The organism is Lactobacillus melliventris (assembly GCF_013346935.1).
GTDB lineage: Bacteria > Bacillota > Bacilli > Lactobacillales > Lactobacillaceae > Lactobacillus.
On sequence record NZ_JAAEEB010000004.1, the window covers coordinates 172,199 to 229,869 of the forward strand.

General features: G+C 35.0%; 52 protein-coding genes and 1 riboswitch. Of the genes, 7 read left to right on the plus strand and 45 right to left on the minus strand.

The genetic code is table 11. From position 1 onward, the window contains the following. Positions 1-355 precede the first annotated feature (355 nt). From GYV61_RS09880 to guaA, 8 genes are all read right to left on the minus strand, one after another. Positions 356-925: a replication initiation factor domain-containing protein gene (locus GYV61_RS09880; RefSeq protein ID WP_174795117.1), complete on the minus strand. Its 570-nt coding sequence runs from the start codon at positions 923-925 to the stop codon at positions 356-358. A 552-nt stretch (positions 926-1,477) separates the two neighbouring features. Then, positions 1,478-1,600 (minus strand): hypothetical protein, encoded by a 123-nt coding sequence (locus tag GYV61_RS09815; protein WP_274600320.1) that lies wholly within the window; start codon positions 1,598-1,600, stop codon positions 1,478-1,480. A gap of 153 nt (positions 1,601-1,753) precedes the next feature. Continuing rightward, positions 1,754-2,305: an FtsK/SpoIIIE domain-containing protein gene (locus GYV61_RS05305; RefSeq protein WP_174795043.1), complete on the minus strand. Its 552-nt coding sequence runs from the start codon at positions 2,303-2,305 to the stop codon at positions 1,754-1,756. After that, on the minus strand, positions 2,295-3,017 hold the full coding sequence (locus tag GYV61_RS05310) for a hypothetical protein (protein ID WP_174795044.1): 723 nt from the start codon (positions 3,015-3,017) through the stop codon (positions 2,295-2,297). The genes GYV61_RS05305 and GYV61_RS05310 overlap by 11 nt, the downstream gene beginning before the upstream one ends. Positions 3,018-3,020: 3 nt before the next feature. Next, positions 3,021-3,230 carry a hypothetical protein gene (locus tag GYV61_RS05315; RefSeq protein WP_174795045.1) on the minus strand — a complete coding sequence of 70 codons (210 nt, stop codon included), beginning with the start codon at positions 3,228-3,230 and terminating at the stop codon, positions 3,021-3,023. Positions 3,231-3,701: 471 nt separating this feature from the next. Beyond that, entirely contained in the window at positions 3,702-7,304 is a 3,603-nt protein-coding gene (locus GYV61_RS05320) for a type IIG restriction enzyme/methyltransferase (RefSeq protein WP_174795046.1), read from the minus strand. Between the two features lie 41 nt (positions 7,305-7,345). After that, the gene (locus GYV61_RS05325; RefSeq protein ID WP_174795047.1) at positions 7,346-8,101 is read right to left on the minus strand and encodes a hypothetical protein; all 756 of its coding nucleotides are present in this window, start codon (positions 8,099-8,101) and stop codon (positions 7,346-7,348) included. Between the two features lie 221 nt (positions 8,102-8,322). Beyond that, on the minus strand, positions 8,323-9,879 hold the full coding sequence (gene guaA / locus GYV61_RS05330; protein WP_174795048.1) for a glutamine-hydrolyzing GMP synthase: 1,557 nt from the start codon (positions 9,877-9,879) through the stop codon (positions 8,323-8,325). Positions 9,880-10,062: 183 nt separating this feature from the next. Then, positions 10,063-10,160: riboswitch (purine riboswitch) on the plus strand. 79 nt (positions 10,161-10,239) lie between these two features. On the opposite strand from guaA, the gene GYV61_RS05335 reads away from it, so the two are divergent. Both GYV61_RS05335 and GYV61_RS05340 read left to right on the plus strand, forming a co-directional pair. Next, complete coding sequence (locus GYV61_RS05335) at positions 10,240-10,818, plus strand: xanthine phosphoribosyltransferase (RefSeq protein ID WP_174795049.1); 579 nt, start codon at positions 10,240-10,242, stop codon at positions 10,816-10,818. Then, positions 10,818-12,131, plus strand: a complete 1,314-nt coding sequence (locus tag GYV61_RS05340) for a nucleobase:cation symporter-2 family protein (RefSeq protein WP_174795050.1) — start codon at positions 10,818-10,820, stop codon at positions 12,129-12,131. Before GYV61_RS05335 ends, GYV61_RS05340 begins: the two co-directional genes overlap by 1 nt. A gap of 78 nt (positions 12,132-12,209) precedes the next feature. Here GYV61_RS05340 and GYV61_RS05345 read toward each other — a convergent pair whose 3' ends face one another. Then, a complete protein-coding gene (locus GYV61_RS05345; RefSeq protein ID WP_238786755.1) occupies positions 12,210-13,088 on the minus strand; it encodes a phosphotransferase in 879 nt (292 codons plus the stop codon). A gap of 545 nt (positions 13,089-13,633) precedes the next feature. On the opposite strand from GYV61_RS05345, the gene GYV61_RS05350 reads away from it, so the two are divergent. Further along, complete coding sequence (locus GYV61_RS05350; protein WP_174795051.1) at positions 13,634-15,049, plus strand: C69 family dipeptidase; 1,416 nt, start codon at positions 13,634-13,636, stop codon at positions 15,047-15,049. A gap of 214 nt (positions 15,050-15,263) precedes the next feature. On the opposite strand, the gene scrK is transcribed toward GYV61_RS05350, so the two are convergent. From scrK to GYV61_RS05425, 15 genes are all read right to left on the minus strand, one after another. Continuing rightward, positions 15,264-16,136, minus strand: a complete 873-nt coding sequence (gene scrK / locus GYV61_RS05355) for a fructokinase ScrK (protein ID WP_174795052.1) — start codon at positions 16,134-16,136, stop codon at positions 15,264-15,266. Between the two features lie 134 nt (positions 16,137-16,270). Beyond that, entirely contained in the window at positions 16,271-16,648 is a 378-nt protein-coding gene (locus tag GYV61_RS05360) for a VOC family protein (protein ID WP_174795053.1), read from the minus strand. Positions 16,649-16,663: 15 nt separating this feature from the next. Further along, positions 16,664-18,073, minus strand: coding sequence for a GH32 C-terminal domain-containing protein (locus GYV61_RS05365; protein WP_174795054.1), 1,410 nt, complete (start codon positions 18,071-18,073; stop codon positions 16,664-16,666). Positions 18,074-18,089: 16 nt separating this feature from the next. After that, entirely contained in the window at positions 18,090-18,500 is a 411-nt protein-coding gene (locus GYV61_RS05370; protein ID WP_174795055.1) for a PTS sugar transporter subunit IIA, read from the minus strand. A gap of 16 nt (positions 18,501-18,516) precedes the next feature. Further along, positions 18,517-19,005, minus strand: coding sequence for a PTS sugar transporter subunit IIB (locus tag GYV61_RS05375; RefSeq protein WP_174795056.1), 489 nt, complete (start codon positions 19,003-19,005; stop codon positions 18,517-18,519). Between the two features lie 11 nt (positions 19,006-19,016). Beyond that, a complete protein-coding gene (locus GYV61_RS05380; protein ID WP_223902064.1) occupies positions 19,017-19,805 on the minus strand; it encodes a PTS system mannose/fructose/sorbose family transporter subunit IID in 789 nt (262 codons plus the stop codon). Then, entirely contained in the window at positions 19,798-20,571 is a 774-nt protein-coding gene (locus tag GYV61_RS05385) for a PTS mannose/fructose/sorbose/N-acetylgalactosamine transporter subunit IIC (RefSeq protein WP_109586665.1), read from the minus strand. Before GYV61_RS05385 ends, GYV61_RS05380 begins: the two co-directional genes overlap by 8 nt. 126 nt (positions 20,572-20,697) lie before the next feature. Next, positions 20,698-23,436: a sigma 54-interacting transcriptional regulator gene (locus GYV61_RS05390; protein WP_174795058.1), complete on the minus strand. Its 2,739-nt coding sequence runs from the start codon at positions 23,434-23,436 to the stop codon at positions 20,698-20,700. A gap of 282 nt (positions 23,437-23,718) precedes the next feature. Beyond that, positions 23,719-24,993, minus strand: a complete 1,275-nt coding sequence (locus GYV61_RS05395; protein ID WP_174795059.1) for a UDP-N-acetylglucosamine 1-carboxyvinyltransferase — start codon at positions 24,991-24,993, stop codon at positions 23,719-23,721. Positions 24,994-25,122: 129 nt separating this feature from the next. Then, the gene (locus GYV61_RS05400; protein ID WP_122026405.1) at positions 25,123-26,742 is read right to left on the minus strand and encodes a CTP synthase; all 1,620 of its coding nucleotides are present in this window, start codon (positions 26,740-26,742) and stop codon (positions 25,123-25,125) included. 126 nt (positions 26,743-26,868) lie between these two features. After that, the gene (gene rpoE / locus GYV61_RS05405; RefSeq protein ID WP_174795060.1) at positions 26,869-27,423 is read right to left on the minus strand and encodes a DNA-directed RNA polymerase subunit delta; all 555 of its coding nucleotides are present in this window, start codon (positions 27,421-27,423) and stop codon (positions 26,869-26,871) included. A gap of 47 nt (positions 27,424-27,470) precedes the next feature. Then, positions 27,471-27,875, minus strand: coding sequence for a DUF1934 family protein (locus tag GYV61_RS05410; protein ID WP_174795061.1), 405 nt, complete (start codon positions 27,873-27,875; stop codon positions 27,471-27,473). 116 nt (positions 27,876-27,991) lie between these two features. Then, the gene (locus GYV61_RS05415; RefSeq protein WP_174795062.1) at positions 27,992-29,179 is read right to left on the minus strand and encodes an MFS transporter; all 1,188 of its coding nucleotides are present in this window, start codon (positions 29,177-29,179) and stop codon (positions 27,992-27,994) included. 128 nt (positions 29,180-29,307) lie between these two features. Then, positions 29,308-30,912, minus strand: coding sequence for an ABC transporter ATP-binding protein (locus GYV61_RS05420; protein ID WP_174795063.1), 1,605 nt, complete (start codon positions 30,910-30,912; stop codon positions 29,308-29,310). Between the two features lie 522 nt (positions 30,913-31,434). Beyond that, entirely contained in the window at positions 31,435-32,280 is an 846-nt protein-coding gene (locus GYV61_RS05425) for a helix-turn-helix domain-containing protein (RefSeq protein WP_174795064.1), read from the minus strand. A gap of 197 nt (positions 32,281-32,477) precedes the next feature. On the opposite strand from GYV61_RS05425, the gene GYV61_RS05430 reads away from it, so the two are divergent. Continuing rightward, positions 32,478-33,836 carry an HD domain-containing protein gene (locus GYV61_RS05430; RefSeq protein WP_174795065.1) on the plus strand — a complete coding sequence of 453 codons (1,359 nt, stop codon included), beginning with the start codon at positions 32,478-32,480 and terminating at the stop codon, positions 33,834-33,836. A gap of 166 nt (positions 33,837-34,002) precedes the next feature. On the opposite strand, the gene GYV61_RS05435 is transcribed toward GYV61_RS05430, so the two are convergent. Genes GYV61_RS05435 through GYV61_RS05460 form a run of 6 tightly spaced genes read right to left on the minus strand, consistent with a single transcriptional unit; the run spans position 34,003 to position 38,230 of the window. Then, positions 34,003-35,100 (minus strand): SIS domain-containing protein, encoded by a 1,098-nt coding sequence (locus GYV61_RS05435; RefSeq protein ID WP_174795066.1) that lies wholly within the window; start codon positions 35,098-35,100, stop codon positions 34,003-34,005. Next, complete coding sequence (locus GYV61_RS05440) at positions 35,101-35,733, minus strand: hypothetical protein (protein ID WP_174795067.1); 633 nt, start codon at positions 35,731-35,733, stop codon at positions 35,101-35,103. Between the two features lie 11 nt (positions 35,734-35,744). Continuing rightward, positions 35,745-36,575, minus strand: a complete 831-nt coding sequence (locus GYV61_RS05445; RefSeq protein ID WP_122026412.1) for a PTS system mannose/fructose/sorbose family transporter subunit IID — start codon at positions 36,573-36,575, stop codon at positions 35,745-35,747. Further along, positions 36,575-37,321 carry a PTS mannose/fructose/sorbose/N-acetylgalactosamine transporter subunit IIC gene (locus tag GYV61_RS05450; protein WP_174795068.1) on the minus strand — a complete coding sequence of 249 codons (747 nt, stop codon included), beginning with the start codon at positions 37,319-37,321 and terminating at the stop codon, positions 36,575-36,577. Before GYV61_RS05450 ends, GYV61_RS05445 begins: the two co-directional genes overlap by 1 nt. A 19-nt stretch (positions 37,322-37,340) precedes the next feature. Next, positions 37,341-37,829 (minus strand): PTS sugar transporter subunit IIB, encoded by a 489-nt coding sequence (locus tag GYV61_RS05455; protein WP_174795069.1) that lies wholly within the window; start codon positions 37,827-37,829, stop codon positions 37,341-37,343. Beyond that, positions 37,829-38,230 carry a PTS sugar transporter subunit IIA gene (locus GYV61_RS05460; protein WP_122026415.1) on the minus strand — a complete coding sequence of 134 codons (402 nt, stop codon included), beginning with the start codon at positions 38,228-38,230 and terminating at the stop codon, positions 37,829-37,831. The genes GYV61_RS05455 and GYV61_RS05460 overlap by 1 nt, the downstream gene beginning before the upstream one ends. 287 nt (positions 38,231-38,517) lie before the next feature. Here GYV61_RS05460 and GYV61_RS05465 point away from each other — a divergent pair, with 287 nt between their 5' ends. The 3 genes from GYV61_RS05465 to GYV61_RS05475 all read left to right on the plus strand — a co-directional run bounded on the left by GYV61_RS05465 (position 38,518) and on the right by GYV61_RS05475 (position 40,956). Beyond that, entirely contained in the window at positions 38,518-39,240 is a 723-nt protein-coding gene (locus GYV61_RS05465) for a GntR family transcriptional regulator (RefSeq protein ID WP_158593823.1), read from the plus strand. 248 nt (positions 39,241-39,488) lie between these two features. Further along, entirely contained in the window at positions 39,489-40,226 is a 738-nt protein-coding gene (locus GYV61_RS05470) for a GntR family transcriptional regulator (protein WP_174795070.1), read from the plus strand. Then, positions 40,219-40,956 (plus strand): GntR family transcriptional regulator, encoded by a 738-nt coding sequence (locus GYV61_RS05475; protein ID WP_143444027.1) that lies wholly within the window; start codon positions 40,219-40,221, stop codon positions 40,954-40,956. The genes GYV61_RS05470 and GYV61_RS05475 overlap by 8 nt, the downstream gene beginning before the upstream one ends. Before the next feature lie 3 nt (positions 40,957-40,959). Here the strand turns inward: GYV61_RS05475 and GYV61_RS05480 are convergent, their stop codons facing one another. The 15 genes from GYV61_RS05480 to GYV61_RS05550 all read right to left on the minus strand — a co-directional run bounded on the left by GYV61_RS05480 (position 40,960) and on the right by GYV61_RS05550 (position 57,605). Then, positions 40,960-42,126 carry an MFS transporter gene (locus GYV61_RS05480; protein ID WP_174795071.1) on the minus strand — a complete coding sequence of 389 codons (1,167 nt, stop codon included), beginning with the start codon at positions 42,124-42,126 and terminating at the stop codon, positions 40,960-40,962. A 90-nt stretch (positions 42,127-42,216) separates the two neighbouring features. After that, complete coding sequence (locus GYV61_RS05485; protein WP_174795072.1) at positions 42,217-43,050, minus strand: PTS system mannose/fructose/sorbose family transporter subunit IID; 834 nt, start codon at positions 43,048-43,050, stop codon at positions 42,217-42,219. Then, positions 43,040-43,852 carry a PTS mannose/fructose/sorbose/N-acetylgalactosamine transporter subunit IIC gene (locus tag GYV61_RS05490; RefSeq protein WP_174795073.1) on the minus strand — a complete coding sequence of 271 codons (813 nt, stop codon included), beginning with the start codon at positions 43,850-43,852 and terminating at the stop codon, positions 43,040-43,042. The genes GYV61_RS05485 and GYV61_RS05490 overlap by 11 nt, the downstream gene beginning before the upstream one ends. A 22-nt stretch (positions 43,853-43,874) precedes the next feature. Further along, positions 43,875-44,342: a PTS sugar transporter subunit IIB gene (locus tag GYV61_RS05495; protein ID WP_046325428.1), complete on the minus strand. Its 468-nt coding sequence runs from the start codon at positions 44,340-44,342 to the stop codon at positions 43,875-43,877. A 13-nt stretch (positions 44,343-44,355) separates the two neighbouring features. Continuing rightward, the gene (locus GYV61_RS05500) at positions 44,356-44,775 is read right to left on the minus strand and encodes a PTS sugar transporter subunit IIA (protein ID WP_174795074.1); all 420 of its coding nucleotides are present in this window, start codon (positions 44,773-44,775) and stop codon (positions 44,356-44,358) included. A gap of 3 nt (positions 44,776-44,778) precedes the next feature. Continuing rightward, positions 44,779-45,849, minus strand: coding sequence for an SIS domain-containing protein (locus GYV61_RS05505; RefSeq protein ID WP_174795075.1), 1,071 nt, complete (start codon positions 45,847-45,849; stop codon positions 44,779-44,781). A 66-nt stretch (positions 45,850-45,915) separates the two neighbouring features. Further along, on the minus strand, positions 45,916-46,944 hold the full coding sequence (locus GYV61_RS05510; protein ID WP_174795076.1) for an SIS domain-containing protein: 1,029 nt from the start codon (positions 46,942-46,944) through the stop codon (positions 45,916-45,918). Positions 46,945-47,134: 190 nt separating this feature from the next. Continuing rightward, the gene (locus GYV61_RS05515) at positions 47,135-48,739 is read right to left on the minus strand and encodes an ATP-binding cassette domain-containing protein (RefSeq protein WP_174795077.1); all 1,605 of its coding nucleotides are present in this window, start codon (positions 48,737-48,739) and stop codon (positions 47,135-47,137) included. A gap of 25 nt (positions 48,740-48,764) precedes the next feature. Beyond that, positions 48,765-50,348 (minus strand): ATP-binding cassette domain-containing protein, encoded by a 1,584-nt coding sequence (locus GYV61_RS05520; RefSeq protein WP_122026425.1) that lies wholly within the window; start codon positions 50,346-50,348, stop codon positions 48,765-48,767. Then, on the minus strand, positions 50,338-51,939 hold the full coding sequence (locus GYV61_RS05525) for an ATP-binding cassette domain-containing protein (RefSeq protein ID WP_194240804.1): 1,602 nt from the start codon (positions 51,937-51,939) through the stop codon (positions 50,338-50,340). Before GYV61_RS05525 ends, GYV61_RS05520 begins: the two co-directional genes overlap by 11 nt. Before the next feature lie 163 nt (positions 51,940-52,102). After that, positions 52,103-53,074: a ribose-phosphate diphosphokinase gene (locus tag GYV61_RS05530; RefSeq protein WP_046325435.1), complete on the minus strand. Its 972-nt coding sequence runs from the start codon at positions 53,072-53,074 to the stop codon at positions 52,103-52,105. Between the two features lie 180 nt (positions 53,075-53,254). Then, complete coding sequence (locus GYV61_RS05535) at positions 53,255-54,313, minus strand: DUF871 domain-containing protein (RefSeq protein WP_174795078.1); 1,059 nt, start codon at positions 54,311-54,313, stop codon at positions 53,255-53,257. A 124-nt stretch (positions 54,314-54,437) separates the two neighbouring features. After that, positions 54,438-55,538, minus strand: a complete 1,101-nt coding sequence (locus tag GYV61_RS05540) for a DUF871 domain-containing protein (RefSeq protein ID WP_174795079.1) — start codon at positions 55,536-55,538, stop codon at positions 54,438-54,440. A gap of 14 nt (positions 55,539-55,552) precedes the next feature. Further along, a complete protein-coding gene (locus GYV61_RS05545; protein ID WP_046325441.1) occupies positions 55,553-56,917 on the minus strand; it encodes a PTS sugar transporter subunit IIC in 1,365 nt (454 codons plus the stop codon). A gap of 289 nt (positions 56,918-57,206) precedes the next feature. Beyond that, a complete protein-coding gene (locus GYV61_RS05550; RefSeq protein ID WP_233557727.1) occupies positions 57,207-57,605 on the minus strand; it encodes a nuclear transport factor 2 family protein in 399 nt (132 codons plus the stop codon). Positions 57,606-57,671: the final 66 nt, after the last annotated feature.

Genomic DNA, 57,671 nt, shown 5'->3' on the forward strand with positions numbered 1-57,671 from the left:
CGTTAACATTAATTCATGTTTGCTAAAGCCGTATTTCGATATTCAATCGGGGGTATGGCCTTTTAGCGTGTGCCTGATTCTAGTTTGATTGTAGTATTTGATCCATTTTTCTATGGCCTCCTACAGCGCCTTCTTAGTAGGACAAATATAAGTGTAGTAGTCTAGCTCAACCTTCATGATCTGAAAGAGACTCTCGCAGGTCGCATTGATTTGTTCGCTTTAATGGGTTAATCATTACTTTGGTCGGTGTGATTAGCCTTTTTTTCTTTTTCAATTTCTGCAACTGTACGATTAAGATAATAATTTATTGGCTTCATGTTGGGATGTTGTGTTCGAATCAACTCCAAATCCTGAGTCATATTACTTTGTATGAATAATGCTTTCTTCGATTAGGACTTTCTATATATTCGAATATAAAACATAAAAACTCATCTTTTCCGAATAATTGAACAATCCGATAAAATATTCCAGCAGCACCACCTACTAAAAACCACTTCAATTCTTGTACTAGCCTATCAGTTAACTTAGGCATAAGCGGAGGTATAATCCTTGTACCATTAGCTAAATCTGTAAGCTTCTGCCATAAAGGAATTAACTTACGTTCAGAATCTGTGAAAAACCACCGCTTCACAACGTAACTTATTAGCTTCTGACTAACTTCATCTTGTGCTTTTCCATTTAAGTCCTCAAGAATCGCGTGTGCCGCTTCGTGTTTAAATTCTCCTTCAATGCGAATCCAACTATCGCTTTGTTGTGCAAGATCAAAATATGGAGCATTAGCTTTATTATGCTCAATTTTTTTATCATAAACACGTAAGAAGTTATCACTAGAGATCGCACCGCACGTAATTCCAGTAATAATCTTATTTGATTCAAAAAACTTTTGATGTTTAGAAGATAGGACTCTTTTAAGAGAATCTAAAATTAAAACTTGCTTGGTTTGTAACTTTTGATGTAAAGCACTAGCAGTTAAATCACCTTCAAATTACATCGATGGCAACTTCTAATCATGTAAACCTTGTCTTCTTGGTAGTCATAAACTTGAGAAGTTTAATAAAGCTTAAATCATAGCCCCTGAGCTTGCCTAAGTTCTGCCAAGTCTTGAAACCAGTTGCACTAAAATAAAGTAACAGGCCTTGAATCTTTTTCTTGTCAGACCACATGATTTTTATTGTATTGTCATAATAACTAATGGCTTATGAATAGTAGTTTAAGGCCTTGGCCTTATCTGAACCTCCAAATATCTCGGACAATTTCAATTCTTTATCAAGTTGAAGAGCAGTATTCATACCGCCCATCTTGTTTATAGGGATGTTAATACTAACTTGATCGACTGTTATAAAGTATTTGGTCATTTTTACGTATAACTCTTTATTTAGGTACATACCCGCCTAATAGTTATGGGCGGGTTAATGCTGAACGGTCCGCTCGGAACGTTCCACTTGCCAGCCTCTGGCTGGCATCCGTCAGCAGACAACTACGGCTCTTCCCAGTAGTCTTCTTTAATGAACCATTTTGGATTAACTTCTCTTTGAATTCTATTTACAGTTTGCGGAATATCGATTGTAGACATGTTAGGAAAGTAAACAGGTTTAGGCATGATAAATCCATTTTCATAGAATAAAGATGAGCCCTAATGTTTGCATTTAATGGCAATCCTTTAACATCAGTCATTGGGAACAACATACGTTTCGTATCCAAATCCGCCACATTAGGAGCCATAAGAAAGCGATTACCAAATTGGAGTGTTGAATCACGAGGAAAAATTTCTGCAGATGGTCGCTGAATTCCAACAACCACGCTTAGCCCCGAAGGGCGAGACATAAATTGACGCTTGTCTTGCTGCAATCAAAAGTTCAAAAAGGTAACGCAAAATCTCACTTCTCAGTTTTGGATCGTTAAGGAGAAAGGCCAGTTCGTCGATAAATACAACGATATCCCTAACATGTTTACCATTGACCTCATAATCACTAGCCGTCTTACCAAATTCACCTGAAAAATGTGTATAACGGTTATGCATATTCTTAGTGAGTATACGCAAAGTACGTGCAGCTTGATTAGGTGTAACAGCAGGATGTAGAATTTTTAAACTAGCAAAATCAGCACCTTTACCATCAATTAAATAGACTTTTGCACCCATACCATTATTCTGACCTTCAATTCGACTTTTATAAGTCATCGAAGACAGCAAAACATCCTCAAGAGTATTAGTCTTGGTTGAACCAGTCACTCCAGATACAAGCATATGTGGACTAGCTTTCCAATCGATAATACAATTAGGTGCTAGTAATATCCTAGAAGTCATCTTCGCTCACCTTTACCTGTGATACCAACAAGTTAATCTTATAAACGACTACGCCATTACTTAAGCTTTCTAAATTGGCGGAATGATGAAAGGCTGCTCCTACCTCAGTAGCTAATTCTTGTAAATGAAGAGTGTTAGTTACACCGTTAGCATCGATTGACAAGAGATAATAATCTTTATTAGTCATATCCAGAGTATAATTAACCGCATTACGATAACGTCCAATCGTATAGTTATCTCGCTTATCTACTAATTTAGCAGAATTAGTTAAACGATTGAGAGCTTCAATTTGATCAGAATAAATAATTCTGTTCAGCTCATCTAATAACCATCGATATTGACTAATCACGGGGACAAGGATTAACAATAAGATGGATTGAAAAATAAAGCCTAGAATAATACCTACAATCACACCAGCGACTAACAAAGCTGCATTGAAGTGATAGTGATCGTTAGGATCATATCTAATTATGCGCATGACTCCTCCCACAATTTTCATAATTTGGTCATTAGTAAGATTTAAGATTCTTACACCTGTTGCATTTAAGCCCTCTCGTCCATTGAACGACCAATGCGCCAAGTTATCAAAAGCTACAATCAGCATCCTAGAATTAAACATAATTTCAACATTATCTTTTTCTTTAAGCAGACACGCTTGGCCCTTTACTTTAATCTCAAATTCTGTAGATAAAGGTAACAATTGGCTATTCAATGACTAAACCTTGTATACTGCACGTACTACATTATTTCCATTGTCATCTTTAACCGTTTCATTAGTTCCAGAAAGCACTTTAAAAATACTATCTGTAGCTAATTTTAAAGGTCTTTGGAGTGCGTTATTGATTGGAGTAGCTTTGGGCAGAATTGCTGTTGCGAAAGATGAATCCTTAATATTCTCAATTGATTGATTAGTTGATTGTGCCATATTTATACCTCCTTGTGAGGAGCGAGTGGGATATGGCATCCCTCATATTAAAATCGACAACAAAAGAGCGGATTATCAGTTTGTATACTTCTTATACGCTCTGATAATCCGCATAACTAAAAGAAGCACATGCAAATAAACACGTGCTTCTCATCGCCATTTTATTGAGTTTTTCCAAAAAATGGGCAGACTGGTAGCACAATGGAGAAGTTATATAAAAAATACCTTTATTACTTATACTTAAACAATTAATACACGCTACTACCATTAATCCGCTAGCATGGACGCCCACGGTGGTATCACTACTTTGTCCATTCAAAAATCCATCGCAGACCTGTAGTAGCAGCAACATTGTTCTACGATGTATCCAACACAAACTCGCATGACACCATCATGACATGTTGGCGCAACTTGACGGTACTTTAATCACACGAGTAATAATCAATTTATACTTTAAAAAGTCTTAATATTTTAAAATTCAAATCTTCTAACAGATTCTTTTTCTTCTTCGGTGAGCCCCAGCGCACTCATTACCAATTCATCAACTTCTTTATTCTCTTTAGAGTAATTCTCACCAGCTTTTGTCTTCTCTTGTATCGTCTTAGCCTGCTTAGCAATTTTATCTTGTAGATTCTTATTAACTTTAGGAATTGGGAACTCTTCAAATTCACTTACTAAAAATCTTGGAAAAGTTCTGCGTTGAAATTTGTCAAAACGCATATTAAACCAAATGGTCATAGCCTTTGAATTAATAATTCCCAACAAAGACGGTAAAAGAAAATCTTTTGGCTCAGTAACTATCATTAAACTTTGATTACTAATATAATCTTCATCAGTGTAAGTCGCTTTAATAGCATAATTGGAAGCAGTAGGGATTTGTCTAACCAACAAACGTGGTTGAACAAATAAATTAGGATCCCGCTTTGCTGCTAAATTATCACCATATTTAATATATTTACCAGCCCAAGTTAGCGAATATCTATCTACATCTTTACCAGTCAGACTTCGTTTATAAGAATCATCTTTTTTTATATCAGAATAAAATACATCATTATCTTTATCTGCCTTTACTTGCTTAGGTTTACCTTTGCCTACCTCATATTCCTTAACACCTATTTTCACTTTAGCAAAATCAGATAAATGTGTGGTTATTTCATTTAACTTCCAAAAGATATCTACCGCATATTTGTACTTTACCATTGAGATACTTATCACAGGATTGTGTTTACCAAAGAAAGACTTCTTTACAGTCCCAATTGTGCTAAAATCTCCTTTTTCCAATTCACCTACCGTAATCTCGTCAGATTTTTCTTTTTGCAAAAATACAATGCAATTGTCAACACTTGCATCCGCAAATATTTTGTCAAGAGAATTAATGACAACTAATCTACCAGATTTGTGTAATAAGAAGTTTCTAATTTTTTGATTATTTTGCAAAGTTAGCATGTTATTAGGAACTATATAAGCAAAAGTACCATCTTTCTTCAGCAGCTTATAACCAAGTTCCATAAATAACGTATACGTATTAGCTTGATATTCATCAACTTCATAATGAGAAAGATAATATTGTTTCGTCTTTTCATCAAAAGAATGATTTCTAGAAAAAATATAAGGTGGATTAGCAATGACAATATCAAAACCCACAAAATCACCATTAGCATCTAAAGCTTCTGGAAATTCAATACGCCACTCAAGACTATTACGATAAAAAGGATCACTTTTTCTATTTTCAAAAGCTTCTTTAGCTTCATCAGCTTTTTTTCTTAATTCTGCGTATTTTTTAGGATCAAACTTGTTATCAAACAATGCAGTTTCATCTGCTGACATTTTAGTTAGCCGATTAATAGCTTTTTGGTATGCCTCACCTTCTGGAGATCTAAAGCTACTCATAAAAGCTTTTTTAATTTTCTTAATTTCTTCATCAATTTTAGCCTTATCAGATTTATTGCTGGTTTCTTTATATCTTTTTATTAAAGTAATGTATTCTTCAAGGTTCTTTGTTTTAAAATTAAATTTATCATCTAAGGAGAAACGATGAACAAGGCTATCACCTACTTTGATATTGATATCAATATTTGGTAAAGTCGTTAAGATCCTTTGTCCATACTCATTCTCCGAATAGTATGCGTTCTTTAACAATTCAATCCATAAACGTAAGCGACAAATATTTACAGAGTTAGGATTTAGATCAACACCATATAAACAATTTTCAATAATAGTTTTCTTTTGTTTAAACAATGCTTTCTGAATTCTGAGAGAAGTTGGTTGGTTAGCATCATAAGAATAATTATTACCATAAATATCTTGAATAATTAGTTCATCGTTGGCAACAGTACAGCTAATATCATTAAGTAATTTACCATCTGTATCAAATAAAACTCTAAGCGATGCCTTAATTGCTATTAATTCATTTAATACTGATACCAAGAAGTGACCAGAACCGACCGCAGGATCTAATACTTTAATTGAATCGATAGCATCACTAACCTTCTTACGTTTATCAATAGAGAAAGAAATATCTCTTGTAAGCATCCCCAACTGAACAATATCTTGTACATTTGTACCGAGGGCTTCATTTACTTTAGTTAAAACAGCCTGTCTTACAGCTCTTTTAGCCATATACATTGTGATTTTACCTGGTGTAAAGAATGCGCCATCTTTATAACCATTAATTTTTTCAAAAATCAATCCCAATACAGATGCATTAATTAACTGATCTTGACTCTCCTTATTCTTAGCATCAACAGCAGAAGTAAAATCATATGCACTTAAAAATCTAAATAAATAATCTAAAATTTCAATTTTCCCAGTTAACTTTTTACCATTAGTATCCTTTAACTTTGTCTTTGAGTATACTTCTATTTTTCCTTCTCTTAATTCACTAATTGGAAAACCTTCTCTGGACATCTCAAGTTCGGTTTGTTCAAACAATGAACTATTCATATATGGAACGTTAGGGAACTTTTGCTTGATACGATCTTTTCTTTCATCAATACTCTTAGCCATTACCATAAAGAAAAGCTCATTAACATCATCAAACGTATGTAGTTTTTTATAGTTTAAGAACTTATAACTTTCACTACGATTGAAAGAAACCAATGAAGATTCCAAAAGTTTCAAAAATAAAATTCTATTAATCCAAACAACAACTAATTGAACTGCTAGATCAAATTGCTTATCTTTAGATACATTTTTTATATCTAATTGCTCAATAGCATTTTCAACGAGGGATGCATCTTGTCTTTTACCTTCTTTGAAACGAGCAATAACTTTGTTTCCACCTTTCTTTTCTTCATGAAGCCCCATTATATAAAGTAACTCATTATAGAAATTTTTATTAAGACTGTTAGAATCTGCAAATACCATTTCATTTAACAAATTCTCAACGCTAAAGAAACGATACAAACGTGTTATATCTTGTTTCTTAAATTCTGTTGTTCCCTTTTTTATTGAATTTTTTAAGTCAAAATAACCAATTTTTATTTTCTTATTCAAAGCTTTATCAATTTCAGGAGCAATGACTTCATCAAATAAGAAATCTGTCTTTGAGCTTGATAACTGTCTTCTCTCAAACTTCTTGAAATTGTCTACTAACTTTTTATTCTTATAAAAGTACTTTTCTAATTCATTGGAATCAATAACAAAAAACTGATAGCCATTAGTTACAATACCTTTTTTAACTTCGATGTTTTTGTTAATTACACGTTCACGCAAATAATAAGCTACTAATTCTTTAAAGCCTTTAGCATTCAGATTATCCAAGCTCATCATTTCTGCTGTATTATCTAACTTCTTGTATTCGACAATTACGCCTACATTACTATCAGTTGATTTACCATTATAGATAGCCAAATCAATCTTTCCTCTAGTGTTAATTTGCTTATCAGGGATAATTTCTTCTAGGAAGTCTTTAAAAACACCCTTTTGAAATTCTTCTGATTCATGCTCATTTGCTTTAATCTTGTTGAAGTAACTTTCTAAGGCATTTTTAAAAGCCTCTTTTTGATCATCTTGGGGCATAATCGCTTCAACATTGCGATTAATGCTTTGCTTTAAGTTTTGTATAATTGCCATAATTTATATCCTTAAATTTTTATATCACAGTGATAATCTTACTAATTAAAATCAGCAATTAATTGTAAAGTCTTTAGCTGATCTAAAGAAAAAGTTGATGCTCTCTTACTTATTCCTTTTATTTTTACATTTTCGCCTTCTTGAGGAAATTTGTTTTTTGCAATCTTTATAATTCTATATTCCCTTTGATATTTAAAATAATCCTTTTTAAAATAGCAATATGCTTTGTTACCATTTTTCAATTTTGAAAATTGAGACAAGTTATATGGATCATAATATTGAACAATATCTGCTTCATATCCAGATTCTTTTATAGATGAGAAGAAATCGGGGTTAGAAAAAATAATTAAATTACATTTGTTACCAGTGAGTTTTTCTTTATCTTTAATAAGCCGTTTTATATCATCCAAAGTATCTTTTCTTAATTTGAAATATTTTCGATTATTAAAAGATCTATCTAATTTGAAATCTCTGAAAGTTAAGAGTCCAAAACTTGCTACTCCTATTCTTTTTTCCATTCCATCTTTCAATCTATATTCCATTTGGGGATCTTGCATAAAGTCTTTATCAGTTAAAGTAATCTCTTTATCACTTTCTGAAATCCTTATGGTTATTTTACTTTTCTCCTTTTTAAAAAGTCCAATTATTTTCCCCTCATCTTCATCACCGATACCTTGACTTTCTATATTCTTATAACCTTCTAGGCTCCCAAAATGAACAGAATCTTCTAAGGTACTCTTTACATACTTATTTTCAGTTACTCTGATTGGTAATGCTAAAGCTCTAATATCGACCATTCTATATCTACCCAACTTTCATCAATTGTTAATTCAAAAATAGATAGGTTTATTCACCTTTAATTTTACCCCATTCTTAAAACATAAAAAAAGCTCTTAGTTCATACTAAGAGCCTTAGTAGTTTGGCAGACAACCAAACCATTTTTATTATTTTGTCTAAGTCTTGCCTTTGTTAATTGCTATTAAATCAGGATTTCCTCATCAACTAACATTATCCCTTTTATTCCCACTCAATCGTTGACGGTGGCTTGCTGGTGACATCATAAACTACACGGTTAATGTTTGGTACTTCGTCGACAATACGCGTTGAAATTTTTTGCAAAACATCCCACGGCAAGCGAGCAAAATCAGCGGTCATCCCATCAATTGATGTAACGGCGCGAATACCAATGGTATAGTCGTAAGTGCGACCGTCACCCATCACACCCACGGATTTGATACCAGGTAAAACGGTAAAGTATTGCCACACTTTTTCCTGTAAACCGGCTTTTTTAATTTCATCCCGCAAAATTGCATCACTATCACGCACCAGTTTGAGTTTATCCTCGGTTACTTCGCCAAGAACGCGAATGCCAAGGCCAGGTCCCGGGAATGGCTGCCGCCAAACTAAATCATGCGGAATGCCTAATTTTTCACCCAGTTCACGTACTTCATCCTTAAATAACTTGCGCAATGGTTCAATTAACTTAAAGTGCAGATCTTTAGGTAACCCACCAACGTTATGGTGCGACTTAATTGTCTGAGCAGTATTCGTGCCACTCTCGATTACATCGGTGTACAGAGTGCCTTGGGCTAAAAAATCCACATCCTTAATTTTCTTGGCCTCGTCCGCAAACACCTCAATAAACTCTTTGCCAATGATTTTCCGCTTTTGCTCGGGATCGGTGACACCTTTGAGTTTATTTAAAAAGCGCTCTTGAGCGTTTACTCGAATAATGTTAACGCCTAAATCACGGTTCAAGGCAGCCATTACTTCATCGCCTTCGTTTTTACGCAACATGCCGTGATCTACAAAAATAGCTGTCAGCTGGTTGCCAATTGCCTTGTGCAAAAGAGTCGCGGTGACGCTGGAGTCTACCCCACCGGATAGTCCCAGAATTACCTTCTTATCACCAACAGTTTTTCTAATTTCAGCAATTTGCAAATCAATAAAATCGGTCATTGACCAGTCAGCTTTAGCACCGCAGACTTTAAAGGCAAAATTACGCAAAATATCAAGACCATACTGGGTATTCCGCACTTCCGCATGGAACTGAATGCCATACATTTTAGCCTGATCGTTAGCAATAGCGGCAATCGGGCAATTCTTACTTGAAGCGACTGTTTTAAAGCCAGCAGGAGCCCCTGTGACCAAATCACCGTGACTCATCCAGACATATTCATCTTTGGGCAAACCGGCAAATAAAACGGAGTTAGTATCTTCAACTTCGATGTCGGCACGACCATATTCAGAATTATCCGCTTTTTCGACCTTGCCGTTTAAATAGGAAGTCATCAGTTGCATCCCGTAACAAATGCCCAGGATAGGAATGCCCAACTTAAAAATTGCGGAATCTACTTTCAAAGCATTTTGGTCGTAAATACTGTTAGGACCCCCGGAAAAAATAATCCCTTTGGGATTAATCTTTCTTATTTGGTCCATACTAATATCATGGGGCAACAACTCGGAATAAATCCCAAAATCCCGCAGCCTGCGCGTGATTAGTTGATTATATTGACTACCAAAATCCAGCACAATAATCTCATCAAAATCACTAATATTCTTTTTCACCGACATCCAAGCTCCTTTACTCACTAAATTCAATACTATATCAACTTTACTAAGAAATGTAGCAGTGGTCAACAATTTTTTAGCTCTAACAAATGATTTTACGAATTATTTATACCCATTTGCTGAATATAATTCGCAATTTCATTTAAAATTAATCTTGCACATATTATGCGACTCTGTTACAATGCTTGCAATAGCAAAATAAAAATCTATATATTGCCGTAATGTGGTCGGCAGTTTCTACTCAGAACCGTAAATTCTGAACTATGGATAATATGCATTTAAAGTAGTTAAAATACTGGTTTAAAGGGCTTTTTTACCATAGTTTTGGTAGAAAAAGCCCTTTTTGTCTTGAAGGAGGAAAAAGTGAAATTATTAGAAGACCGGATTCGCAGTGACGGAGAAGTTTTACCAGGTAATGTTTTAAAAATCAACTCGTTTTTAAATCATCAGGTAGATCCCGAACTAATGAAGAAAGTCGGAGAAGAATTTAGTCGGCTATTTAAGGATAGTGGTGTCACAAAGGTGTTGACCTGTGAAGCTTCCGGAATTGCCCCTGGAGTAATGGCAGCCTATGAATTACATGTGCCAATGGTCTTTGCCCGCAAGAAAAAGCCAGCTACACTTAATGATGCTGTCTATTGGGCAGATGTTTATTCCTACACCAAGAAAGTCACTAATCAAATTTGTGTTGAACAAAAATTCTTGCACAAAGATGATCACTTGTTAATTATTGATGACTTTCTGGCAAACGGTGAAGCAGTTAAAGGCATGATTAATATTGCTAATCAAGCTGGAGCTGAAGTAGCTGGCGTCGGTATCGTAGTCGCAAAAACTTTCCAAGGTGGCAGCGACTGGCTTAAAGAACACGGCTATCGCCTTGAAGCATTGGCAGAAATCGCTAGTTTAGCTAACAATCAAGTACATTTTGTGGGAGAAAACTAATGGCAGAAAAAGAAGTTAGTCAGCAAAAAGCAGCTGTTTTAGGTTTGCAGCACCTGTTAGCAATGTATTCCGGTGCTGTTGCGGTACCTCTGTTAATTGGTAATGCATTAAAATTTTCTCCTGCACAAATGACCTACCTTGTTTCAATTGACATTTTCATGTGTGGCCTAGCTACGCTATTACAATTAATGCGCAACAAGTACTTTGGTATTGGCTTTCCAGTCATTTTAGGCTGCGCCATTCAAGCAGTTGCCCCCTTGCAAATGATTGGACAGAAATTTTCAATCAACGACATGTACGGTGCCATTATTGTTGCCGGCATTTTCGTGGTTTTAATCTCAGGTGTTTTTGCTAAAATCAAAAAATTCTTTCCGCCTGTCGTCACCGGCACGTTAATTACTACTATTGGATTAACCCTTGTTCCGGTCGCAATTCAAAACATGGGTGGTGGCAATTCAGCTGCTAAAAGTTTTGGCAGTGGTCAAAACCTGTTTCTAGCCTTTTGCACGATGTTTATCATCTTGGCATTAGAAATTTGGACTAAAGGTTTTATCAGGTCAATTTCTGTTTTAATCGGTCTTGTTGCCGGAACTGGTATTGCCGCTTGCATGGGCCTCGTTTCCTTCACTCCTGTCATGGAAGCATCTTGGTTCCACCTACCTCAACTCTTTTACTTCGGAGTGCCAAAATTTGAATGGTCTTCCAGTCTGACCATGATCATCATAGCTTTAGTCTCGATGGTCGAATCAACCGGCGTATTCTTCGCCATCGGTGACCTCTTACACCATGACGTCACTGAAGAAGATTTGAAAAAGGGTTACCGCGCAGAAGGTATCGCGCAGATTTTTGGTGGTTTATTCAATGCTTTTCCTTATACCACTTTTTCCCAGAATGTCGGTCTTTTACAATTATCGGGTATTAAAACCAAACGTCCGATATACTGGGCCGGTGGTCTCCTAATGGCTATGGGATTGTTGCCTAAAATTGGCGCAATGGTAACTATCATTCCAACGCCAGTGTTGGGCGGTGCAATGCTCGTAATGTTCACTATGATTGCAGTTCAAGGTATCAAGACACTGGCCAAAGTTGATTTAAGTGACAATAACAATGTCTTAATTATTGCTATCTCAATTGGACTGGGACTCGGTGTTACTATTTATCCCCAATTTTTCAAAAATCTACCGGCTACTGTGCAATTGTTTTTAAGCAACGGCATCGTTATTACTAGCTTATCCGCAACAATTTTAAACTTTTTACTTAAAGGAGGTGATAGAAAAGAAAAACAAAATACTCAAACTGCAAATATCACGTAAATGAAATTGTCTTTACCCTTGAGACAATTCTATTTACCCCAAAAAAGTATCTTCTTGCGTGAAGATGCTTTTTTATTTTTAGAGAATAATAGCATTCATGTTGGTTAATTTCTCCTCCGAACTCCCTGTATTCAGAAATGAAGTGCAAGTTGCAAGCATTTGTTCTCCAATTTTCTCAAATGGCTTATCCACAATCTTTTCTGTATACTTCATAATTCCAATAGCAGTGATAAAAATGAGAAAGACCTGTGTCACTGGAGTGACTGCAATTTTTTCACCACACTTTTCATATCCTTTGACAAAAGAAACGATCAATTCTTTATTTAAACCAAAGTCCTGGTAAAAAAGCTTAATGAAGTCTTGAAAATTTACTCCCATGCGTGCTCGTTCAAAATCAATTAAACTAAGATGACCGGCAACGATTTTATAATTGCGCAAGCCGACATCCCCGTGTAAAACAGTATTTGCATGAACTGCTAAATCTTTTTCAATACCTGCTCTTTCGGCTGTAAACTGTGCCAGCAATTTCAGCAGCTTGTTTTTGATTTCAGGTTTATTTAAGTTATCAATGTCGCGTTTTGCCTTATTGAATAGTTGATTATTTAGGTATATGCCTGAAAAAGGTTTGACTTTTTGATGGAAGTGAGACAATTCTATGCCCATGTTAAATGCCATATCAGGAGTGATTTCTTCTTTAATATCAGAAGGCGCTAAATCTTTCATGACCAAAACAAATTGTTGCGTTTGTTTGACAACAAAAGAGTCTAATACCCGAGTATTTAGTTGCTCGTTAACAGCTTTTTCAGTTAAAAATTTTCCTGCTTGTGCAAAGACTTTGACAAAAATTTTTTGCTCATATTTTGCACTATTACCAACAAAAGTGCTGTTTTGTGACTCGTGTGTGATCTTTGTTAAGCCAGCTTGCAATTTTTCTTGTAAAATATTTTCTATAGTCATCAGCTTATTTCTCTCATTTCATCAACGCGGACAATGCCACAGCGATATAGCACAAAAATAATTTACTGATTTTCTTGCTAATCAAGGTAGCAGTATGAAAATGCACCCTAAATTATGTTTTTCTTAGTATTAATTATTTTAATTCTCGCCTTCATATAAGAATAATTCGTCAACCGTTACCCCTCATATCTGCGCCAAGTGAAAAGCTAATCCTAATGATGGGCCATACTTATCATTTTCAATGGCGTTGGTTGTTTGCCGAGTAACATAACATGAGCGGCTGCGGCGAATTGAGCCTGTAAGTACCTCTGCTTTTTACGCAATTGAGCAATTCTATTTTTCACTAGTTCACTCTCCCGTCAAACTTATTTGACATTTTTAGTAAAGCATCTTTTACATTTTTTGCCAATCATAAATCAGAATTTAGTTAAAATCCCAACTTCGTAAAAGTAATAATAATTTAGGTTTAAGTTTACTCATTTTTTTGCAAACACCCCGCCTTTTTTAATACAATATAGATTAAGTAATTTGAAAGGACAGATAAGATGAAAAAAGCAGAATGTACGACTATTCTTGTCGGTAAAAATGCCACCATTGACGGTTCAGCTATGATTGCCAGAAGTGAAGACGGTGGCCGTGAAATAATTCCTGAAGGTTTTGAACTTATTACACCGGAAAAACAACCAAAGCATTATGAAAGTGTTATTAGTCACCAAAAGATTGATGATGAAGACTTAGCGGAAAAGCCTTTACGTTATACCAGTGCACCTGATGTCTCTGGCGAAAGCGGCATCTGGGGTGCAGCCGGAATTAACTCAGAAAACGTAGCAATGACTGCTACTGAAACTATTACCACTAACGCACGTATTCAAGGGATTGATCCACTGGTTACTGAGGGTGGACTTGGTGAAGAAGACTTTGTTACTCTAACATTGCCTTATATCCACAGCGCCCTTGATGGCGTTAAGCGCATTGGTTATTTGCTGGAAAAATATGGTACTTACGAAATGAACGGTATGGCTTTTGCCGACCACGATGAAGTTTGGTACCTGGAAACTATTGGTGGCCACCACTGGATTGCACGTCGTATTCCTGATGACGCCTATGTCGTTGCTCCTAACCGTTTAAATATTGATGAATTCCATTTTGGTAAAGATGGCTTCTTAGCCGATGATACCTTAGAAGACTTGATTAAGGAATACCACTTAAATCCTGACCGCGAAGGTTACAATATGCGGCACATCTTTGGTAGCTCAACTATCAAAGATGCCCACTACAACAATCCTCGTGCCTGGTTTGTTCACAATTACTTTGATCCAGAATTTGGTGGCAAACCAAGTGATCAAGATCAACCATTCATTTGCCACGCAAACCGTAAGATTAGTATCGAGGACATTTGTTTTATCGAGAGTTCTCACTATCAAGATACGCCATTTGATCCTTATGGCGATCAGGGTACACCTGAGCAAAAGAAGACCTTCCGTCCAATTGCCCTTAATCGCAACTTCGAAACTCATATCTTGCAAGTTAGAAATGACGTCCCTGAAGAAATTGCTGGCGTGCAATGGCTTTGCTTTGGTCCAAATACCTTTAACAGCTTCGTCCCATTCTATACCAACGTTAATGACACACCAGCTAGTTTCCAGACTGGTCCAAAGTTCGATTTGAACAAGATTTTCTGGTTGAACAAATTAACAGCACAACTGGGTGATACTAACTTTAAAGTATACGGTGAACTAGAAAATGACTTTGAGCAAAAATCATTAGCCCAATGTCACTTCATTCAACACGAAACTGATAAAAAAGTTGCAGGTCTATCAGGCAAAGAAGCTGAAGACCTGTTAACCGCAGCCAACCAAAAGATGGCTGATCAAGTTTACGACAACACAATTGAACTGCTGGGTAACATGGTCAATGAAGGCCATAACCTGGCAACACTTAAGTTTGACTTGTTAGATTAAAATTCTGAAATTATAGTAAAATAGACACTTTAAAAGCCACTGACATTAATAAGATATCAGTGGCTTTTATTGTAGAAAGATTTAAATAGAGTTGTTTAATAATCATGCCATAGGTGAAAGATTTAAATTTTATCTCGCATAGATAATTTAGCCACAATAATACCCCCAAATTTGTCCTAAATTTGGAGGTTAGATCATATTTTTATTCTATAAATTATTCTCTCAATAACCGTTTTGCCAAAGCAAAATCACCGACTGTGGCAGAACCATTATTACTGATTTCCGGCATAGTGATGTATTGCTCTAATGGTGGAACGTGGACATAATTATTTAATAATGTCGCAAAATCACGCCGCACTTTTTCTAGAAACTTTTCACTAGTAACACCGCCGCCAAAAACAATTTTGTCAGGACGTAAAATTAAGCTGACTTGCAAGGCAGCCTGAGCTACATAGTAACTCATAATATCCCAAACAGGATCTGAAAGCGGCACATCTTTACCGGCTTTATTAAGGCGAGCTTCAAAAGTAGGACCTGAAACTAAACCTTCCAGGCAATCTTTATGAAAAGGACAAATTCCGGTAAAATCCAAGTCATCTGGATGACGTTTAACTTTTACGTGACCCATTTCAGGGTGGCCTAAAGAGCCTACCAATTTACCATTAATAATAGCTCCGCCACCTACTCCAGTACCGATTGTATAGTAAACAAGAGAGTCAACATCTTCATTTGACAACTGTGACATTACATATTCGCCAAAAGCCGAACCATTAACATCAGTAGTAAAGAAAACTGGGACTTTAATTGTTTTAGTCAAAAATCCGACAAAGTCAGTATTGTTCCATCCCTTTTTGGGTGTATCAGTGATAAAGCCATAATTAGGTGCTGTTTTCCGCACCTCAATCGGTCCAAAAGACGCAATTCCAATGGCATCTACTGCAAATTGCTTAAAGTAATCTACTGTCTTCTGTAAAGTTTCTTCCGGTGTCGTGGTAGGAAAAGTTGTTTGATCTTTAATTTGATAATTTTCATTGCCGACTGCACAAACAAACTTGGTACCGCCAGCTTCTATTGAACCTAATAGCATTTATAACTCCTTAATTATTTTGTTTATTTAGATATTATTTATTATAACCCTCAATCTAGATCCGAAAAAATTTTCTTAAATAAAAGCCTGCCAAATAATATTTTAACTATTTAGCAGGCAAAAACCGAATATTATTACAGCTTCTGGCAGACTTCAAATATTTCTTTATTTGGTCCGTAGAAGTTAAAATACTTAATACCATTTTCCCAATAAGGCAAACTTTGAATTCCATTTTCAACAAACTGTACATTTAATTTTTTAACTTCGGCAAATGCACGATTTATATCGTTGGTATCAAGTGCAATATGATTAATTGCTCCTACTTTCCCTGGAGCTTCTTGAGGAGATTCCCAACTTTCCAGCATTAATGATCCTAACTGGTAAAATCCTACTCGACTACCTTGATTATTTTCAGTATTAACCAACTTAAAGCCTAAGCTTTGATAAAAATCTCCACTTTCAGCAAACTTTTTTGTTGGAATGCCTACATGTTGCAAGCCATTAAAAATCATTTTGTTACCTCAAACTTATCTGACAGTATCTTGCCATTCAGTGTAATACTTAACATTAGAAACAGCAATTTTGCCTTCATTTACAAAAAAGCTGAATTCTCTTCCTGTTTTATGATACATTCTAGCACTTAAAGCAATATTGTTAATATAGATTATGATAATACTAGCATCAACAATCAACTTAATATCATATCTTTTACCTTTTTCAAGTGAGAGTGGTCGCTCTAAACCAGCATCAAAATATTGTGGCCACGGATAATTAGGAGTTCTGGAAAATTTAAGTGCATGTTCAGGTTTAGAAACTTTATATTGATAGCCCTCTCTGGTTTCATCGTTAACAAAAGCCTTTATGCCAAATTCTTTAGTATCATCTGTTACTTCGAGCTGTGCTTCAACTAAGAATTGTTCCGGAACTTCATTAATTACAGTATGCTCTTTTTTACCGTTGGCTTCTCCAATTTCAAAAGATGGAATTGTTTCAACTTTTGCAAAATTGTCAATTATTGTTTGTGGCAAGGTTACACCCAGTGTCTTATCTTTTCTTTGAACAATCTGATGAGGAACAAAAGCGCCACCCCAATCCCAATTACCGAGATCATCATTGTTCTCTTTTGTTGCTACCCAACCACTCAAATATCGACCTGCTTTTTCATTACCAACTGATCTGGCAGCATAATATGCCTTGCCATCAAAAAATTCATCATTTAATGAGTGCCAGTTGCCAAATAAATCATTACTAATTCTATATTTTGTCCGCTTGTCCTCTGAGTACTCTGAAAATAAAAGATACCAATTTTCTCCTATTTCAAACAAATCTGGCATTTCTATCATATTAAACTCATTAGGTGTCCAAAAATCTCCTTTAAAAGTCCAGTTTTTCATATCCGGAGATTCAAAGTATACTAATCTTCCCGTTGGTTTCTTTTTATCACTTGGAAGTCTTGCACCTAAAACTAAAATGTATGAGTGCCTTTTCTTAGAGTAAACTACAACTGGATCACGCCAATCATTATGATCATAACCCTTTTGTGGTACTAAACTACTGGCCTGGCCAATTTTATTCCAATGAATTAAATCTTTACTAGTAGCAGACATTAAAATTTCTGAAGTTTTTTTAGCTAACTTTGCCTGACGGTTATGCCCTGTATAAAAAGCTATTTTGTCATCTTTTCCTTGTGTGACACTACCAGCATATATAAACTGATCTATAGCATCATGAGGACCTTTAGGTAAAACCTCACCATAATCCTTAAAATTCACAAAATCTTTAGTAGTTACGAGTGACCAGCCAAATGGATCAGTTAAAGGTTCAGGCTTGCGTGTGTCTCTTTGGTGGAACAAGTAAAAAGTTTGATCTTCTTCATTAAAGAACGGCATACAATCGCCAAACCAACGATCTTCTGGTTTATAAAATATTTTTTGCATATCTAATAATTTTCCTCTATTCGTCTTCAGCCTTTTTAGCATTTTTCATATTAAACCTGATTAAGGCAGACATGGCAGTTATTTTTTCAATAACTTCGTTTATGCTTTTTCCCTGCATCCGCATATTTAATGTTTCCACCAGTACTGGCAGGTTCACCCCACCAAATAATGCAAATTGATTTTGCCAATTTATACTTCTTTTGGCTAATTCATTAAAAGGGGTTCCCCCTGCAATGTCACAAAATATGATTGTGGGTTCATTTAAGCAGGGTACAATAACTTGATCTATTTTTTTGGAAAAAATGTTTATCCCCTGATCACCTAAATTGATGGCTTTTAAATGATCTATTTTGCCAAAAAAGGATTTTAATACTTTTTCAAACTCGGTAGCAAGATTACCATGTGTAGCAATGATAACGTTAAACATTAAATTCAAATCCTTTTTAAATATAATCTTTTAAATAAACGGTAGGACTCTGTGGTGTAGGTATTACAGTGACTTCAACTCCGCGGCCTATTAATTTTTTAAATGCCTCTTTTTCTTCTGGAGTTACATTAACCGAAGGACGTATACGTTCTGTTCCATCTCTTTGTGCCAAATTACCAACATTTACAGACTTAATAGGCAAACCATTATCAATTAAATAATTGACATCCATTGGGGACACACAAATCAGTAAAACACGTTGTCCCTTGTATTTTCCACTTTTGATATTAGATAAAGCCTTCTGTCTGCCTAAAATTGACGTACTAACGTTAGCAGGTGCAGCAAGTCGCACAACCGTTTTACGCATATCGTCATTTACAATACTATCGTTAATTACCATGATTCTTGTGGCATTCAATCGACCACTCCACTGAGTAGCCACTTGCCCATGAATCATCCGATCATCAATTCTTACGTGAATAATTCCTTCCATGCTTTCTGTCATCTTGCTTACCTCTATGCTAAAACATGCATAGCATTCAACGCTATAGAAACAACCAATACAATTAGAATTACGTAAAGAGGTTTTACCTTTTTACCAAGCAGGTAATATATCAGAGCAACAACAGCTGCAGGTAACAATCCAGGCATAATCTGATCTAGTATGCTGTTTCCAGTCATTGTCAGTTTTCCCTGCTTAAAAGTAAATGCCAAATTGACCTTAACCATAGTTGCAGCCAAAGCACCCACAACCATCAGTCCCAACACAGATGCGGCGTTAGTCAGGGCTTTTAAAGTGGTATTTAATGAGGAAAGCATCTTGGTTCCAGATCTATACCCTACGTTAAATAGTGGATAAGCTGTTAGTCGTAAAAGAATTGAAGCAACGATCCACATAATACAACCAAAAGGATTGCCGTGTAACGCCATGTTGGCAGCAATGGCTCCAAAAATTGTCCAGGGAATAGTGACAAACAAACTGTCTCCTATACCAGCCAAAGGTCCCATTAATCCAGTCTTTAAAGCACTAACCGCTTCAAGAGATTCAGTTTTACCTTTTTCTTCCATACCTACGTCAACACCCATAATAAATGGTGCTGTATATGGAGTAGTATTAAAGAATTGCAACTGGGTTTTAATAGCAGTCTTCTTACCCTCTGAATCATCTTGATAATTTTCTTCAATGAAAGGCAACATAGCATATGTGTACCCTAAACCTTCATATTTTTCATAGTTTAATGAAGTTGCGCCAAATATAATCCAACGATTCATTACTTTTCTATAAATATTTTTCATTTTACTCATCTTCGTTAGCTCCCCCATTTACAGTTTCCTCAGTTGTGTTTTGCTTTTTTGATTGATTTTTATATAGGATTAACGCGATAGCAAAACCAATTAAGGAAATACCGATAATCGGCATCTTTAAATAAATTGCTAAAACAAAGCCAATAATCAAATATGAGAAGTAATCTCTAGTTGGTAAATATTGCAATAGCATTCCAATACCAACTGCTGGTAGTATTCCTGCAGCGGTCTTAAGACCACCTGAAAGCCAAGCAGGAATATAGTTAATGAAGCTACCAACAATCTTAGGCCCTAAAATTACTGTTAAAAGAACGGGAATACCGGAAACAAAACTGGTAAACAATGTAGCAAGATACTGCATCCAGTTAATCATGTGGTAATTTCCCTGATCGGCATACTTTTCAGCCTTCTGTTGACAGAAAATATTTGCTGACCATTTTAAAACATCAACCTGGACAATCAGCAAAGCAATTGGAATCGCAAGTGTGATACCAATCGCAGCAGACTGCTTTGTGGCAATCGCCAAGTAAGTACCAATTAAGGCTGCCGTCTGATAGTCAGGGACAGAGGCGCCACCGAAACTTGTAATTCCAAGTGTCATTAACTGCAAGGTACCACCGATATAGAGTCCTGTTTCTACATTACCCATAATCAAACCTGCAATTAAACCAGCAACAACTGGTTGAGAAATTCCAAGCTTAGGCCCCTCCTTATCAAAGTTAATTATAAAACCGTATATTACGATTAAAATATTACGTAATAGCATTTTTCTCTCCTTCTTGAAAAATAGTAAACAATTAAACTTACTTCACTTCAAAAGTTACTTAGCAATAACTATGCCAAGATTGCAAGAAAAAAAAGAACTACTTAATAATGCAGTTGTCACTTGGTTTTATTGTCTGTTAAAAATTATTTGATCAACATAAATTAACTCTGACCTGGGAATTTTCACACTATAATTGTCCTTTATCACACCGAATGCTGAATTTATTTTTTCAAGGTCTTGACCATGCTCCTTTGCAAATTGTTCTTCAAACTCCGGATTTAAATTATTTTCTTCCTTCCTTATTAAGCGTTCAATCAAATAGCTAACATGAACATATAAAGTAAACTTCTTTTGGTTTGATAGTGAAAAGGAAAATTTCCTTTCCAGTTCTTGGATAAAAATAGTAATATTTTCTATTACCTTTGTTGGATCCAAGATAGTAACCATGTTGATTGTTTGTTCTAAGGAAAAGTTTTTGACTAAATTATTTGAAATACCGCTAATTTTATCATTTGAAAATGAACCTGCAAGCCATTCCTTAAATTTTTCAGTTCCCTTATCAGATAATATTTTTTCCAAAAGAATGAAATCAATTCCTTCAATTTGGGGATCTTCAGTGCCTATGATTCCCACGACATCGTACATTCTTTTAATTACCTGAACTTTATGAGTGTCTTGCAAAGCTTGAAAATCATAAGGAATAATTTTGATTTTCTTAGTAGGTGGCAAGCATCGTTCTAGCAATCGAGCTACGTGAGTTGCAGTTCCTATTCCTGAATAACAAGTTGTTAAAATGGCCTTAACTTTATTTCTTTCTGGGTAGGTTAATTTAATATCCAGTTGACTTATTTTTCTGGAATTTTCACTTATTTCTCTAAAACTGCGCTTTTTTAAAACACTCTCTCCTACTTCCAATGCTAGTGGAGTAGAAACATTGTTCATAAGTAAAATTGGAGCGTTTATTTGACGGGGAAAGAGTTTTTCTATTTCTTTTAACGATCCCATATCTACTAAAATAATTAATCCATGGGAAATGTCATTGTTCTCACTGTAGTCAATTATTTGGTTAGCTATTTGTTGCGTGCTAACGTTAATTGGCATATCAAATGCATCTAGAGTGTGTGTATTAAGTAATCTGTTAACAACATTCACAATGCTTCCCGCTGTAGCATAACCGTGTGCAATGACAATTGCTTTAATTAAACCCGTTTTAGTAATTATTTCTAATTTGTTCAAATAGATAGTTAGTAAAACGTAGTCAATTTCGTTTAGGTCAATGTCAAGATTATCCTTAATCAGAGTTATCAAGCGATTAACATATTGATAAACGTCAGAATATCTCTGCTGTACATCCTTATTAAGATCACTCAAATCCTGCATATCCTTCAATTCTGTATTATCTAAGCGAATTTTTTGTCTTTCAAATAGATAATAGCTAACCGCATAAATGGCATTGCCACTAATTTTCAATTGATATGCATTTTTTAACTGATCAAAAAGTCTTTTAACACTTTCAATTACATAAGATAAAAAAGGTATTTGTTTACTATTATCTTTTTCAAAAAGCAATGTATCGAATAGCTGATAAACAACCTGTTTCAGTTTTGATTCACATTGATGTAAATCATGATTACTTTGCACATAAGTCGATAATATTCTTTTTAAACTTTTTAGAAAAACTTGTTTTTCAGGTGTATTACGTGCTATTAGATCTTCCAATTCAGTGTCATTATTAATTACAATTGAATTTCTTTGTGAATGATAGGTATCAATTTTACTGTTACTCAAAACCTCATCAGGTAAAAATGAAGCAGTAATTGATATTTCTTTTTCATTTTTATTTTCTGCATTGGCTCTTGCAATCGTCAGCTTAATTGCATTCTTTAAGTCACCAATATTTCCAGTGGGTTCATAATTAGCAAGCATTTTCAAAACCTGACTACTTACATTTAGCGTTTTACCAATTTTTTTCTGTTCATTTTTAAGCAAAGTAAAAACTAGATTTTGTCGTTCCTCCCTGCTTCTTTGCCTTAGAGGTGGCAAAGTAATTTTGACTGGAATTCGGCGCATAAAAGTAGTCAAAAAATTAGTATCCAGGTCTGCCGTGGTAGCAAAGCATAATCTGACATTCACTTTTTTGCCTTTTTGCGTTTCACCAACCGGATATACAATTCCCTGGTCAAGATACGTAAATAGCTTTTCTTGTCCCTTTGAACCCAGCCTATGAACCTCATCTAAAAAGAGAATACCACCATCGGCTTCCACGAAAGCACCTTCATGATCAAAATCTGCTCCTGTAAAAGCACCTTTTTTATAACCAAATAAATTACTGGTTAATAATTCTGGGTTATCTGCATACTGAGCGCAATTAACAGTAATAAACGGGGCATTTGGCTTAATGAGCTTTTGTGTACGACAAAATTGATTGATTAAACTAACTAAATAACTTTTGCCTGTTCCACTTTCCCCAGTTATAAGCAAAGGCAACCCACCATTTGGATATAAAACAGCTGCTCGCACTCTTTCAACACTTTCTTTCAGACTGGGATTTATTTGTGTTAGTCTTTTTAAAACATCTTTATTATTATTTTCTTGCTCTATTTTCGCTACGGATTGATAAATATTGTTTTTGAGACGAAAATTATTCCTTTCAAATTCTGCCTTATGAATAAAATGCACAGGTCGAGTTTCAATTTTTACCAATTTATGTTCTTTTGTTAGTTGATTTAAGTACAAACTAACCGTATTACGCTTTGCATTCAAAGCCTTGGCAACACCACCAGCTGTTAAATCTGCATTTAATTCTTTCAAATCTATTGTTTTGGTTTTAGCATCCAAATAACGTAAAATTTCATCTTTTAGCATGTTGACCTCTATATTTAAACAATTTGTTAAACCGCAAACACCTTCAAACGTCATTGTAAACTATATTTTTCAACTATTCAGAGCTTTTTTACCTCAGAAAACTGTGAATTGTCGCTAATACGAAATCTTTTGTTTGCCTTAACTGATTTTGAATGATCAAAGGCTAAAAAATAATTTTTTCTGAATTTTTTAGTGTGAAGAAACTTGAACTAGTGTGAGAACACAAAAAAGACTTGAGCAGTCAAACTCCAAGTCTTTTATTACAATTGATTTATTAAAATTTTATTCATTAAGTGCATCCTGGATTTTTACATCCGCACCAAGTAGGCGGAGTTTTTCTTGCACGCGATCATAACCACGGAGAATATTATCAGCATTGTCAATTACAGTCTCGCCATCTGCCATCAAACCAGCTATCATTAAGCAGGCTCCTGCACGAATTTCACCAGCTGAAACATTCGTACCATGAAGTTTAGCAGTTGGATGAATCAAAATAATATTATCTTCCACTTTAATGTCCGCACCCATTTTACGCAACTGCTCAATGTGACCGATTCTTTTAGGATAAATCTGGTCAATAATCACGCCTTCACCGGACTTGGCAGAAAGCAGAAGCGGAGTCACCGGCTGCTGCAAATCTGTCGCAAATCCCGGATAAGAAGACGTGCGAATTTGTGTCATTTTTAAATCGCCAGCAGGATAAACATAAAGGGAATCTTCAGTTGCATCAATTACTACACCCATTTCTTCCACCTTGGCTAAATAAGAATCAAGGTGCTCCTCAATAATATTATGAATGCAGATGCCATTGCCAATGCAACCGGCAAGGGAAATATAAGTGCCCGCTTCAATTCGATCAGGAATTATTGTATGAGGGGTTTTAGCTTGCAGCTGCTTAACTCCTTCAATCCTAATCGAATCCGTTCCGGCACCCCTGATAATTGCTCCCATATTATTTAAAAACGTAGCCAAGTCAATTATTTCAGGTTCTTTAGCAGCATTATCAATAATAGTTTGTCCCTTAGCGGTTACTGATGCCATAATTATATTCATTGTTGCGCCTACAGAAGGCATTGCTAAATGAATAGTAGCACCATGGAGCCCTTCTGCAGGGGAAGTAATTTTTATTTGATCATTCTCATTTTTTACACATGCGCCTAAGGCTTCAAACCCCTTTATATGTTGATCTATGGGGCGGGGACCAATATCATCTCCACCAGGGAAGCCCACAACAGCCTTACCAAAACGACCAAGAAGGGCACCCATAAAATAATAAGATGCACGCAAACTCTTGATTTTACCACTTGGCAATGGGCTCATCTTAATGTGTTCTGGATTGATACGCAATGTTGTATTGTGAAAATCACTCACAACATCCATTTCACTGAGCAGATCCATTAAGTTGTCAACATCTGCAATCTTTGGAACACCTTCCAAAGTTACTGGTGTACGCGACAATATAGATGCTGGAATTAATGCGACCGTTGAATTTTTGGCACCACCAATCCAGACATCACCCTGCAGGGGCTTTCCACCATGAATTATCATTTGCTTCATTGGCGAAAAAATCCTTTTCTATTTCGTTTAGTCATAATAATGTTATAGGAATTTAACAGAAAAAACAAGAGAAGACCTTTGCCTTCCCTCACCCAAAAATCTGGTTTTTGTATTATTCAACTTTGCCAATTAAAGCTTTTCTTCAGGAAGACCACATGCAGCACCTATAAATGCTTTATACAATCCTTCCGGCCTTTGCGGTCTACTCAAAAATTCAGGGTGATATTGTGCAGCAATGAAGAATTTGTTTTTAGTTAATTCAATAATTTCAACTAAGTGGTTATCTGGTGATACTCCAGCAAAAGTCATTCCTGCTTTTTCAAATGCTTCACGATATTCATTATTGAACTCGTAACGGTGACGGTGACGCTCCTGAATGACATCTTGATTATCATACGCAGCAGCTGTCTTTGTTCCCTTCTTCAAGGTTGCTGGGTAAAGACCTAAACGCAAGGTTCCGCCAATATTTTCTTCGTCACGCTTATCTGCCATAATGTCAATTACATTATGCTTAGTCTTAGGATCTGCTTCGGTGGTATTAGCATCCTTATATCCTAAAACGTCACGCGCAAATTCGACAGTCGCCATTTGCATTCCCAGGCAAACTCCTAAAAACGGAATATCATTTTCACGGGCATACTTAATTGCTGTAATCATTCCCTCAAAACCACGTGAACCAAAGCCACCAGGAACGATTAAACCATCGGATCCTTTCATAAAGTCGGCAATATTATCTTCGGTCACATCTTCTGCTTGCACCTTATTAATTTTGACATCAGTATTGTAGGCGTAACCAGCATGCTTTAGCGCATCAGTAACAGAAATGTATGCATCCTCAAGTTCAACATACTTACCAACAAGAGTAATCGTGGTAGTGTGTTGTAAATTTTTAACCCGTTCATCAAGCCTTTGCCATTCAGCCATATCAGCTTCATCCTTAGGACTCTTGATATGGAGAAAATCACAGACCTTTTGATCCATTCCCTGTTTTTGGAAAGCTAACGGCAAGTCAAAAAGCGATGGCGCATTAATTGATTCAATAATACGGTCAACCGGCACATCAGTAAAATTGGAAATTTTATCCTTATGTTCCTGATCAATTGGCATTTCAGCACGTAACACCAGCATATTAGGCTGAATGCCAATACTGCGCAGTTCAGCGACAGAATGTTGGGTAGGCTTAGTTTTCATTTCTTGTGCCGCATGTAAATAAGGTACTAGCGTACAATGAATGTACATTACATTTTCTTCACCCACTTCACGGCGCATCTGTCTGATAGCTTCCATAAAAGGAGTAGATTCAATATCACCAACCGTACCGCCAATTTCTGAAATAACAACGTCTGAATCAGTAGTAAGACCTGCACGCATAATTTTTTGCTTAATCATATCAGTGATATGGGGGATGACCTGGACAGTGGCACCGTGATAGTCCCCACGCCGCTCTTTTTCCAGTACTTCTTTATAAATTTTACCGGTAGTAACATTTGAATATTTGCTGGTGCGTACGTCAACTATTCTTTCATAGTGTCCTAAATCAAGGTCCGCCTCAGTACCATCATCAGTGACAAACACTTCCCCGTGTTGATAAGGATTCATTGTTCCGGGGTCAATGTTAATGTAGGGATCAAACTTTTGCATTGTCACCTTTAAACCGCGGTTTTTTAATAATCGACCTAAGCTAGAAGCGGTAATTCCCTTACCCAGTGAAGAAACAACACCGCCAGTAACGAAGATATATTTTGTCATTAGCCCAAACTCCTTTGCAAAAAATAAGAATAATCAAAAAATAAAAAAGCTCCCTCACGGGAGCTTAAACGCACATAACGTGCCCAAATAAAATACTATCTATTTTAGGACGCAAAGTCAAGAAAATTATTCATTGTCATCTTCGTCGTCATCATCGTTTAATTCTGATAACTGACCTTCAATACCATCCGGTAAGTCTTCATCATCGTCATCATCAGTATTGACATAATCATCGTCATCATCAAAGTCATCAGGCTCATCATCAGCAGTGGCATCCAGATCCTCATCTTCTGGATCATCATTGTCATAATCAATGATATCATCGCTGCCAGTAGCACTTGCCAAAAAGGCATTAACTTTCTTATGGTGAGTCCGAGTATCTTCTTCATCCTCATCTTCAGGATGGTTAACCTCTTCATCTACAGATTCATACGGGAACCATGAACGAAGAGCCCACACATTTTCACCCATTGAAATAAATTCACCATCGGTGTTCATGTCAGTATAGAATTGGGGCAAACGTTCCCTTATTTCTTCATCGCTCACACCTAAGTACTTTTGCACAGCGTTAACAATATCTGCAAAAGCCATTCTCTTATTGTTATCCTCTAAAATTGCGCGAGCAACTTCAATCATTGATAATTCATTGCGATTTTTATTTTTAAAGTCGTTTAATCCCACAATTGTATTCCTCTCTTTTAAACAGTCTTTTTTATTTTACTAGGCGTTCATGTAAAAATCAATGTGACGGTATAATTACCTATTAAGTATAGACCACTGTAAAGGTTATATTCAATCTGAAGTTCATGGGAATTATTATTTTTAGAAAAAAATTTAATAAATTCAGTTGTACTTTGCAGATCCATTTGATAGCCTTGTGCCACATAGCGACAATCTTTACGTTCGCCAACTATAAAATGTAACTGCGAGTAATTATTCTGGTCACTGCCACGCCTAATAATCACATTATTTTCTCTAATCAGTATTTTAACCGGTACCTGGCCATCTTCCAAGTATGAAACTCTGGTAGTTTCACCTGATTCAATTAGTTCTCCTTGGCATTTCTTAGTAAAAGTTTCGCTTTCTTTTCCTTGAGTTATTCTACTAGTAAAATCAATTTTTACTTTAGTCATCTATCTGATTCTTTGTAATAAAAAAGCCAACCATCACGATTAGCTAATATAATTTAACATCCTTCTTAATTTTAGCAGAAAATATTATAAAACAAATTATTTTTTAACACCACTAATTAGTTTTTTTTAGGTGCTGACAGCAAAATATTAATACCACCAATTATAATTAGGCTTGTACTAATAACAACAATAAATTTTTCACCAAGATGATCAAGAATTACTCCGGCAACAACTGACGAAATCGGTCCACCAATATTGGCAAACGTCCTGATAGTCGTCAAAACTCGTCCTAAGTAATTATCAGAAGTCGAAGTTTGAATAATAGATTCTTCAAGGACATTATGAATACTGGTTGCAGGGCCAAACAGGAAAAGCAGGATACAAAGCATAACCATATTCTTTAGGAAAAAGAGCATAATAATGATAGGTATAGCGCTAATAATCCAGGCCCAACCAATTGTTTTAATTTTGGCTTTCATTTTGCCACCGATGACAGCACCAAGAATTATTCCTACCAGTATACAAATGTAAAAAGTGCTATAAAGTGCAGGTTGTCCTGCCTTTGCGGCTATACGAGGCAAAATCAAGATCAGTGCAGGTTGTGCAAATGAATATAGTACGCTGGACCAAAGATAGTGAAACAAAAAGCTGTTTCCCTTTATGTAACGGTATCCGTTGAGAATTTTTTGCCAATATTTTGTTAAGCCTTCATCTTTATTCTCTTTTTCTTTAACTACATTGTGAACAGGAATATTTCTTAGAGCTCTAATTAGTAATAAAAGTCCGAGCAAGCTTAAGCATGAACAAGCTAAAATAATATCTCCACTTGACAAAAAGGCCAGTAATGCGCCAGAAAGTGCAGTACCACCAACATTGACCAGCTGATCAACAATATTAATCTGGGAAATGATACTGGTCATTTCGCTTTCGTCTAACACAGATTCTTTTAAAATAGCCCGATCAGCAGGACCAAAAAACTCATCACAAATGGACAGAAGCCCGGCAATAATAATGGCAAAAGCGTAATATTTACTAAAGTAAATCATTGTGGCCGTTAACATAAAAAGTAGGACTACTTGGATCACCATTGAATAAATACTGGTTTTCTTGAAAGAATGATTGTCAATGAATGGCCCATAAAAAATAGAAAGGGCTGCAGTTATTGTGAAAATGGCATTGGTAATACCAACAACAGATGAACTCTTAGATTGTATTTGGATCCACCAAATAAATACCATACCAAAAAGTGAGTTGCCTAAACCACTGACTAATCGGGAAAGTAAGTACGGTCTTTTTTCTAACATGATTTTTCCTCTAAAGCTTAGCTTGTTAATATCGTTTTAAAAAAGTGTTTAAAATAAATAATCGTTTGTTCTTTAAATGTTTCAAGTCATATTTAAGTTAGATTTACAAAAGAGTTACTTTTAATAAGTTAAACAGTTATGATTTGGTCAAACTTATCTTTATTTTCTTCATGTAATTGATGACTGACAAACACAACAGTAATTTTGGGCTGATTTAAAAAGTCATTTTCAACTTTGATAGCTCCAGCTTTATCTAAGCTGCTAGTCGATTCATCCAGTAAGAATAACTTACGATTGCGTAACAATCCTCGAGCTAAAGCCAAACGTTGCTTTTGCCCACCAGATAAACTAGCGCCACCTTCGCCAACTGGGGTATCTAATTTTTGCGGCAAAGTGCTGACAAAATCCCATAGATCAGCCTTTTCCAATGCAGATTTTATTTCTTCGTCAGTAAAATGCTGGCCAAGTTCCAGATTATAGCGCACTGTATCATTAAAAAGATATGCTGTTTGATCAATGTAAACTATGTTAGACCGTAATGCATTATTATCAATGTTTCTAATCTCAGTTTGGTCTATTTGAAGATCACCTGTATAGTCGGTCAACCTACCAGCTAAAATTTTTAATAGCGTACTCTTACCACTACCTGATTCTCCATCAACAGCAATTTTTTGACCATCATGAATGGTAAAGTTGAGTGGCTTTTTAAATACTGGCTTACCTGGATGATAAGTAATTTGTAAATTTTTAGCTGTAATATTAATGTCAGCAATTTTACTACCGCCTTGAGTATGAGACTTAAGTGGTTCGTCTAATTGATATTTGCTAAAAATCGGATTGAGTGCCTGCAATTCAGTCAATATCGGTGCAATAACCGCTAATGAATTAAAAACATTAAAGGCAAGCGAAGTAGATGAATTAATTACCCCAATAGTTACCTGCTTTTCTAAAATCAGAAAACCTGTCCAAGCTTGAATAGCTACTTGACTGATAACATTGCTGGCCCCAGCTATACTGCCATTATATGAACTGTACTTTGCTTGTCGTACTTTCGCGCCAATTAATTTTTTTATAGCATCGGTAATACGCTTTTCTATTTGCTGTTCCGCAGTGAAAATATTATAAGTAGCAAACCCTTGCAAACAATCATTAATTACATTAACCACTTTTTCATTTTCCTTACTAGTAGTGAAGTTGCTGCTGGCGACTTTCTTTCGCACAAGCTGAGGTAATCCCAAAGTAAAAAGGGTCAAAATGGCTACCAGAGGCAGAAAAGTCCAATTAAATTTTATCAATGCAATTAGAGAAAAAATGGAATCACCAAAAATTTGTACCATTGAAAATAAATTTGTAAAACCATTTTCTTCAACTAAATTCATGTCATTAGTTAGCCATGATGTGTAAACTCCAGTATCATGTTTTTCAAACTTGGAAACCGAATAATCTTCTATGTGTTCAATAATATCCTGACGTAACCTTAAGCTAAGAAACTGCACCGTTTTTACGCTCAATACTTGTTCACTAATTAAGAATACAGTCATTACCAAAAACAATAAGATATTGAGCAAAATGTATTTAAAAAAAGCCTGAAAATCAAGTTTAATTAAGCTATTTAAAATGAAAACATTAATTAGTGAATTAAGAACCCGAAAAGCTGAGCAAATCAGTTGGAGAATTACTACCAAAGTTACTTTTGCCGGTTCTTGTTTAACGTATTTAAACAAATTTTTCATAAGATTTTTCTCCTGGCACAAAGCCTTGTGTCTAAAACAAAAATTAAATATTTTTATTAAAAACTACTTTTGCTTCATTTTAACATAATAATTTAATAATAAATTATTTTTGTAAAAAATGCTAGGAAACATAAAGAGCTCCGAAAGTTAATGAACTTTTGGAACTCTTTTAGGTTTGGAAATCATGTACTCATAGGAAACAGCAGTTTTAAAAAAATAAATCTAAAATATTAGAATAACTTAAGAAATGTGAATAAAATAAAAAGAGCTAAATGCTTATTATTAAAACGGTCAACTTAATGACAATTACAAATAACAGCTTTAACTCCTATAATTATTTAACCAATTAACTTAAAACAAAAGAATTACAATATGTTTTAAAAATTTAATTTTATTTATTATAAATCAGTAATTATAATGATTACATTTCTTAACAAATCCATTATATTCTCTCCTTTTAATTTAGATTAATAAATACATACCTTTATGTTATCGCTACTAAAAAAATAAACAATTGTATTGTCATATTTGAAAATCACTTTTTGCCATCCTTTTTACATTTTCACCATATCCGGCAGCGACTAAAATACTCAATACGTTTTTGGCTTTTTCATCATTCTTTTCTAAAATATCCTCATAATATTCGCATAAAATTTTTGAAAAACTAATCTCAACATAATTTGGCAAGCTTCTAATATAACTTATAGCTATATAACAAAAACTAGATCTCCCTTTTCTTATACACCAATCAATATAGTTAATCATTAATGAGCTTAAGGCAATTACTATTTTTTTACTCAAATTATCAACATTTTTATAACGTCTTATAATACTTTTAATTAGGAAAAAAGCATCATCAATTTTATAAACTTGTATAACATTGGCTATAAGCACTAAACGTAAATAATCGTTTTCATCAGTGTCTTTTTGAAAAACAATTTGTTTTATTTTCTTTTTTTCAATATCAGTAAGTTTATTCAGCGCATTACTATTATGTGTATTTAAAATAATTTTAGCCTGCAATATTAATGAGCTAACGAATGGAGTTTTAGGACTTATTGTTTCAAAATCTTCAATCAAGCTATTTATTTTATTGTCATTGTCTTCATTAGCCGCTTTTACAAGTTCATTCATTAAAACTGTTACTTTTTTTCTGTTTTTTTTATTCTTTTTATAATTACCAAAAAAATCTACAGGAGTAACGTCATGACTTTTCAAAATTTCCAGAAAATCATTTACACCGATGTCATTTAAGCCTCGCTCGACTTTTGAATAAAAGGAAACGGAAATTACACCCGCTGCCATTTCTGTTTGAGTTAAACCTAATTCTTGACGTAAGGCTTTTAATTTATTGCCTATATAGTTCATATGATCTCCTATCTATTTAATAATATTAGTGCCTTTATAATTATGAACAGTTTTGCCACAACTGGCAAAACTCATTATTTAATTTTAATAAAAATAATATTAACGGCAACTGTATTAAACTAAAAGGCTTAAGTTTGTTATAATTTAGGTATCAAATAGCCTTTAAAGACTAATCTAGTAATTTTCGAGGATTTTATATGCCAAATTTCTACAGCCAAAAACTCAAAAAAGAAGTAGTTTTAAGAGATCCGGTTCATGAATACATCCATATTGAAGATCAGGTAATACTTGATATTTTAAAAACCAAAGAATTTCAGCGTATGCGGAGAATAAAGCAACTCGGGCCAATCTCATATGTTTTTCCTGGTGCAACTCATACTCGCTTTGAACATAATTTAGGTGTCTATGAACTGACACGCAGAATTTGTAATATTTTTGCCAAAAAATATCCTTCTCAACGCTCAGGTGATGGTCTCTGGGACGATAACAACAGACTTTTAGTTGAATGTGCGGGACTACTACATGATATTGGTCATGGCCCCTATTCACATACTTTTGAACATCTTTTTGGTACAAATCACGAAAAAATCGGTCAAAAAATTATCACTGATCCAGATACCGAAATCAATCAGGTTTTGAGATCCGTTTCACCCAATTTCCCATCCCTTGTAGCAAGCGTAATTGCCAAAACTTATCCTAATCCGCAAGTGGTAAAAATGATATCCAGTCAGGCAGATGCTGACAGAATGGACTATTTGCAGCGTGATGCTTATTTTACTGGCGTTACTTATGGTAAATTCGACTTATCAAGAATTTTGCAAGAAATTCGGCCATACAATGAAGGAATTTGCTTCACTATGGCTGGTATGCATGCTGTTGAAGACTATATTGTTTCCCGCTATCAAATGTATCAACAAGTTTACTTTCACAGAGTTGGTCGTTCAATGGAAGTAATTTTACAACATTTGCTTGAAAGAGCAAAAATTATTTACCAGCAGGGTAATTTGCCAGTAACACCAAGTTTAGCCAAATTTTTAGCCAATGACTGGACGCTTGATGATTATTTGAAGCTAGATGATGGCGTAATGGAAACTAATTTTTCAATGTGGACTAAAGTTAGTGATCCAATTCTAGCTGATCTAACCAAACGCTACCTTTTTAGACAACCCTTAGCCAGTATTTGTATTGATCAGGAAACCAAAAATTTACTACCCAAACTGAAAGATTTGATTAAACAAGCGGGTTTTGATCCAAACTATTATACAGATACCAATTCGGCTTTTGACGAGCCATACGATGCCTATAAGCCATCAGGCAAAAATGCCAACAGTCAAATTGAAATCATGCAAGATGACGGACAATTGATTGAATTGTCACAATTAAGTCCACTTGTAAGATCATTAAATGGCACACTTCAAGGTGATGAGCGTTTCTTTTTCCCAAAAATCATGATGTCAAATAGTGATGAACCCCAAATTTTTGATCCCCTATACCAAAAATTCCAACGTTACGTTAAAAATGGTGCGTTAAGATATATCAGAAAGCCTAAGAAATAAAAAATATTCATAAATTATTCTTCCAATTTAACAAAAAGGTGAAAAATTTCATTACTATTTTTTCGCAGCAAAGACAAAAAGAAGGCAAATCACTATATGTGGTTTACCTTCTTTGGTGTAGTTTCAATATTTTGCTTTTTCTAGATACTAAAGATCTAAATGAAATTTAGCCGTTCATATGTCCAGAAATTGATCTGTCGGTTACAGGACTCACACTGGTATCAATACCCACTTTCTCTGAAAGTTTTGCTGACAAAACTTGAAATGGTACTACATAAAAAATGGGTGAAAGCAAGTCTGTAGTTTTTACAGTGAATTTCAAATCTCTCTTGTCTTCTGTTGCCTTTGCAGAAGATATCACAAAAACATGTTTTGTGAAAGCACGACGATAATATCCTGCAATATCAATCATCCGTTTGAATTCAGGGCCATTATTGCCTCCAATTAAGAAGATAAAATTATCTTCATCATAAGCACGAATAGGTCCGTGAAGTTGTTCTTCTTGCTCATACGCTGTTGTTGGCCTGCCAAAAGTTTCAAAAAACTTTAGTCTTCCCTCTAAGGCAGTTGGAAAGTTGTAACCATATCCTGCAATTGAAGCTTTTTTCATAGAAACTAGCTCATCTTGTTGCTTTTCATACCATTCGGAACTTTCTTTTACTACAGTTGGAAAATCATTTACCAAGTTTTGTGCATCACTGATAAGTTGGTTATATTTTTCTTTACCAATTAATTTAGTTTGATGTGCTGCTTCAACAGCTAACAGATAAAATTGCAGCAAGGTTTCAGTATAACCACGTGTTTCAGGCCCGATTTGCTCTTCTTCACATACAAGATGGACATAATGATCAGCAATTTTAGTAATTGCAGTATCTTGTTCCTCAGAAATTCCTACAGTAGCAAATCCTTCATCCTTTGCTCTTTTTAAAGCATCACATGTAGAAATGCTGTCTCCATGTTGCGAAAGGCCTATCACTAAAACCTGATCATTTCTAAAGCAACTGCTTGGATTAATACTTTCAGAATACGTAAAAACTGTGGGCTCAATCGCTACCCCTTCGACGTTCAGTAATTTAACAAACATATTACGAATCACACGCATAGCATTGTAAGAAGTTCCAGACCCTGTAAAAATAACTTTTTTAAAATTATTATTTTGCCAAAAATCAATAAATTCCTGACCATAATCTTTTCTTTCATCAATTGCTCTCTGCAAAACTCTTGCCGTATCTTCAATATGTCCCATCATTGTTAATTTTGCCATTTAAAACTCCTCCATTTTAATTGTTTTTTGTGCAATTTTACGCATTTGCGTTAAATATTCTTTTGCTTGTTTTTTTAATCCTAATGATTCACTTACTTTACTTAGACGATCATAAATGATCAACTTTTGCTGTGGCTTTTCTGCTGTCTTTAATTGTTTACTTAGTTCAGTTAATAAATTTTGATTTGGTGCCAAATATACCTGATGTAGCTGTTCAATTTCCTTTTGTATCCGAGTTTTCTTACAATTTTTTCTTAAATAATCTTCAAGTTTTAAAGCTTCTTGATTATCATTTTTATCTAAAAAAAGAACATAGCTGCGCATTAGCCTAATTAATAAATTTTGGTCTTTTGACAAGTCTGCAGGTTTCTTCGTGATTTTCGTAATAAGTTTCTCTACCTTATCCACATTTCCATAGGTTAAATAAAAATCTAACTGCAATAATAAACGTGAACTTGCAGATAAACAGATCCTGGCAACAGGCTCCTCAAGAAGCTTAAAATAATTTTTGCTATCGCCTTTCTTTTCACATGCCAAAAGTTTGGTAAAAAGTTTCTTTTTTAATTTTGCTTCCGCTAACCAACTAAATAAAAAGGCCAAAATAAGAAATAAAATCATTAGTATAGATTTCATAATTTATTCCTTTAAAGCAAACCAACTGCTACTGCTAAAATTCCCAGTATAATTAATCCTATCAAGATTACAGTGCCATTAACCTTTTTCTGTAATAATCCATAGCAGCCAAAAGTTAATAATAATGGCAGTAAATTAGGCATCAGGGAGTCCAAAGTTTTTTGCAGACTGACTTTAGTTCCTCCAAACTTCATTATCAGTGGCACCTTGATAATCACCATTGAAGCAATCATTGCACCAACTACGACCAAACCAAGAATTTTCGCAGCTTCAGTTAATTTTTGCAAAGTTCCACTTTCACTTGCTTCTGCCAAAAATTTATTACCGCCTTCATAAGCTAATTTAAAGCCAAACCAGCGAAGTAATTCACTTGGGATAACATTAATTAAAAAGTAAAGAATCGGCCCTAAGATACTTCCTTTTACTGCAAGAGGTGCACCAACGCCAACACCAATTACCCTTAAAGTGCCCCAGAACATTGAATCACCAATTCCGGCTAGCGGGCCCATTAAGGCAGTTTTTACTGAGTTGATTGAACTAGCATCAAAATCTTCTGAATTAGCATTTTGTTCTTCCATTGCACAACTAATACCTAAAATCATTGGCGATGTTGATGTTGCACAGTTAAAGAATTCTAGGTGGCGCTTAAACCCCTTTTGCAGTTCTTCATCATTATCCCCATATAGTCTTTTCAAAACTGGAGTCATAGCCCATGCATATCCGAGGGACATTTGACGCTCATAATTGAAGGCACCTAAGAGTTGATAATGACGCCACATAACACTCCGTAAATCTTTTTTTGTAAGTTGCTTCCTTTTATTATTTGCGACTGAGTCTGTCATTATAACAAGTCCTCCTCACTTTGATCGTTAGGCTTAAATTGGTAATAAATATAAGCAATTATTAAGCCAAAAACAGCTACTCCAATCATTGGTACTTTTAGAAATGCTACAAGAGCAAATCCTAAGAAAAGAAATGGGGCGTATTTTTTATCGTAGGTTAATTGCATGAGCATTGCTATACCTAAAGCTGGTAGCAGGTTACCTGATTGTGCTAAACCATCTTTAATTACTGTTGGTATAGCTTGAACAATAATCTTAATAACTGGTGCCCCAACAAGATAGCCGATCATAATAGGAATAAATTTTGAGAAAAATACTACTACCGAAGCTGTCCACTGACCGACCGCAATACCTTTCCAATTTTTCTTTTCTATTTGTCTGTCAGCATAATGGGTAAAAATTGCATCAAAACTGTTGACAATTAGACTGATCATTTGGGCAACTAGTGCTATCGGAATAGCAAGTGTTAATGTTGTTTGCCAACTTGCGCCAGTTTTTATGGCAAGTGCTGTTGCTAAAGCAGAACCAACAACTACGTCAGGAGGAGTAGTTGTTCCTATACCGACTAAACCCATCCAAACGAGTTCCAATTCTCCGCCCAACATTAAACCGGTTTTCAAATCACCCATTACTAAACCGACTAATGGTGAAATAATTATTGGTCTGGCGAGCATGTGCTGTCCCAGAAGTGGGCTTTCCATGAACACCCCAGCGCCAACCAATGCTACTAAGAATGCTTGTAACATAACTTATCTCCTTTTTTTATTATTGATTAAAAGCCTTCGCTATCCCTGCAAAGTTGAGACTTTCTGCTGTGGGATTTACTTGAGCAAATACTTCTACTCCTAATTTATTTAGTTGACTTGCACAATTAAACTCGTCTTTGGTCATTTTTACTTGTGGTAAAACAGATATTCCATCCTTGTAATGAATTCCCGCCGTTCCCACATTTACCTTATTTATGGCCTTAACACTTTGTTTCAGTGTTAAAGCGTCTTTAACATTAATAGTCACCACAAAAATTTTTTTATGCGCATACTTTGGATTATTTAATATTTTTGCAGCAGATGACAAATCTTTAATTCCCAAAGTTACCCCTGCCGGTTTTGCCAGCTTCATTGTCATTTTTGTCATTGCATCATTTGCAGCATGATCATTAGCAACCAACAAAATATCTGGATGTAACTGATTGGTCCATGAAACTGCAACCAATCCGTGAACTAAACGATCATCTGCTCTTAAAAGACTGATCATTACAAATCATCCCCTTTTAACAAATCATTCATAAATACAATTTGTGAGCGCGCTTGTTCTACTGCCGCACGTATTTTTTCGTCTGTGAGAACTTCATCATAACCTAAAACGAGTTCTAAAACTAAAGACAAATTAATTCCACTAATAACGTTGCAGTTATACTTCTTTATCAAACCTGTGGATTCTTTGTTAACACTCCCTCCAGGCAAATCAGTTAAAATAATTACTTGTTCATCTTCAAATTCGTTTAATAGTTTTTCTAGTTCTTCAACAAAATTATTTTTTTCTTCTGTATAGGCATTTATAAAATGAATATTTTTAACTTCAGTATTAAAAAATTTAATTGAGTGTTTATATCCATCTGCTAAATAGCTATGCGTCGCAATAATAAATTGGCTCATATATGCGCTTCCCTTCTTCCAAAAATGAAATTAAAATATTAGCGCTAACATTAAAACTAAGTTAATTTTATTACTGTATATACAATTTATCAAGCTATTTTTTACTTATTAGTTAGTTTAATCCATATTTTATAAGTATTTAAACAATTAAAATTAGCCTATATTAAAAGTAATTTATGTTTGTCTATACATTTTTTAAATGAAAAAGTTATTTGCTTAAAAACTGACTATTTAACTATAATATATAGTAAAGAAATGATTTTTATCACAATATGAAGGACAAAAAATTGAAGGCAAAATATCTAAAAATTGAAGATTTTTTTATCAAAAAAATAAATAGTGGTTCTCTTAAAGCAGGCGACAGATTGCCACCGGAAGTAAAAATTAGTCAGCAAAACGGTTTTAGCAGGATGACTGTAAACAAGGCTCTTAAAGACTTGGAAAAGCAAGGTTATGTAACCAGGATTGCTGGCCGGGGAACATTTGTAAAAGAAAAAAGCATTGTGCGATCGCTAAACGAAACTGTTAGTTTCAGTGATATTATCAAACGCCAACGTATGACACCGGGCTCAACGCTGCTTTCATATAATTTACTAGAATCCAAAGCCGTTCCTACATATGTCAGCTTTTCTAATTCCTCAATTATGCCCAGTAAATTTCATTATTTAAAAAGACTTAGAACAGGTAATAATCAGCCTATAGCTATTAATGAAGAATATTTAAATTTCGATATAATGCAAAATATTGATTTGGCTCTTTTGAACAAGTCTCTATACCAATATTTGAAAAAATGTAAGTTACCACTAATTGAGAACTACGCTGAAATTAACGCAGTTAAAGCAACAAAAGAGCAACAGAGTCTATTACATTTGAGTGTTGACTTTCTTTTAAAAACTTTAGCTAACGTTGATACAGTTTCCATATCTGGTAAGCGGGTACCTCTAGGAGTATTTGTTTCATACTATAACCCTGACTTATATACATATAGATTTAATGGCTCAAACAATTAAAAGCCTTATCTCGCTTTTAAAACGAAATAAGGCTTTTTTAACAATACACAAGTTGTTCACTGTCTAACTTATTGACACACTAGTTTTTTCAATCATGATATAATAAATTTTGCATTATAAAGAAGTAATTTTTTTAATAATTTATCAACACGTCACATCTATATCAAAATAAATTTGATAAAATTACTTTAAATATAACTAAATGTTTTCAATTAATTCCGAATTAATCTATCTAAGGAGTGGCTATCTTGTCGGCTATAAGGAAAGAAGAATTGATAGCTAAAGATATTCAATACCAAATTGAACAAGGCTTCATTAAATATGAGCAAAAATTGACTGAACGTACTACAGCCAAAAATTATTCAGTGTCTCGTGGAACTGCTAGAATGGCGCTAAAAAGACTGGAAAAGCAAGGATTGATCTCTCGCAAACCGGCAGCAGGTTACTTTGTTAACTACCGTAAGCATGAGCCTCTTTTAAATTTGATTAATTCTTTTTCAAATAAACTTGATTACCTTAATATTTCTCAACATGACACCAAATATGAAATACTAAGATATAAATTTATCGACACTGACAAGGAGCTTTCTGAAAAATTAAAAGTTTTATTGGGAACAAAAATTCTACTAATAACTCTCAGATCAGTTGAAAAAGAATCAAACGGTTATGTAGTTTATCGAATCTTTTTACCAATTGACAACAGTTTTTCAATGAGTAGTGAAGAAATGATCTTCAATAAAATTAAGGAAAAACTACAAACGGCGCAAGATGCAGATGTTACTTTAAACTTCTGTTTTGCTGATAAGCTAATTGCTAAAGCTCTTCACGTCAAAGTGCAGGATCCTTTGCTATCTGTTGAAACTACATTTACCACTACAAGCAATCAGACTTGTTTTTTTATAGAACAATATAGTGACGCCAAAAATACGGTAAGTATTATGCCGTCTCAGATAATAAGTGAAAAACTTGGTACATTTAATGAATAAAATTTCTTATAAAGCTCCTTTATACGAACAAATTGAACACCTTTTATACGAAAAAATTAGAACTCAAGAGTATTTACCGGGGCAAAAAATACCTAGTGAGCGTGAACTGGCGGAACACTATAAAATAAGCAGGACTACCACAAAGCGTGCTATCAATTCCTTAGTTGAACACGGGTTATTAGTGAGAAAACTGGGAAAAGGAACTTTCGTCGTCAGTGGTATTGACCAACGCTTTAATATTTCATTTGACAGTTCCCGTTCCCTGACCAATTCAATGTCTCTTAAAGGAATTATTATCACAAACAAACAAATTAAATTTTTTACTAATATTGATTCAAAATTTTTAAGGCAAAAATTAGCTCTTAATGAAACTGAGCCCGTTTATGGGGTTCAACGTTTAAAGTTACATTGTGGCAAACCCTTTGCACTTGAAAATTCCTTTGTTCCGGGAAAGTTCTTCCCTAACTTTTATCAAATTGATTTTAATAATATCGGTTTATACGATTATATTGAAAGCATGGGACATTTTTTAAAGGCACATCAAACTTATCAGCAACTCGAAACCTTGATGCCCGTGGAAGCAAAACTATTACAAATTAGTACCAACTCATTTGTTTTCAAATCCTGTTATTCAACCGCCGATCAAAATCAAGATATCATTGAATATACTGAAAGCTACGTCATTGCAAGCGAAGGCTCAATCCGTTATCACATAGACCTCAGTAAGTAAAAATTATATTTTTTTAGAAAATACCGGCCAGGAAAAAATAACCAAAGCAAATAAAGCCATTAATATACAGATTAAGAATAAAAATTCGTAATTGGAATTATCAATAATCAGTGCTCCAAACAGTGGGCCTATTGCTTTACCTAGAGCGCTAAACATTTGAACTCTGCCCTGATAATAACCAGTTAAACTTCTGGGTGATTCAATGTCTACAAAGCTGGCAACCCCTGGAAAAAGCAATATCTCTCCTAGTGTGAGTAAACACATAGATGTCACATAGAGGCCATAATTGTCTTTAAAAGGTAATAATAAAAGTGCAAAAGACAATAGCAGCAATAAGATTCCCATATTTAGGCGACCTCTAATGTGATTTAATAACAATTCATCAAAATGAGTAACAACAGGTTGAAATAAAACAATTAAAATTGCATTAAATGTCCAGAGAAAGCTGTAACTTTTAACTTTAAAGCCTTTTTCTACCATAAAAGTTGAAAGATTGCTCTGCCATTGTTCATAAATGAGCCAACAAATTAAAACCATGACAAGAGCGCCTAAAATCTTGGGTGTTAATTTTCCCTTTTTTATTGCTTGCTTTCTGTCGCCCATTGTTTGGTCAAACTGAATATTATAATTAATAACAGCTACCACTAAAAATAATATTTGAATTATTGTTGCAATGGCAAATACGTAGCCAATTCCCAAAGGCATAATATATCCGACTGTGAGCGTTCCAAAAACTAAACCAAAGTTTGACGCAAAGTATAAAAGGTTAAATACATAGCTGGAACGATGATTTCCGACTCTAGTCGCCAAGGAATTTTCACAAGTTACAGAAATACCGTTTGCAAGACCAGACAAAATGAGCAATAAAGCATAGGCCGGCCAAGCATGAAAAAAGATAAGTCCGCCTAAGGCAAATATATTTAGAGCTATCCCTAGTAAAATAGAATAGTATGGACTCCAGCTATCAAACAATTTACCACCAATCAAACTACCTAACATAGTGGCAAACTGATTTAAAAATAGGACGGATGCTGCAATTACCAAGCTTTTATGTAATGTTTCATGGATATAAATTGTGTTTAAAGGCCAAATAAAACTCATTGCAGTATTAGTAATTAAAACACCAAGAAGTAGCCACTTTAAAGAAATAGACTGTCTTTTTTTTAACACTTTTTTCACCTTGTTTTTTATTTAAAAAACAAAAAGAAATGAGTTTATTTAATCTCATTTCTTTTTGATGACTCTTAAATTAAATATTAGTTAGACTCCTAATATATTAAAGTAAGCTCCTGCTATACTTACGATTAAGACAATCAACATAATCAGTAATGGATTCATTTTCTTCTTAAGCATCCAATACATCACACCAAATAGTGCTAGTACACCCAATCCAGGGGCGATACCATCAAGTAGTCCTTGGATCGTCTGGGCGCCCTTACCGGAACCTATTTTTGTAATAAAGTTAATTTTTGACATGCTCATCGTCATGCCACCAACAACCATGATCCCCATGATTGAAGCATATTCCATAACCTTATCCATAATACCGGACTTCTTTAGTTTATCAATCACGTTTGAACCAAGACCGTATCCTAAAAAAGTCATGATATATCTGATTATAAAATGTGGTACATCAAAAATTATCAAGAAAAGTAAAGGTCCCAATATATTTCCCTGCATTGCTAAGGAAGTACCAACACCAGTAGCTAGTATTCTTAATGTTCCCCAGAAGAAAGCATCACCAACTCCTGATAAAGGACCCATCATAGCGAGTTTCACAGCCGAAATTGATTGCGTATCAAAATCTGGATCACTCGCATTTTGCTCTTCCATAGCAGTAGCAATGCCTTCTGGTAAAGTAATAATATACGGAGTAACATTATAAACTTCTAGACTTCGCGTCAATGCAGCTGATAAATCTTCTTTTTTAGGATAAAGCTTCTTTAAGATTGGAATCATGGCAAAAGTATAGCCAACATTCATCATTCTTTCGTAGTTCCACAAATGCTCTGTTGGAATACTGCGCCAAAATACTTTTTGTAGATCCTTTTTAGTTATTTTACCTTTATATTCAGGCTGTATTTTAAAACTCATCGAAACCATCTCCTTGTTCTTCTGTTGCTTGTCCTGTGGCGGGTTCAGTGGCTGTATCTTGTCCTTTCTTATCATCTTTTCTCTCAACAAAGATGTACATTACAATGATGATTAAAGCAGCAAATAAAGCTACACCTGTTGTTGACAAGTTGCCGTAAGCAACCATGAAGAAACCAATGAAAAAGAACACAGCAACTTTCTTGTTCATTATCATTTGTGCTAACATGGCAAATCCTAATGCTGGCAGTAACCCTGAAGCAATAGTCATTCCCGTCGAGATAAATTTAGGCATATTGCTGAGTAAAGTAGTAACCGCATGTTGACCAAAGTAAAATGCTGTTGGCACAATAACTAAGCCTGGTAATTTACCAGCATAACCACCAAGGATCATATTACGTGCAATTGCCTTAGTATCTCCATCCTGGGCGTTTTTATCAATTCTGTGAACAAAGATCAACTTTAGTGGCTGACCAATTGCAGTTTCTAAAGCCAATACTATAGTAGCAATTGGAATACCCAATGTTAAAGCTGCAGCTGAATCCGCATGTGCTTGGATTGCCAAAGCAGTTCCTAAAATAGTTCCAGAAACCATGTCAGGCGGAATATAAGCACCAATTGAAACTGAACCTACCATGGCCAGTTCCATGGCACCACCCATAATGATGCCGTCTTTTAAATCGCCCAATACCAGTCCTGTTAACATCCCCATAACTAGTGGACGTTGAATTAAACTCGTACCAGTAAAAGCATCACTATAGCCAATTAAAGCCACAATGAAAATCAAAAATGTTTTTAAAATCATTTAGAACATCTCCTTTACCGCTCTAAATTACGTTTTTAGCCTCAATCTTGTTTTCCGTAGGTACCATTTGGATAAAGACATCAACCCCTTCATCAATTAATTCTTTAATTGTTCGTTTTTCGTCTTCATTAATATAAATACTCTTGCTAATCTTTTGCTTGCCGTCACCAAATGAGATATTGCCCAAATTAACTGATTTAATATTAAATTCACGAGCTAACTTGGCCGCTATTTCAACAGTTTCACAAATAATGAATAAACTGTAGCGATCGGTTTTGCCACTCTTGATGACATCAATTGCACCTTGTGTGTCCTTTACTACTACCTTGACACCACTGGGCTTAGCCAAAGCAAGCATTTGCAATCTTAATTTATCATTTTTCAAAGTGTCACTAACTAGCAAGAGTGCATCAGCCCCAAGAGTTCCTGTCCATGACACAGCGACTTGACCATGCAATAGACGGTAATCAACTCTGATCATTTTAATCATTTAAAACATCCCCTTAGAAATCATCACTTAAACTACTCGTTTGTTTAGTGAGTGTTTGATTTACATACTGAATCCCATTTTTTGCTTCTGCAATTGTCTTTTGGATTGTTTCATCCAAGTTTTTTTCATTTGACAATAATAGTTGCACTATCATTGGTAAATTGACTCCCGAGATGATATGCAGATTCTGGTATTGATCTAACATTTTCCCTAATGTTGTATTAACGCTGCCACCAAGGATATCTGTTAGCACAACAACAGGCTCAGAAGAATGTTTTGCTAAAAATTCAGCAATCATTTTTTGATAATCTAAATGTTCATCAGTATAAGCTGCTATAGCATGTAAATTTTTTTGCGGGCCCATAATAAATTCCGCTGTTTTTTTCACACCAACTGCCATCTCTTCATGCGTACATATCAATACTTGAACCATTTTTTACTCCTTGTTGTTTTGACTATAATTTTTAGTAGTAATTGCGTCCATAAATTTTTCTGCCAGCGGATGAGATTTTTCCGTACTCAGTGCGGGCATCATTGAGGCAACAATAACTTGGAAAAATGGTATTACGGCCAGAGAACACAGATCTGTAATCAACGGTTTGGTAATATTAATAACGTTTTGCTCTTTTGGTTCACTGTCAAACGTGATCAAATATCTTCTTGAAGTTACTACAGCTAGTTTTTCATAAATACTGGAAATTCGTGAGCTGTGTTGCAGATTATCAATTAAAAACACCGTATATTTTGGGCTTAGTTGAATATCTGGTCCATGCATAAATTCTTCAACTTCATAATGCATCGTAGGAATTTTCAAAGTTTCTTGGAATTTAAGAGCAGCTTCTCTGGCAACACCCAGGTTCATATTATTACCGCAAATAAAAGTTGGGCCCATTTCAGCAAGCTCCAGGAAGTGCTCATTGACAAAATCAATTCCCTTATCTACTGTGCTAGACATAACATTAGCTAATTGGATAAATTCATCATCAGTGTTATGTTCACGATCACCTTTAATAGCAACTTCATTTGCAAAGAGGGCTAAATAAAGAATTAAGGTTGACAAACCGATGGTCACATAACCAACCGTTTCAACGCCTACACCGTAATCAATTACGTAATCAGCATTACCAGCAGCCTGACTATGAACATTACCTGTCAATAAAATAGTTTGGTGGCTTAACTTTTTCATGTAATTCATCGCATGCAGAATATTGGTAGAAGCCCCACTTTGAGATATAAAGAATACGAATGTTTTGTTAAAATTAATTGGTTCTATCAGTTCATACAATTCAGGGGTTATTACCGATACAGGACATCCTAAACGTTTAACCATATATGGTTGTGCCATTTTTGCAGCATTCATAGATGATCCAGACGCAACTATGATAACGCTTACAAAATTTTGATCACAAAAAAGTTTTACTAATGGTGTAACTAAACTTTCTTTATCATTAATGTTTTCTTTAACTTTTTGTGGTGACGCTTTAACATAATCCAGCATTTTCATCATATTCACTTCCAAACTAAAAATTTGAACAAAAAGCGGGATACACAAGTATCCCGTCTTTTTATCATACTAATATTCGAATTGACGATAATATCTTCTGTAGTTTTTATTATGCTTTGTATAAACTTGGTAGTGATTTGTTAATCTGTCTGTTAATAGAGAGTTAACAATCCATGGAATAACCAAATGTCTAAACTTATCATCAACACTTAAACTATATTCTTTTGTATCAATTACATAATGTTCAGCGCCAATCTTTTCACAGAAACGTTGTACACGAACGTCTTGCTTTCTAAATTCGTCTTCACCTTCGACAATGAAAACTGGTACACCCTTTTCAACCAACTCAAGAGTACCATGGAAGAATTTTGCACTGGTAATTGGGCGTGTTCTTACCCATTGCATTTCTTCAAGCAGACATTCAGCGAATAATTCAGTTTCACCCCACAAAGCTCCTGAACCGGTGAAAATAGTGTAAGGAGCCTTGTAACATTTATGAGCAATCTCATCAGCTTTTGGTTCGAATTTCTTTCTGATGTCCAGCAAATCCTTAAAGACATTTTTCAGTTGATCAGCAAACTGAGGGTAGTCTGGAAAATCACCATGTTTATAAAGCAAGCTGTAAACTAACATAGCTTCTGCCATATAGTAGTTTTGTCCAGAACCTGTTGAGCCATTTACTTCGATCACAGTTGGTGCCATTCCACCTAATTCACCGCTCTTTTTAGTAAACGCAATTAATCTAATATCATCTTTTATTAACCACTGTGCAGCTTCGATAATCTCTGGAGTATTACCACTGTCACTTGCAGTAATAACAATTGTATCTTTGGTCAAATCACGTGGATGGACTGCATTTAAGTCGGCAGCATTAATCACTTTAACAGGTAAATCTGACATTCTATTAGCTGCATATGCAAACTGGTACAATTCAAACTCAGTTCCACCTATTCCCATCAGATAGATATTTTTATATCCTTCTTGGGTTAGCTTGTCAGCCAGCTCTTCAATTTCTGACCTCTTGGAATAGACCATTTCACCGTCTTTTAGATAGGCTTCTGGGTTAAAATTGATTAGTTCTACTTTTTCTGTTTCCATTTTTTACCTCCCAAGTAAAAAAACAAGATAAAACAAAATTGGATATTTAATAAGTCCGATTTCACTTTTAAGTGTACCAGTTTTTAGAAATAAATCAACACTTTTTTTAAATCGCTTTCAATTATTTTGGTAGAAAAAAACTAATCCAAAACTAGCTTTGAATTAGTCTTCTACTTATTAATTTCTTCTCTTAATTTTTACTTTTAGCTTTAACATTTTTAACTAAGTGAATTTCCCTGTCAAACATTTTTTTCATCTTATCATTAAAGCTGTGTGCAATGAAGACTACTGTAGCAGGGGTTGAAGTAACCTCGCGCAATATTTGCATTGTTGCTTCTTGATCAATGGCACTAGTCCCTTCATCAATCAAAATAATTTCACTCTGATGAACTAAAGCTCGTACCAGCACAATCTTTTGCCTTTGACCACCTGAAATATTCAAATTATTAAGATCAATCTTTTGTTCTAACCCGTTATCAAATTTGGCAATATCACCAGCAAGCTCTACTTTATTTACAAGTTGTGGTAAAGCACTCTTAAGTTCATCGGCAAACATCGTCATATTGTCAGCAATGCTGACAGGTAAAAGTACCGGATCCTGCGGAATATAGCCAATTTTACTCATATCTGGGTTAACCACAGCACCATCTTTGCCCTTAAAAACTATCTGCCCTGAAGTTGGTTTGATTTGTCCTAGAATGAGTTTAAACAAAGTTGATTTCCCAGCTCCAGAATCACCAGTCAGAAGCACTTTTTCACCTGACTTAATATTAATGTCTGGAAAAATTAGACTTTCACCATTAGGAAATTGCAAACTAAGATCATGAGTACTAAGTGATGCTGGAGTTGCTACTTCTTCAGCTTGCTCTTTTTTAACTGGCGCAGCCGTTTGGGCAATCTCCTGATTTAAAGTTTTGGAGCCCTTTATTTGTCCATAACGACTAACTATGATTTGAATACTTTGCCTTAAGTAGAAATTACAATTGCCTACTCCAGTAATTGCACCAAATGCTACTATTTTAGCTTGGAACAAATAACCCGTTAGTAAGAATAAAATTAATGAAAAAGAAACTGATACCAATCCATTAATGATACTTAGTAATTGCGTAACCCCATTTTGCTTGACATAAGCATCTTCTAGCTCTTTAGCTGCATCATTAGTTACTTTAAATAGTTTTCCTCCGGCAAAATAACGTTGTAGTTCTTCAAGGCCATTAAGCCACTTTTCTAAGCAATCGAGATATTGATTATTACTCTTTGAAATCTTGGTCATTGAATTTTGTAGTGGCTTTTCTAATAATTTTGGTAACAATAATGAAATAGCTACCATCAAAATAATTGTGAGAAGTAAACTCCAGTGTAATGAAATAAGCAGAACAATTACAGATACTAAATTAATAACACCACCAATTAGACCAAAAAATGGTGCAAAATAATTTTCTTGGCTCTGATTCAGGTCATTTGTTAATCGATTTTGAATCTGGGCAACAGAATGCTCTTTTTGATCCGCATAAAAGTGAGATACAGATCTTTTTCTGATATGAAAATTAAATTCCTCTTGTTGTTTTGATAGAAGGAACGCATGCAGTCCTTGTATTAAATATTGAAATAAGAAAGGCATAAATGAAATGACATTTATAATTAAAAACTGTTGGAATTTCTGTTGCTGAATTGCTGTGGTTAAAAGCATAAGTATTTGTGTGGTTACAATTGGTAAAGTCCACTCTAAAACGGTAATCAAAATTAGTATCATGAAGCGTAAAGGGTTTTGCTTATAAAAGTCCTTAATTGTCATAATATCTTACCTCCTTTTTATTGCTTTATGTTTTCGTTAAGTGAATTTCTCTGTCAAACATTTCTTTCATCTGATCATTAAAGCTGTGTGCAATAAAGATTACTGTAGCAGAACTCGATGTGATTTCCCGCAAAATTTGCATTGTCGCTTGCTGGTCAATAGCACTGGTTCCTTCATCAATCAAAAAAATTTCACTTTGATGGACTAAAGCTCGTACTAGAACAATCTTTTGTCTTTGACCACCAGAAATATTCAATTTGTTTAAATCGATTTTTTGTTCTAAACCATCATCAAACTTGGCAATATCGCCAGCAAGTTGAACTTTTTCAACTAATTGTGGCAGTGCACTTTTTAATTTATCGGAAAACATAGTCATGTTATCAGCAATAGTTACCGGAAAAAGCACAGGGTCTTGCGGAATATAGCCAATTTTACTCATGTCGGGGTTAACTATATTACCATTTTTGTTTTTAAAAGTGATTTGTCCAGAACTTGGTTTAATCTGTCCCAAGACGAGTTTAAACAACGTTGACTTACCAGCTCCAGAGTCTCCAGTTAATAGTATTTTTTCACCGGGTTTCACATTAACATCAGGAAAGAGCAAACTCTCACCGTTAGGAAATTGCAAACTAAGATTAGATGTGCTAATCGCTGCTGGAGTCACAATTTTTTCAGTTTGAGTTTTTCTTACTGGTTTTGCGGTTTTAGCAATTTCTTTATTTAGAGATGCCGTTGCCTTCATTTGCCCATAAGAGGTTACTATAAACTGAATTCCTTGTTTCAAGTAGCTTAAGCAATTACCTACTGCGGTAATGACGCCAAACACTACTAATTTTTGCTGAAACAAATATCCGGCTAATAAAAATAAAATCAGTGAGAAAACGACAGACACTAAACCGTTGATAACAGTTAATAATTGCATGACACCATTTTGCTTAACATTGGCATCTTCTAATTCTTTAGCTGCGCTACCTGTTACCCTAAATAGTTTTGCCCCACTAAAATAACGCTGTATTTCTGCAAGTCCATTAAGCCATTTTTCCAGACAATCGAGATATTTTTGGTTACTTTGAGAAATTCGAAGCATTGACTTTTGCAAGGGTTTCTCTAACAGCTTGGGTAAAAGTAAAGAGATTACCACCATTATTACAATAGTAACAAGCAAACTCCAATGCAATGAAATCAATAATATAACAGCAGAAACTATGATGACTACTCCGCCAATTAAACTAAAAAAGGGAGTAATATAATTTTGCTGACTTTGGACTACATCATTTGTTAGCCGATTTTGAACTTGTGCCACTGTGTGATCTTTTTGATCTTTATAAAAGTGATTAACGGTTTTCGCTCTGATGGCGATATTATATTGTTCTTCCTGACAAGACAAAAGGTAGTTTGTCAGACCTTGCATTAAATAATCTGCCATTACACATACAAAACTACATAAAATAGTAATTAAAAAGATTTTAAAATTGCCCTGTTGAATTGCAGTAGTTTCTATAATACTGAATACTGTGCCAATAATTAGCAGAGCATAAAAACTAATATTGATTAATAGTAAAACAATAAAACGCAAAGGATTGGTTTTGTAAAATTCTTTAATTGTCATTTTTACTACCCAGCTTTTTGTTTGATTTTAAATGGATCTGATAATCAAACATACCTTTTAGTTCAGGACTAAAGTTATGTGCAATCATCAAAACTGTTTTATCAGTATCGAGCAAGTTACCAATAATTTCATTGGTAGTTTTACTGTCAATGGCGCTAGTTGCCTCATCAAGTAACAGAAATGGTTCTTCATGAATTTCAGCCCTGGCTAAAACTACTTTTTGTCTTTGTCCACCTGATAAATTGCCTTGATCTAAATCAACTGTTGTATTAATTTGCTCGGGAAACTTGGCTAAATCAGGCACCAGTTGAACTTTTTGGACAATTTCTTTTAGTTTGCTAACCAATTTACTGTTAAACATCGTAATATTATTGGCAATAGTATCAGGAAAGAGCGTTGCCTCCTGCGCTACGTAACCAAGTTGTGCTTGTTGTGGTGATATTTTAGTTCCATCGTTAGTAGTAAAGTAGACCTCACCTGTTTCAGGCTTAAGTTGTCCTAGCAAGACTTTGAATAAAGTTGACTTACCCGTACCTGAATCACCTGAAAGTAAAACCTTATCGCCTTTATTAATAGTAAAATCAGGATAAGATATACTTTCACCATTTGGATATTGCACCTTCAAATTGTGACATTCAACACCATAAACTTTAGTGCCTTGCTTCTTCCCAGATATTGGCTTTGTCAATTGTGCAATTTCCTGACGCAATTTTTTGGTAGATCTCATCTGCGTCATTGCGCTAATAACTGACCAGAGACCATTAAAAATTGTCGAAGCAAAGCTGCCCGCTATAAACCAATCACCTAAGGTGATAATATGTGCAAAAAATAGCAGCCCACTCCATAAACTTGCACCAATTTGACCAATAGCATTACCTAAGCCATTAATACTAATAGAAATTCCTTGGATTTTTCTTCTATTAACATTGGCTGCTGCCAGTTTTCTGCTATCTTGACCAAGTGCTCTGTCCAAGCGAGCACCCGCACTATAACGACGCAATTCACTCAAACCAGAAAACCAATTTTCAATTGTATTTAAAAATTCGGCATTTTTCTTTGACGCTTCAGCTGTTGAGCTCGATAACTTTTTAGTCATTACTTTTGGTAATGTCAGCACAATGACAGCTGCTATGGCAACGAATAAAATTAATGACCAGTGAAGTGTAAGCAATGTACCTATTGCCATAATTATACTTAACAAATTAGTCCAGACCTGTATCCAGGGAGTGGCGTAATCATCAGTTAAAATTTTGAGATTGTTGTTCAACTGGTTTTGAATATTGGAAACTTTATAAGTATTTGACTGATAATAATGGCGCATGAGTTCTGCACGAATATTATGCAAGCATTCTTGAGTTTGTTTATTAAACAGAAAAGTTCCTAATGGTAAAAGCAAAACGGAAAAGATTGATATGACAAAATCAACAACCAGCCAAAACACAAATCTGTCCCAATGCCCCTTTGTTAGATCATTAATTGCAAATTTAAAAAGATATGTTCCTAGTGTTCCACAAATGGCATAACCTAAGAAAATAATTAGAATAAATACACTACGGGGAATATTAGTTTTCAAAAGTTCTTTCAGTGACATTACCCTTTATCCTTTCATCTTTTGTTTGTTTTTATTAAACTTTAATTTTATTTTAAATGCAATAGTATTTCACTAAGGGGTCAATAAAGCAGACTAAGTGGTAATTCTGTCAAACTAAAAGATCTGCCTTATTTCAAGCAGATCTTCTATCTTTTTCAACTTATTAATGTTTATCTTTTTCATAGCGGGTATTAAATAAAGGACTGAGTGGTTCATGTTTTTGAATGCATTTAATTGCATCCCCAATAAGCGGACCTACTGAAACTAGAAGAGTTTTTTCCAGTTTCTTTTCTACAGGTTGATTAATAGAGTCAGTTAGCACCAAATTTTTAATCGGAGAATCGTTTAACCTTTGAATAGCGGGTCCTGATAAAACCGCATGTGTAGCACTGGCATAAACTTCGGTAGCTCCTGCATCTATTAAAGCCTGAGCAGCAAGCGTGATAGTTCCTGCAGTATCAATCATGTCATCAATAATGATAGCGCGTTTACCTTTAACGTTACCAATAATATTCATTACTTCTGAAACATTGGCTCGTGGACGTCGTTTATCGACAATTGCAATTGGTGTCTTTAAAAACTCGGCTAACTTGCGTGCACGAGTTACACCACCATGGTCAGGTGAAACTACCACGGCATCTTTTTGCAAATTATTTCTTAAAAAGTAATCAGCAAGTAAAGGTGCACCCATTAAATTGTCAACTGGGATATCAAAGAATCCTTGAATTTGTGGGGCGTGAAGATCAAGTGACAAAACTCTAGTTGCACCAGCTTCTTGCAACATATCAGCTACTAGTTTAGCAGTGATTGGCTCACGGGGTCTTGTTTTACGATCTTGCCGAGCATAACCATAGTAAGGAATTACAATATTAATCGTCTGTGCACTGGCACGGCGCACAGCGTCAATCATGATTAGCAACTCCATTAAGTTATCATTAACCGGTACACTAGTTGACTGAATTAAATATACATCTTTGCCTCGGACAGATTCATCAATATTAATTTGAATTTCGCCATCACTAAAGCGTTGAACGCTAGATTTACTTAGGGGCACCCCCACACGTTCCGCAATTTTTTGGGCCAGCGGAACGTTTGAATTAAGGGCAAACAACATCATATTGTCTTTATAAGACATAATTTCCTCCGTATTAAAATTGTTAACAACTTATTATTTTACCAAAAGTTGTCTGAAAAAGTTACTTCCTTTATTATTATTCAACTTTAGTTGGTGACATTCAAGCCCCGAATACTAGATTATCTTGGAAATTGCATAAGTTTTAAAGTAAACATAGAAATTTAAACAAACAAAAATCTGCTATTTTTGTTCATTCATAGATCTAAAAATAATGTTTTGGCCTGCACCAATTTGATTCAAAAGCGGTAAGTCTTGAGGCACCACTCGTCCTAAAACATTGACTTTCTTATCTGCTGATAAATCACGCTTAGTTATTTGTAATTCACCCTGATAACGCAGATATAATTTATTATCACAGGTAATGGTTCCCTTAGGACGTGAACTTACTTTTGTCTCTGGTTCTGTGTTAAAAAGTTGGCGGCTACGCCCCTCCGTCAATCTAATCACATCTCGCGCTACATCTGGACGATTGCTCCATTCATAATTGAATAATTCTGGCAAGTTTTCATCAACGTGAAGTGTAATAGTCCGCTGTTTAATGTAATTTTTAAAACAGTCAATCATATTTGTTGTTAAAGAGCCATCCCCAATAAAGACATGATCGCAACCAAGCTGTTTTAATTCCAGTGTGGCAGCTAAAGGATTCTCACCTCTATGTTTTTCAAGAGTTGGCAATCCAGCATGAATAGGTCCACGCAGAATATCATCGCCCGCAACAAACGCCATCGTCTCCAAATTCATTTGGTGTAACCAATTATTTTTTTGTGCCAACCAATTTGCATCTAAGCCGGTTTCCGGACGAGGAAAAAAGTTATGCCAAGCTTGTAAATTTTCAAAACTGGCGCCGTGTTCTCGTAAAGCTGTGATGTCATCTTCATTTATAGTGCTGGCATTCAGAGCAATTGGCATTTTCTGCGAAAGTTTGGCTATAGTAGCTGACGACACACCATCATCTATTCTTAGGCCGGTTAAACCCAGACTTTCAACCTGCTTTTCGTTATCTAGTGCAATGCCTAATTGCTCTAGTCCCTCCTCTGAAACGTCGGCAATGATATCTGTTTCTAAATTTTGACACCACTTGGTTAATTCAGCTAATCTTTTCAAAACAACTTTTTGATCATCTTCTGGTATATGCAATGAAGTAAAAACAGTAGTCAATCCCGCATTACGCATTGCCAGCAGATAATTATAGTCATCAGCCGTAAAATCGCGGTTGAGATACATTGAAAAACCTAGCATAGTAATTTAATTCTCTTCCTTTATCTGAAATCACTTACATGTACAATTATACTATTTTTTATTTAGAAAAATGCATATTAAAAAGCCATGAGCAATTGCTCATGGCTTTAATAATTAAATTAACTTAGTTAGATTCTCGTAATATAAATGTACTCCAAGGCTCAATGTCTTTCAACAGATCCAAATCATCTGGACAGATATGACCAACAAGATTACGTCTGCCATCATTTGCAAATGGAGTTAAAACAATTTGTAATTCTCCCTTGTAGCGTGGATATTTATCATTGACAACAACTATATCTCCTCTTTCAAAAGAGGCTTTATCGTTATTATGTGCAGGAATATCTTCTTTAGCATAAACGACACGGGGTTGGGTATCACGCAACAAAAATTCCGAAGCATCACCGCGATACAAATGCGGCTTTTTAAGACAAATTGTCTTCTCAATTGGCAAAATATCTTGTTCAAATTCAATTCCTAGAGCAGGAAATGAACTGTTAAAAGCTTTCGCAGCAGCAACTAGTTCATCTTCACTAGCAAACGCATTGCCAAAAATAATATCATCAATTTTTTTACTCAAGCGCAAATGTGTTACTTGACTAAAAATGTCTCTTTGACGATCGCTTTCCATTGTTGGTAAGCCTTCGTGAACAGGCCACGGACCGAATTGAGCATTTTTAGATGAAATAAACGCAGCGGTATGTAAACCATAGTCACGATACTTTTGTGAATATTCATTAAAAATTTTCTCACTTAATCCCGTGTATTCTTGAGGATAAAAGTTATGACAACCAATTAGATTATCAATCTCTGGATCATAAGCCATAATACTATCCAAATAATTGGTACCACGACTCATATTAAGTTCTATTTTTAACCCATATTGATTATGAGTCATGGCGGCTTCTTCCATACCGCTGAAGCCTTCATCCAATCTTAAGCCCCAAACGCCTAAGTCATGGAAAAAGACTAAATCATTATAGTCAATTTTTAACTCTTTAAATAAAACGGGATTAATATCAACTACGGTTTTAAACCCTAAATCATTTGCATAAGCAACGTCTTTTTTTAACTTGGCAAGTAAATCTTCACCGCTGGCACTCTTTAATTGCAAGAGTGAAGAAAAAATTCTGCTGTAGCCATACTTGTGAGCTAAATCCATATATTCTTTATCCTGCTCAAATGTACTTTGTTCAGGATAAAGCGAAATACCTAACTGTTTCATAAAATTATTGCTCCTTAAACTTTATTAACTTTTTCAGGATCCATGTTATTAGATGCAATAACGAATGGTACATAGATTAGGAAGCCAACAACCATATTAACAATTTGTAAGATAACTGAACGCCAATCAATCGTAGCGATTATTGCGTTAAGAAATGGTGGCATTGCCCAAGTAGTCTGTACTGCAACCGGACTTACCCAGCCGAGACTCAGAACACCGTAGGCAATTGATACCATAACTAATGGAGCAAGAATGAATGGAATAATGTAAATTGGGTTCAAAACAATTGGCATACCAAACATCATAGGCTCATTAATGTTGAAGATTCCAGGTACAAGAGAAACCTTAGCAACAGCACGTTCATCTTCACGTTTTGAAAAGGCAAGAACAGCTAGGATAAGTAACAGTGTTGAACCTGCACCACCAATCCAAACGTAAAGGTCGAAGTCGCTTCTAGTCCACATATATGGTAAAGCTTTTTGCATCTTGTGGGCATTAACGTTAGCGATTAATGCTGTCGTCCAAATACTTTCAGTAACTGGAGCAAGAACATTGGTACCATGAATACCAAAGAACCAGAACAGTTGTACTAAGAATACAATTAATAACAATGAACCATAGCCTTGACCCATCTTCATTAATGGCTCTTGAATTGTTTGAGCAATTAGGTCAATAACCGTAGTGTTCTTTAAACTAAATAGATAATCAATAATACCGACAACGAACAAACCAGCAGTTGCTGGAATAATACCAGTAAAGGCATTAGAAACTGCAGGTGGCACACTTTCAGGCATCTTAATAGTAATATGTCTCTTAACTAAAGCAATATAAACTGCAACTGAAATGGCACCCATAATCATTATGGTAAAGAAGCCGTAAGCACCAAAGTACTTGTTAAAGTTAAACCAGCCCCAGGCACTAACATTTTTACCAACAACAGCTGTACCAGCATCAGTTAAAGTCTTTATATCACCTTTAGTAAGAGCATTTTTCAAATCAACTGAAAAGCTCTGAGGCAAGCTCATAATAAATGTGCCTAGTGTAAGAAGACCACCCGCAATGGGTTCAACTTTATACTGCACACACATCTGATAACCAAAGGTAAAGGCAAACAGCAAGCCCAAAATAGCAGTTGATCCTGTCCAGACCATTGCATTGATACTGATCAGCCATTGCATTGAGTTAACAACACCCATCCAGCCTAAGTTGGTGGGAACGTCTCTAAAAATGGCATTCAATACACTAGCAACAGAACCAGCTAACATTATTGGCATTATCGAAATAAAGGCGTCACGTAAAGCTACAAGCCAGCGAATTGAACCAATCTTGGCTGCAACAGGTACTAGATGCTTGTTTAGCCAATTAATTATAGCATTCATAATATTTCCTCCTACTAATATTTCACTACAATTGTATTATAGCACATTAAATGGAAACGTTTTACTAAAAATCGATGAAAAATGTTGTGGCAGTAGGGTTTAGAGCTTTGGTATAAACCAAATTAGTCTTGTATTTCAATATATTTATAGCTTTTGAATATAAATGGTATATACCATATTTTTCTTCAAAAAATTTTTAACCTTTTTGTTTATGCTATAAAAAAAGAAATTATTAAATTTAAATTATTGCCACCAATGAGTTAAATATATGATGTTTACAAAATCATGGTTACACCTTGTCCTTGTATGGTCGGTATGTCTCATGTTTGGTTGAATATTCCACTATGCTTTTTATCTTGTTATCAGAAAAAGCTATTAGAGAAACACCGTCAAAACAATATTCCTGCTTTTCTTTAGCATCAAAAAACCAAGTAACTACAAACTGGTTAGAGGAAGTATAAGCCATGCTCAAAATATCCCACTTTAAAACTGTCTGCTCTTTAGACTTCGAATTGATATAGGCTTTTAGCTCATTTAATCCCTTATAAGTAGCACCATAACATTCACGGTAATAGACATCTTGGCTAAACCAGTTATCAAGCCTACTAAAATCGCTTTCTAGCCATGAATTAAAATATTCTCTAATAATCTTTTCCTCAGCGAAAAGTTGCTCAGTTGTGTGCATCATTTTGCCTCCTGCCAGTTTTCATTTTGACTTTCAGAATCTATCAATATTATAAGCTTAAAGTTAAAG

Excerpts from the sequence above, each read along its gene's own strand:
- GYV61_RS05525 (WP_194240804.1), bottom strand. The coding sequence starts at position 51,939 with ATGTCACTGAAAGAACTTTTGAAAACTAATATTCCCCGTAGTGTATTT.
- GYV61_RS05415 (WP_174795062.1), bottom strand. The coding sequence starts at position 29,179 with ATGTTAGAAAAAAGACCGTACTTACTTTCCCGATTAGTCAGTGGTTTA.
- scrK (WP_174795052.1), bottom strand. The coding sequence starts at position 16,136 with ATGCTATTAGGTTCAATAGAAGCTGGCGGTACCAAGTTTGTTTGTGCA.
- GYV61_RS05370 (WP_174795055.1), bottom strand. The coding sequence starts at position 18,500 with ATGTTTAACGTTATCATTGCTACACATGGTAATCTTGCTACCGAGTTT.
- GYV61_RS05365 (WP_174795054.1), bottom strand. The coding sequence starts at position 18,073 with ATGCAAAAAATATTTTATAAACCAGAAGATCGTTGGTTTGGCGATTGT.
- GYV61_RS05535 (WP_174795078.1), bottom strand. The coding sequence starts at position 54,313 with ATGCTAGGTTTTTCAATGTATCTCAACCGCGATTTTACGGCTGATGAC.
- GYV61_RS05475 (WP_143444027.1), top strand. The coding sequence starts at position 40,219 with ATGAATAAAATTTCTTATAAAGCTCCTTTATACGAACAAATTGAACAC.
- GYV61_RS09815 (WP_274600320.1), bottom strand. The coding sequence starts at position 1,600 with ATGCCTAAACCTGTTTACTTTCCTAACATGTCTACAATCGATATTCCG.
- GYV61_RS05485 (WP_174795072.1), bottom strand. The coding sequence starts at position 43,050 with ATGAGTTTTAAAATACAGCCTGAATATAAAGGTAAAATAACTAAAAAG.
- GYV61_RS05495 (WP_046325428.1), bottom strand. The coding sequence starts at position 44,342 with ATGATTAAAATGATCAGAGTTGATTACCGTCTATTGCATGGTCAAGTC.
- GYV61_RS05455 (WP_174795069.1), bottom strand. The coding sequence starts at position 37,829 with ATGATCAGTCTTTTAAGAGCAGATGATCGTTTAGTTCACGGATTGGTT.
- GYV61_RS05490 (WP_174795073.1), bottom strand. The coding sequence starts at position 43,852 with ATGATTTTAAAAACATTTTTGATTTTCATTGTGGCTTTAATTGGCTAT.
- GYV61_RS05340 (WP_174795050.1), top strand. The coding sequence starts at position 10,818 with ATGGCAGAAAAAGAAGTTAGTCAGCAAAAAGCAGCTGTTTTAGGTTTG.
- GYV61_RS05515 (WP_174795077.1), bottom strand. The coding sequence starts at position 48,739 with ATGACAATTAAGGACTTTTATAAGCAAAACCCTTTACGCTTCATGATA.
- GYV61_RS05500 (WP_174795074.1), bottom strand. The coding sequence starts at position 44,775 with ATGGTTCAAGTATTGATATGTACGCATGAAGAGATGGCAGTTGGTGTG.
- GYV61_RS05320 (WP_174795046.1), bottom strand. The coding sequence starts at position 7,304 with ATGGCAATTATACAAAACTTAAAGCAAAGCATTAATCGCAATGTTGAA.
- GYV61_RS05430 (WP_174795065.1), top strand. The coding sequence starts at position 32,478 with ATGCCAAATTTCTACAGCCAAAAACTCAAAAAAGAAGTAGTTTTAAGA.
- GYV61_RS05390 (WP_174795058.1), bottom strand. The coding sequence starts at position 23,436 with ATGCTAAAAGATGAAATTTTACGTTATTTGGATGCTAAAACCAAAACA.
- GYV61_RS05345 (WP_238786755.1), bottom strand. The coding sequence starts at position 13,088 with ATGACTATAGAAAATATTTTACAAGAAAAATTGCAAGCTGGCTTAACA.
- GYV61_RS05545 (WP_046325441.1), bottom strand. The coding sequence starts at position 56,917 with ATGAATGCTATAATTAATTGGCTAAACAAGCATCTAGTACCTGTTGCA.
- GYV61_RS05550 (WP_233557727.1), bottom strand. The coding sequence starts at position 57,605 with ATGATGCACACAACTGAGCAACTTTTCGCTGAGGAAAAGATTATTAGA.
- GYV61_RS05520 (WP_122026425.1), bottom strand. The coding sequence starts at position 50,348 with ATGACAATTAAAGAATTTTACAAAACCAATCCTTTGCGTTTTATTGTT.
- GYV61_RS05505 (WP_174795075.1), bottom strand. The coding sequence starts at position 45,849 with ATGATGAAAATGCTGGATTATGTTAAAGCGTCACCACAAAAAGTTAAA.
- GYV61_RS05380 (WP_223902064.1), bottom strand. The coding sequence starts at position 19,805 with ATGAGTAAAATGAAAAATATTTATAGAAAAGTAATGAATCGTTGGATT.
- GYV61_RS05450 (WP_174795068.1), bottom strand. The coding sequence starts at position 37,321 with ATGTTACAAGCATTCTTAGTAGCATTGGTTGGCGCTGGGGTGTTCATG.
- GYV61_RS05530 (WP_046325435.1), bottom strand. The coding sequence starts at position 53,074 with ATGTCTTATAAAGACAATATGATGTTGTTTGCCCTTAATTCAAACGTT.
- GYV61_RS05435 (WP_174795066.1), bottom strand. The coding sequence starts at position 35,100 with ATGGCAAAATTAACAATGATGGGACATATTGAAGATACGGCAAGAGTT.
- GYV61_RS05385 (WP_109586665.1), bottom strand. The coding sequence starts at position 20,571 with ATGCTATTACGTAATATTTTAATCGTAATATACGGTTTTATAATTAAC.
- GYV61_RS05400 (WP_122026405.1), bottom strand. The coding sequence starts at position 26,742 with ATGACAAAATATATCTTCGTTACTGGCGGTGTTGTTTCTTCACTGGGT.
- GYV61_RS05510 (WP_174795076.1), bottom strand. The coding sequence starts at position 46,944 with ATGGAAACAGAAAAAGTAGAACTAATCAATTTTAACCCAGAAGCCTAT.
- GYV61_RS05325 (WP_174795047.1), bottom strand. The coding sequence starts at position 8,101 with ATGGTCGATATTAGAGCTTTAGCATTACCAATCAGAGTAACTGAAAAT.
- GYV61_RS05360 (WP_174795053.1), bottom strand. The coding sequence starts at position 16,648 with ATGATTTTTAATGGCTTGCAACATGTAGGCATTCCAACAAAAAAGTTT.
- GYV61_RS05305 (WP_174795043.1), bottom strand. The coding sequence starts at position 2,305 with ATGACTTCTAGGATATTACTAGCACCTAATTGTATTATCGATTGGAAA.
- GYV61_RS05375 (WP_174795056.1), bottom strand. The coding sequence starts at position 19,005 with ATGACAGAAAGCATGGAAGGAATTATTCACGTAAGAATTGATGATCGG.
- GYV61_RS05315 (WP_174795045.1), bottom strand. The coding sequence starts at position 3,230 with ATGGCACAATCAACTAATCAATCAATTGAGAATATTAAGGATTCATCT.
- GYV61_RS05460 (WP_122026415.1), bottom strand. The coding sequence starts at position 38,230 with ATGAGCCAATTTATTATTGCGACGCATAGCTATTTAGCAGATGGATAT.
- GYV61_RS05350 (WP_174795051.1), top strand. The coding sequence starts at position 13,634 with ATGAAAAAAGCAGAATGTACGACTATTCTTGTCGGTAAAAATGCCACC.
- GYV61_RS05410 (WP_174795061.1), bottom strand. The coding sequence starts at position 27,875 with ATGACTAAAGTAAAAATTGATTTTACTAGTAGAATAACTCAAGGAAAA.
- GYV61_RS05420 (WP_174795063.1), bottom strand. The coding sequence starts at position 30,912 with ATGAAAAATTTGTTTAAATACGTTAAACAAGAACCGGCAAAAGTAACT.
- GYV61_RS05440 (WP_174795067.1), bottom strand. The coding sequence starts at position 35,733 with ATGAAATCTATACTAATGATTTTATTTCTTATTTTGGCCTTTTTATTT.
- guaA (WP_174795048.1), bottom strand. The coding sequence starts at position 9,879 with ATGTCGGTGAAAAAGAATATTAGTGATTTTGATGAGATTATTGTGCTG.
- GYV61_RS05445 (WP_122026412.1), bottom strand. The coding sequence starts at position 36,575 with ATGACAGACTCAGTCGCAAATAATAAAAGGAAGCAACTTACAAAAAAA.
- GYV61_RS05540 (WP_174795079.1), bottom strand. The coding sequence starts at position 55,538 with ATGAAACAGTTAGGTATTTCGCTTTATCCTGAACAAAGTACATTTGAG.
- GYV61_RS05395 (WP_174795059.1), bottom strand. The coding sequence starts at position 24,993 with ATGAAGCAAATGATAATTCATGGTGGAAAGCCCCTGCAGGGTGATGTC.
- GYV61_RS05425 (WP_174795064.1), bottom strand. The coding sequence starts at position 32,280 with ATGAACTATATAGGCAATAAATTAAAAGCCTTACGTCAAGAATTAGGT.